This is a genomic window from Brevundimonas sp. UBA5866 (genome assembly GCF_002432125.1).
In the GTDB taxonomy this organism is placed as follows: domain Bacteria; phylum Pseudomonadota; class Alphaproteobacteria; order Caulobacterales; family Caulobacteraceae; genus Brevundimonas.
This window is the reverse complement of record NZ_DJFS01000090.1, coordinates 1-42,657: the sequence shown is the minus strand read 5'-3', so window position 1 is coordinate 42,657 and position 42,657 is coordinate 1. Positions and strand designations below refer to the sequence as shown.

37 protein-coding genes are annotated in these 42,657 nt (G+C 63.1%); 15 read left to right on the top strand and 22 right to left on the bottom strand.

Annotated elements, in window-relative coordinates; translation table 11 throughout:
* Positions 1-180 precede the first annotated feature (180 nt).
* The 5 genes from B3H86_RS11935 to gmk all read left to right on the top strand — a co-directional run bounded on the left by B3H86_RS11935 (position 181) and on the right by gmk (position 4,707).
* Positions 181-420, top strand: a complete 240-nt coding sequence (locus B3H86_RS11935; protein ID WP_292041756.1) for an acyl carrier protein — start codon at positions 181-183, stop codon at positions 418-420.
* Between the two features lie 189 nt (positions 421-609).
* Positions 610-1,890 (top strand): beta-ketoacyl-ACP synthase II, encoded by a 1,281-nt coding sequence (gene fabF / locus B3H86_RS11930; protein ID WP_292054207.1) that lies wholly within the window; start codon positions 610-612, stop codon positions 1,888-1,890.
* A gap of 1 nt (position 1,891) precedes the next feature.
* Positions 1,892-3,076, top strand: a complete 1,185-nt coding sequence (gene mltG, locus B3H86_RS11925) for an endolytic transglycosylase MltG (protein ID WP_292054205.1) — start codon at positions 1,892-1,894, stop codon at positions 3,074-3,076.
* On the top strand, positions 3,076-3,960 hold the full coding sequence (locus B3H86_RS11920; RefSeq protein WP_292054203.1) for a YicC/YloC family endoribonuclease: 885 nt from the start codon (positions 3,076-3,078) through the stop codon (positions 3,958-3,960). The genes mltG and B3H86_RS11920 overlap by 1 nt, the downstream gene beginning before the upstream one ends.
* Positions 3,961-4,065: 105 nt before the next feature.
* On the top strand, positions 4,066-4,707 hold the full coding sequence (gene gmk / locus B3H86_RS11915; protein ID WP_292054201.1) for a guanylate kinase: 642 nt from the start codon (positions 4,066-4,068) through the stop codon (positions 4,705-4,707).
* Between the two features lie 7 nt (positions 4,708-4,714).
* Here the strand turns inward: gmk and B3H86_RS11910 are convergent, their stop codons facing one another.
* The 8 genes from B3H86_RS11910 to B3H86_RS11875 form a co-directional block, all read right to left on the bottom strand.
* A complete protein-coding gene (locus B3H86_RS11910) occupies positions 4,715-6,415 on the bottom strand; it encodes an MHYT domain-containing protein (protein WP_292054199.1) in 1,701 nt (566 codons plus the stop codon).
* Between the two features lie 68 nt (positions 6,416-6,483).
* On the bottom strand, positions 6,484-7,608 hold the full coding sequence (locus B3H86_RS11905) for a pyridoxal phosphate-dependent aminotransferase (RefSeq protein ID WP_292054197.1): 1,125 nt from the start codon (positions 7,606-7,608) through the stop codon (positions 6,484-6,486).
* On the bottom strand, positions 7,609-8,418 hold the full coding sequence (gene rsmA / locus B3H86_RS11900; RefSeq protein WP_292054195.1) for a 16S rRNA (adenine(1518)-N(6)/adenine(1519)-N(6))-dimethyltransferase RsmA: 810 nt from the start codon (positions 8,416-8,418) through the stop codon (positions 7,609-7,611).
* A gap of 10 nt (positions 8,419-8,428) precedes the next feature.
* Positions 8,429-9,475, bottom strand: a complete 1,047-nt coding sequence (gene pdxA / locus B3H86_RS11895) for a 4-hydroxythreonine-4-phosphate dehydrogenase PdxA (RefSeq protein ID WP_292054219.1) — start codon at positions 9,473-9,475, stop codon at positions 8,429-8,431.
* The gene (locus B3H86_RS11890; protein WP_292054193.1) at positions 9,475-10,827 is read right to left on the bottom strand and encodes a peptidylprolyl isomerase; all 1,353 of its coding nucleotides are present in this window, start codon (positions 10,825-10,827) and stop codon (positions 9,475-9,477) included. The genes pdxA and B3H86_RS11890 overlap by 1 nt, the downstream gene beginning before the upstream one ends.
* A 93-nt stretch (positions 10,828-10,920) precedes the next feature.
* Positions 10,921-13,374, bottom strand: coding sequence for an LPS-assembly protein LptD (locus tag B3H86_RS11885; protein ID WP_292054191.1), 2,454 nt, complete (start codon positions 13,372-13,374; stop codon positions 10,921-10,923).
* 52 nt (positions 13,375-13,426) lie between these two features.
* Positions 13,427-14,524, bottom strand: coding sequence for an LPS export ABC transporter permease LptG (gene lptG, locus B3H86_RS11880; RefSeq protein WP_292054188.1), 1,098 nt, complete (start codon positions 14,522-14,524; stop codon positions 13,427-13,429).
* On the bottom strand, positions 14,524-15,651 hold the full coding sequence (locus B3H86_RS11875; RefSeq protein ID WP_292054186.1) for an LptF/LptG family permease: 1,128 nt from the start codon (positions 15,649-15,651) through the stop codon (positions 14,524-14,526). Before B3H86_RS11875 ends, lptG begins: the two co-directional genes overlap by 1 nt.
* Positions 15,652-15,808: 157 nt before the next feature.
* On the opposite strand from B3H86_RS11875, the gene B3H86_RS11870 reads away from it, so the two are divergent.
* Genes B3H86_RS11870 through B3H86_RS11855 form a run of 4 tightly spaced genes read left to right on the top strand, consistent with a single transcriptional unit; the run spans position 15,809 to position 18,545 of the window.
* Positions 15,809-17,284, top strand: a complete 1,476-nt coding sequence (locus B3H86_RS11870; protein WP_292054185.1) for a leucyl aminopeptidase — start codon at positions 15,809-15,811, stop codon at positions 17,282-17,284.
* Between the two features lie 28 nt (positions 17,285-17,312).
* A complete protein-coding gene (locus B3H86_RS11865) occupies positions 17,313-17,774 on the top strand; it encodes a DNA polymerase III subunit chi (RefSeq protein WP_292054182.1) in 462 nt (153 codons plus the stop codon).
* 44 nt (positions 17,775-17,818) lie between these two features.
* Positions 17,819-18,202 carry a hypothetical protein gene (locus B3H86_RS11860; RefSeq protein ID WP_292054180.1) on the top strand — a complete coding sequence of 128 codons (384 nt, stop codon included), beginning with the start codon at positions 17,819-17,821 and terminating at the stop codon, positions 18,200-18,202.
* Between the two features lie 28 nt (positions 18,203-18,230).
* A complete protein-coding gene (locus tag B3H86_RS11855; protein ID WP_292054178.1) occupies positions 18,231-18,545 on the top strand; it encodes a hemolysin in 315 nt (104 codons plus the stop codon).
* Between the two features lie 46 nt (positions 18,546-18,591).
* Here the strand turns inward: B3H86_RS11855 and B3H86_RS11850 are convergent, their stop codons facing one another.
* Entirely contained in the window at positions 18,592-18,831 is a 240-nt protein-coding gene (locus B3H86_RS11850) for a DUF2164 domain-containing protein (RefSeq protein ID WP_292054175.1), read from the bottom strand.
* Complete coding sequence (locus B3H86_RS11845) at positions 18,831-20,726, bottom strand: ABC-F family ATP-binding cassette domain-containing protein (protein WP_292054173.1); 1,896 nt, start codon at positions 20,724-20,726, stop codon at positions 18,831-18,833. The genes B3H86_RS11850 and B3H86_RS11845 overlap by 1 nt, the downstream gene beginning before the upstream one ends.
* Positions 20,727-20,861: 135 nt before the next feature.
* Here B3H86_RS11845 and ndk point away from each other — a divergent pair, with 135 nt between their 5' ends.
* Positions 20,862-21,281 carry a nucleoside-diphosphate kinase gene (gene ndk, locus B3H86_RS11840; protein WP_292054172.1) on the top strand — a complete coding sequence of 140 codons (420 nt, stop codon included), beginning with the start codon at positions 20,862-20,864 and terminating at the stop codon, positions 21,279-21,281.
* Positions 21,282-21,407: 126 nt separating this feature from the next.
* On the opposite strand, the gene B3H86_RS11835 is transcribed toward ndk, so the two are convergent.
* Together B3H86_RS11835 and purN are read right to left on the bottom strand one after the other, a co-directional pair.
* The gene (locus tag B3H86_RS11835; RefSeq protein WP_292054170.1) at positions 21,408-23,444 is read right to left on the bottom strand and encodes a M13 family metallopeptidase; all 2,037 of its coding nucleotides are present in this window, start codon (positions 23,442-23,444) and stop codon (positions 21,408-21,410) included.
* Between the two features lie 103 nt (positions 23,445-23,547).
* Complete coding sequence (purN, locus tag B3H86_RS11830; RefSeq protein WP_292054168.1) at positions 23,548-24,141, bottom strand: phosphoribosylglycinamide formyltransferase; 594 nt, start codon at positions 24,139-24,141, stop codon at positions 23,548-23,550.
* 213 nt (positions 24,142-24,354) lie between these two features.
* On the opposite strand from purN, the gene B3H86_RS11825 reads away from it, so the two are divergent.
* On the top strand, positions 24,355-25,926 hold the full coding sequence (locus B3H86_RS11825; RefSeq protein ID WP_292054167.1) for a S10 family peptidase: 1,572 nt from the start codon (positions 24,355-24,357) through the stop codon (positions 25,924-25,926).
* Positions 25,927-25,987: 61 nt separating this feature from the next.
* Here the strand turns inward: B3H86_RS11825 and purM are convergent, their stop codons facing one another.
* Positions 25,988-27,025 carry a phosphoribosylformylglycinamidine cyclo-ligase gene (purM, locus tag B3H86_RS11820; protein ID WP_292054164.1) on the bottom strand — a complete coding sequence of 346 codons (1,038 nt, stop codon included), beginning with the start codon at positions 27,023-27,025 and terminating at the stop codon, positions 25,988-25,990.
* 80 nt (positions 27,026-27,105) lie between these two features.
* Between purM and rnd the strand changes: the two genes are divergently transcribed.
* A complete protein-coding gene (gene rnd / locus B3H86_RS11815) occupies positions 27,106-28,260 on the top strand; it encodes a ribonuclease D (RefSeq protein ID WP_292054162.1) in 1,155 nt (384 codons plus the stop codon).
* A 62-nt stretch (positions 28,261-28,322) separates the two neighbouring features.
* Here rnd and B3H86_RS11810 read toward each other — a convergent pair whose 3' ends face one another.
* Genes B3H86_RS11810 through B3H86_RS11800 form a run of 3 tightly spaced genes read right to left on the bottom strand, consistent with a single transcriptional unit; the run spans position 28,323 to position 32,774 of the window.
* Positions 28,323-29,807: a Ppx/GppA phosphatase family protein gene (locus B3H86_RS11810; RefSeq protein ID WP_292054160.1), complete on the bottom strand. Its 1,485-nt coding sequence runs from the start codon at positions 29,805-29,807 to the stop codon at positions 28,323-28,325.
* Positions 29,807-32,035, bottom strand: coding sequence for an RNA degradosome polyphosphate kinase (locus tag B3H86_RS11805; protein ID WP_292054158.1), 2,229 nt, complete (start codon positions 32,033-32,035; stop codon positions 29,807-29,809). The genes B3H86_RS11810 and B3H86_RS11805 overlap by 1 nt, the downstream gene beginning before the upstream one ends.
* A gap of 55 nt (positions 32,036-32,090) precedes the next feature.
* Positions 32,091-32,774 carry a DnaA/Hda family protein gene (locus tag B3H86_RS11800; protein ID WP_292054157.1) on the bottom strand — a complete coding sequence of 228 codons (684 nt, stop codon included), beginning with the start codon at positions 32,772-32,774 and terminating at the stop codon, positions 32,091-32,093.
* Positions 32,775-33,105: 331 nt separating this feature from the next.
* On the opposite strand from B3H86_RS11800, the gene aspS reads away from it, so the two are divergent.
* Positions 33,106-34,941, top strand: coding sequence for an aspartate--tRNA ligase (aspS, locus tag B3H86_RS11795; RefSeq protein ID WP_292054147.1), 1,836 nt, complete (start codon positions 33,106-33,108; stop codon positions 34,939-34,941).
* An 85-nt stretch (positions 34,942-35,026) separates the two neighbouring features.
* Here aspS and B3H86_RS11790 read toward each other — a convergent pair whose 3' ends face one another.
* From B3H86_RS11790 to B3H86_RS11780, 3 genes are all read right to left on the bottom strand, one after another.
* Positions 35,027-35,800: a pentapeptide repeat-containing protein gene (locus B3H86_RS11790; protein ID WP_292054145.1), complete on the bottom strand. Its 774-nt coding sequence runs from the start codon at positions 35,798-35,800 to the stop codon at positions 35,027-35,029.
* A gap of 86 nt (positions 35,801-35,886) precedes the next feature.
* The gene (locus B3H86_RS11785) at positions 35,887-36,375 is read right to left on the bottom strand and encodes a pentapeptide repeat-containing protein (protein WP_292054144.1); all 489 of its coding nucleotides are present in this window, start codon (positions 36,373-36,375) and stop codon (positions 35,887-35,889) included.
* Positions 36,376-36,431: 56 nt separating this feature from the next.
* Positions 36,432-38,936 (bottom strand): TSCPD domain-containing protein, encoded by a 2,505-nt coding sequence (locus B3H86_RS11780; RefSeq protein ID WP_292054143.1) that lies wholly within the window; start codon positions 38,934-38,936, stop codon positions 36,432-36,434.
* 208 nt (positions 38,937-39,144) lie between these two features.
* Here B3H86_RS11780 and B3H86_RS11775 point away from each other — a divergent pair, with 208 nt between their 5' ends.
* Both B3H86_RS11775 and B3H86_RS11770 read left to right on the top strand, forming a co-directional pair.
* Positions 39,145-39,537, top strand: coding sequence for an NADH:ubiquinone oxidoreductase subunit NDUFA12 (locus tag B3H86_RS11775; RefSeq protein WP_292054140.1), 393 nt, complete (start codon positions 39,145-39,147; stop codon positions 39,535-39,537).
* Positions 39,534-40,202: a DUF2155 domain-containing protein gene (locus tag B3H86_RS11770; protein ID WP_292054138.1), complete on the top strand. Its 669-nt coding sequence runs from the start codon at positions 39,534-39,536 to the stop codon at positions 40,200-40,202. Before B3H86_RS11775 ends, B3H86_RS11770 begins: the two co-directional genes overlap by 4 nt.
* 26 nt (positions 40,203-40,228) lie before the next feature.
* On the opposite strand, the gene aat is transcribed toward B3H86_RS11770, so the two are convergent.
* The 3 genes from aat to accB form a co-directional block, all read right to left on the bottom strand.
* On the bottom strand, positions 40,229-40,909 hold the full coding sequence (gene aat, locus B3H86_RS11765) for a leucyl/phenylalanyl-tRNA--protein transferase (RefSeq protein ID WP_409450234.1): 681 nt from the start codon (positions 40,907-40,909) through the stop codon (positions 40,229-40,231).
* A 4-nt stretch (positions 40,910-40,913) separates the two neighbouring features.
* A complete protein-coding gene (gene accC, locus B3H86_RS11760) occupies positions 40,914-42,266 on the bottom strand; it encodes an acetyl-CoA carboxylase biotin carboxylase subunit (protein ID WP_292054136.1) in 1,353 nt (450 codons plus the stop codon).
* 8 nt (positions 42,267-42,274) lie between these two features.
* Positions 42,275-42,657: acetyl-CoA carboxylase biotin carboxyl carrier protein (gene accB / locus B3H86_RS11755; protein ID WP_292054134.1), on the bottom strand; the 383-nt coding region annotated here is incomplete at its 5' end.

Below are 42,657 nucleotides of genomic sequence, written 5' to 3'. Positions count from 1 at the left end.
GTGATCACAATCCGATCACAGCACGCAACAAACTGTTTCCTAACCCCGATGCTGTGCTAAAGGGCGGAAACGCTCGCGGTGTTTTGAGTCCTCGGACTCGGGCATCATAGGCTGCCGTGAACCGGCGACTACTTAAACCCCGCCATCACGGCGACAACGAAACAGGCAAGAGAGACACTCATGTCCGATACCCTCGAACGCGTCCGCAAGATCGTCATCGAACAACTGGACGCCGACCCGGACAAGGTCACCGAAAAGGCTTCCTTCATCGACGATCTGGGCGCTGACTCGCTCGACACCGTCGAGCTGGTCATGGCCTTCGAAGAAGAATTCGACGTCGAAATCCCGGACGATGCTGCTGAGCACATCCAAACCGTCGGCGACGCCGTGAAGTTCATCAACGAGAAGCTGGGCGCCTAATACCGGCCCCTGCGATCGTCGCAGACTTCAAGCTCATGGCCGCCGTGACGGACCCCTAGCGGGACCGTCCGGCGGCCATTAGTGTTTCTGGATCTGAATCGTCTGATTCACATCCTCTGTGTCGGCCCGCTTACGGGGGCACGACAGGCTGTCGAAGCCATTGCACTGTCAGATTAAGGAGCGCGAACCATGCGCCGCGTTGTTATCACGGGCCTCGGCCTAGTCACTCCGTTGGGCACTGGCGTCGAGCACGTCTGGAGCAATATCCTGGACGGCAAGTCCGGCATCGGCCCGATCACCACCTTCGATACCGAAGGCTATGGCTGCACCATCGCGGGTGAAGTCCCTGGGGTTGATGGCCGTGGCGGTGGTGCGCCGGATCAACCGGGCGTTTTTGATTTCGACAAGGTTCTCTCGCCCAAGGAACGCAAGCGCGTGGACGATTTCATCGTCTTCGCCATGGCCGCTGCCGACGAAGCGCTGGCCGATGCGAACTGGAAGCCGGAAACCGACGAAGAAAAAGAATACACCGGCGTCATGGTCGGTGCGGGCATCGGTGGCCTTGGCCCCATTGCCGACACGGCCATCATCCTGAAGGAACAGGGCCCGCGTCGCATCAGCCCCTTCTTCATCCCGTCGGCCCTGATCAATCTGGCGTCGGGCCAGATTTCGATCCGCCACGGCCTGAAAGGCCCGAACCACTCGGTCGTTACCGCCTGCGCTACGGGCGCACACGCCATCGGTGACGCCGCTCGCATGATCGCGCTGGGCGATGCCGAGGTCATGGTGGCCGGTGGTGCCGAAAGCTCGATCGTGCCGATTGGCATCGCGGGCTTCCTCGCCTGTAAGGCGCTGTGCACCGCCTATAACGACACGCCTGAAAAGGCATCGCGTCCCTATGACCGTGGCCACGCCGGCTTCATCATGGGCGAGGGCGCGGGCATCATGGTTCTGGAAGAATACGAACACGCCAAGGCCCGCGGCGCGAAAATCTATGCCGAGGTCGTCGGCTACGGCATGAGCGGCGACGCCTATCACATCACCGCCCCGTCGGAAGACGGCGACGGTGGTCTGCGCGCCATGAAGGCCGCGTTGAAGCGCGCCGGTCTGCAACCGTCGGACATCGACTATGTGAACGCCCACGGCACCTCGACGATGGCCGACTGGATCGAATTGAAGGCTATCGAGCGACTGGTCGGTGACCACGCCAAGGATGTGGCCGTGTCGTCCACCAAGTCGATGACGGGCCATCTTCTGGGTGCCGCCGGTGCCATCGAGGCTGTTTTCTCGGTTCTGGCCATCCGTGACCAGAAGGTGCCGCCGACGATCAACCTCGATGATCCGGAGCACGAGACCCCGATCGACCTTGTCCCGCACAAGGGCAAGGACAAGAAGGTCGATGTCGCCATGTCGAACTCGTTCGGCTTTGGCGGCACCAATGCGGCCGTGATCTTCAAGAAGGTCGACTGACTTGGCCAAGGCTCCGACGCGCCGCCCAGCGGCTAAAAAGCCCTCACGCTCCAACGGCCCGAAGGGGGCGCGTTCGAGCCTTGGTATTGGCCTGCTGACAGCGGGCGGAACATTGGGACTGTTCCTGACCGCGGCCCTGATTGCCTTGTGGGCGATCTATTGGGGGCCGGGGCCCAAGGCGGCCAACGGTGAATACACTATCGTGACGGTCCAGAGCGGAATGGGCGTGCCTGCCATCGCCGCGACGATGAAGCGAGAGGGTGTCATCCGCTCGACCGACATATTCCGCGCGGCCATGAGCCTCAGTGGTGCGGACCGCAAGGTGCGGGCCGGGGAGTATGAGGTGCCGTCACGCGCCTCACTGTCAAAGATCGTGCATATGCTGGCCAACGGCAAAGGCGTGCGCCATTTCGTGACCCTACCCGAAGGGCGCTCCTCGGCGCAGGCGGTCGAAATCCTGATGCGCCAGCCGGTGCTGGTCGGGGAAATCACAGAAGTGCCTGAGGAAGGCTCCCTGTGGCCGGAAACCTACGAGGTCACGCGCGGCGAGACCCGTCAGGCCGTGATCGCCCGCATGCAGCGTATGGCCCAGCAGAAAATGGATGCCCTGTGGCCGACGCGCGGCCCGAACTCGGTGGTGCGCACCCCCAAGGAGGCTTTGATTCTGGCTTCGATTGTCGAGAAGGAAACCGGCATTGCCTCGGAACGTCCGCAGGTGGCTGCGGCCTTCTCCAACCGTATCCGTCTGGGCATGCGTCTGGAAAGCGATCCGACCATCATCTACGGCATCACCAAGGGCAAGCCGCTGGGACGTCCGATCCGCTTGTCGGAAATCCGTGCTGAGACGCCGTGGAATACCTATGTCATCCGCGGTCTGCCGCCGACCCCGATCGCCAATCCGGGCGAAGAGGCGATCAAGGCCGTGTTGAACCCGCCCAAGTCGGACTATCTGTTCTTTGTGGCCGATGGCACGGGTGGCCATGTCTTTGCCAGCACCTATCAGGAGCACCTGCTGAATGTCGCCCGCTGGAGGGAGATCGAGCGTCGCACCGCTGCAATCGAGCGTGGCGAAATCGATCCGGACACCTTGCCCTCGGCGCTGGGGGATGAGGGTCCGCGCATTCTGACCCCCGAGCAGATCCCTGCCGGGGCGCAGGTGATCCGCGTCCCCGAGGCTGCACGCTGATGGCGGCCATATCCGGAATGACCGGCTTTGGCCGTGCCGACGGTGCCCTGCACGGCTGGAGCTGGACCGTAGAGGCCCGCTCGGTCAATGGCCGTAGTCTGGAAGTTCGCTATCGTGGCCCGCAGGGCTTTGAAACGCTGGAACGCGCAGCCAAGACGGCAGCCCAGTCTCGACTGCATCGCGGACAGGTCACGCTGGGTCTGCAAGCGCGACGTGACGGTGCAGGCGAGGGGGCGATCAAGATCAACACCGATATCCTTGGCCGCTATACCGTACTGGCCAGGGACCTCATGGCCCAGGGCATGGCTGCGGCGACGGCGGACGGTATTCTGGCCCTGCGCGGGGTGATCGAAGCCAGCGAGGAAGCCGAGGACGCCGATGCGAGAGCAGAGGTGGAGGCGGCAATGGCCTTGTCCATCGAGGCCGCGCTGGACGCTTTGAAGGCTTCGCGCCAGCACGAGGGCGCCCAGCTATTTCCTGTGGTTTCCGGTTTTGTGGATCAGATCGAAGCGCTGGTGATCAAGGCCGGCGACGAGGCAGAGGCGCAGGTCCAGACGATCCGCGACCGCTTCAATCGCCGTATCCGCGAACTGGCCCCCGAGGCCGAAGGTCTGGAAGAGCGAATTTTTCTGGAAGCCGCTGCATTGGCGACAAAGGCCGATGTGCGCGAGGAACTGGACCGTCTCACGGCCCATATTGCCTCGGCGCGGGGCCTGCTGGCATCTGCCCCCGCGGGTCGCAAGCTGGACTTCCTGATGCAGGAATTCATGCGTGAGGCCAATACCTTGTGCTCCAAGTCGGCCACGACCGAGCTGACCGCCATCGGGCTTGAGCTGAAGGCCGTGATCGAGCAGCTGCGCGAGCAGGTACAGAACGTCGAATAAGTCACACGACGAATGGAGAGTGGTCTAAAACGGCCAGAAACCTTGCGGTGGGTGGCAGGCAGTTTTATGCACCCACGCTTCCTATCGAGTCGTTGAAAGCCAGTCATGACGAACGCGCGTACCCCTCGCCGGGGTGTTCTCCTCATCGTCGCCAGCCCTTCGGGCGCAGGCAAAACCAGCCTGTGCCGCCGCCTGATGTCGGACCACAAGGGGTTGGAACTGTCTGTTTCCATGACCACCCGCGGTATCCGTCCGGGCGAGGTTGATGGGCGTGACTATAATTTCGTGACCCGCGACGAGTTTGAGCGACTGATCGCCGCCGACGCTTTCCTCGAGTGGGCGGATGTTCACGGCAATCTGTACGGCACCCCGCGCGCGCCGGTTGAACGGGCACTGGCCGAGGGCCGCGATGTACTGTTCGATATCGACTGGCAGGGGGCCCGCGACGTGGCCGAGAAATGCCCCGGTGATGCCGTTCGTGTCTTTATCCTGCCGCCCAGTCTCGCAGAGCTGCGCCGCCGTCTGGTGACCCGCTCGCAGGACGCCGAAGATGTGATCGAGCGCCGCGTCGCCAACGCCAAGGGCGAGATCGATCACTGTGACGAGTTCGACTATGTGCTGGTCAACGAGGATTTCGACCGCTCGTACGCCGAGCTGGCGCACATCTATCATGCGGAGCGCAGCTGCCGTAAGCGCAACCTGTGGGTTGCCGACTACAAGAAGGCGCTGCTGAACGAGGTCGTCTGAGGCCCGTCTAGTCTACGGGCTTGATCACCTTGACCTTGGGCGCGGTTTTCACCGCCGGCGGAGCGTCGGCGGTGGTGAACTGAAGGCTGACTTTCAGGCCGGTCTGTAGATATTCCAGATTGGCCGAACCGCCCAAAGCCCCCTCTATGCTGTTGCGGATCAGGCGTGATCCAAATCCCTTGCGCGCAGGCGGCACAGCGGGCGGACCGCCTGTCTCGCGCCATTCCAGTCGAACTTTTCCGTTCCGGTCCGGTTGGGTCCAGCGCACCTTGATCACGCCGTTGGGACGGCTGAGCGCGCCATGTTTGGCTGCATTGGTCGTCAGTTCGTGCGCGATCAACCCCATCGCCAGTGCCCGTTTGGGATCGAGCAGCAGGGTCGGCCCCTCTATGACGGCTTGCTGCGTATAGGGGTGCAGTTCCTGCTCGAATATGGCGGCAATGTCCGCGCTTTCCCAGCCTGTATTGGTCAGGAGGGTCTGGGTGTTCGACAGAGCCATCAGCCGCGACTGGAAAGTCTCGATAAAGCTCGGCAGGTCGGCGCTGCCACGGGCTGTCAGCGCGGCGATGGATTGAATGCTGGCGAAATTGTTCTTCAGCCGGTGGTTCAGTTCGTTCAGCAGAAGCTTCTGGCGGGCGTCACTGAACTCCAGCGCGGTGCGCACATTATGCGCCTCGGTGATGTCGATCAGTATGCCGGCCATTTTGATATGGTGCTGGCGGCGCATCATCAGCATACGCCCGCGCACAGCCACCCAGCGATTGCCCAGCTGGATTTCCATTTCCTTGCTGTGTGTGGTGTTGGCCGTACGTATGGCCAGCTTCGCCATTGCGATGGCCGCATCGATCAGGGCCGGTGTGTGGTCCTGTAGGATGGTTTTGCCGTCCATCTCTACCGGCCGGAACAGCAGCTTGCGGGCGTGTGGGGACAACCAGACCTGACGGCTGGGCAGCCTTACCTCCCAATAGCCGATGTCACCGGCATCCAGCACCGTCAGCAGTTTGATGCGACGGTCCAGATGGGCGATCACCGCAGAGGCGATCAGCAGAACGACGGTAACCAGCGCCGTAATGGTCGCCAGTGTCAGGCCGCTGGTCTCATGGCCCGATGAGACGGCGTTGTCGCCGATCTCGACCACGGTTCCCATCATGGCCGTGTAGTGCATGGCGACGACCGCCAGCGCCAGCACCACCGAACCGATGACTTTCTGGCGGATGGAAAGGTCCGAGCGGACCAAGACCATTGCCCAGAACGAGGCCATGACCGCCACGGCTAGGGATGCAGCCACAAAGCCGGGGTGAAAGCTCAGGTCTGCTGCACTTCGGATGGCGGCCATGCCGACGTAGTGCATCAGGGCAATGGCAATCCCCATCGCAGCGCCGGATGTGACGATGAATTCTAGACGCGCCTGGGGCTTGGCAGCCATCCAGAAGGCCGCGAACGTCCCTGCAAACGCCAGGCCCAACGACAGGATTGTCAGGCCGACATCATAGGTGAAGGGCACGCCGGGGTCGAAGCCCTGCATGGCGATGAAATGCATCGACCAAATGCCGCCGCCCATCGCGCCTGCAGTCGCGGCAAGCCAGATGATACGTCGCCCTTCAAGATTGGCGCGAACCCTCTCCAGCAGACCGAGCGCAGTCCATGACGCCAGAATGGCAACGCCCAGCGACAGCGCAACAAAGACCGTATCGTGGCTGTGACCCAAAGTATGCTCCAACGACTCGCCACGCGCACTGATGGGCGTGACTAAAGCTCTGGCATACTATTGATACGTCAACGGTTGAAAAAAGGTTTGATCCGTCTGAGGGCGTCTACGACCTGTGCGGTGGAGACGGCGAAGCTGAAACGGATGAAACGGTTGCCGTTAACCGGGTCGAAATCCATCCCCGGCGCGGTGGCGACGCCCGTTTCGCGCAGCAGGGCCTCGCAGAAGGCGATGCTGTCGTCGGTCAGGTGACTGATGTCGGCATAGATGTAGAAGGCACCGTCCGGCGGGGCGATGGTGGCCAAACCCAGCTCCGGCAAGGCCTCCAGCATAAGACGGCGGTTCTCGCGGTAAACATCCACGTAGGATTCCAACACGTCGTCGCAGTCCATCGCCACCAGCGCGGCACGCTGGCTGAGCGTCGCAGGCGTCAGGAACATATTGCCCATGCGGGCGCGGGCCTGTTCGACCATCTCTGCGGGCAGAATGACCCAGCCCAGACGCCAGCCCGGCATGGACCAGTATTTGGAAAAGCTGTTCACCACCGTCGCCTGCGGGGTGTATTCCAGCATGGACGGGGCGCGGCCCTCATAGATCAGGCCGTGATAGATCTCGTCTGAGATGATCTGGATGTTCTTGCGGGCACAGACCTCGGCGATGGCCTTCAGCTCGGCCTCGGGGATCAGCGAGCCGGTCGGGTTGGCGGGGCTGGCCAGAATGACGCCCTGAGGGACGGGCTCGATGGCATCCAGCGCCGCGCCGGTCATCTGATAGCTGACCTCGGGGCCGCAATCGATCTCGATGCACTCCATGTGCATCGCCTTCAGCGTATTGCGATAGGCGACATAGCCGGGGCGGGCGGTGGCAATCCGGTCGCCCGGATTGAACATGACCGACAGCGCCACCACCAGCGCGGGCGAGGCCCCCGCCGTCAGGATCACGCATTCCGGATCGACCGTCACGCCGTAACGGTCGGCGTAAAGCCGGGTGATGCGCTCGCGCAGCTTGGGATCTTCCCAATAGCCGCCCGCTTCGGAATCCAGCCGCGCGTGAGCTTCGGCAATCGCCTTGGGCGGGGCGCCCGTAGACGGTTGGCCGAACTCCATGTGGATCACCGAACGGCCCTGAGCCTTCAGCTCGTGGGCGATGCGGGAGATGTTGATGGCGCGGAAGGGATCGATCTGGACAGTCATTTACAGGGCATCAGCCAAACGCAGGAAACCGGCAACGTCGATCGTTTCGGCGCGGGCTTCGGGGGAGATTCCGGCGGCTTCGCACAGGGCGGCACCACCGAGTTGTTTGAGGGAGGAACGCAGCATCTTGCGACGCTGGCCAAAGGCGGCCGCCGTCACGCGTTCCAGTTTCTTGAGGCGCTCAGGCGAAGGGCGCTCGGCCAGCGGCACCAGATGAACCACGGCAGAGGCCACCTTGGGCGGCGGTGTAAAGGCGGCGGCGGGCAGGTGCATGACGATGCGCGCCTCGCACACGGCCTGAGAGATCACGGCCAGACGGCCATAGGCGTCGTCGTTCGGCTGGGCGACCACGCGCTCGGCGACTTCCTTCTGGAACATCAGCGTCAGGGCGTGCGGCAGCCACGGGCCGGTCAGCCATTTGATCAGCAGCGGCGTGCCGACATTGTACGGCAGGTTCGACACCAGATGGGTCGGACCTTCCGACAGGTCGGCTTCCTTGACCTTGAGGGCGTCGGCCTCGTGGATGGTCAGGCGGCCAGAGCCGTCGTCCAGTTCCGACAGAAGCGGGATGAAGCGCGGATCCTTCTCGACCAGAATGACCTTGCCCGCGTCGCTCTCGATCAGGGCGCGGGTCAGGCCACCGGGGCCGGGTCCGACCTCGATGACATTGCGGCCTTCGAACGGGCCGGCATAGCGCACGATCTTGCGGGTAACATTCAGGTCCAGCAGGAAATGCTGGCCAAAGCTCTTCTTCGCCGACAGGCCGTGGGCGTCGAGCGTTTCGCGGAGGGAGGGCAGGTGGTCGGTCACGAGGCAGGTGTTAGCGCGTTGCGCGCTTGGCCGCCATGTCTGATGCCAGTTTTACCGCCGCAATAAAGCTGTCGGCGCGGGCGATGCCCTTGCCTGCGATATCGAACCCTGTGCCGTGATCGGGCGAGGTGCGCACGATGGGCAGGCCCAGCGTGGCATTGACGCCGCCCCAGAAGTCCAGCGTTTTCACAGGGATAAGCGCCTGATCGTGATAGAGGCAGATGTGGGCGTCGTAACGCTTGCGGGCCTCTTCGTGGAACAGGGTATCGGCGGGCCGGGGATCGGTGATGTCGATACCTTCGCCGCGCAACTGTTCGGCGGCGGGACGAAGGATGGTGGTTTCCTGAAGCCCGATAGAGCCGCCTTCGCCCGCATGGGGGTTCAGGCCCGCCATGGCCAGACGCGGCTTGGCGATGCCGAAATCGCGCTTCATCGACTCATGCACCACGCGGGCGATGCGGGTCACGCGCTCCGCGGTAATCAGTTCGGGCAGTTGGTCGATGGGCACGTGGATGGTGACCAGACAGGCCCGCAGGTCCTGCGCCGTCAGCATCATCACCGGACCGCGCGTGCCGGTGAACGGCATGTCGGCGGTCAGTTCGGCGATGAATTCGGTATGGCCGGGGAAGCGGAAGCCCGCCGCATACATGGGGGCCTTGGCGATGGGCGCGGTCACCAGACCGGAGCCTTCGCCCGACAGGATCATGTCGACGGCGCGTTCGATCCAGTCGGCGACGGCACCGGCATTGGCCGGATCGGGCTGGCCCGCGACCACAGGTGCAGGGGCCGGAAGGTCGATGACCGGTATGGCGCGGTTGAAGACCTGAAACGCCTCGTGGGGAGAGTAGACGGCTTCGACAGGAAAGCCCTGACGCGCCAATACGGCTGCATCGCCCAATACAACAAAGGGAAGGGGAGCCGGTTTCAGTACGGACTGACGCTGCTGGCGCAGTGTGTCCCATCCGCGGGCGATCACTTCGGGGCCGACACCGGCAGGGTCGCCCATACTGACAATGAGGGGACCCGTAGGCCGGGCCCCCATCATCGGTTCATCCATCATTGCTTGATTTCGATCAGCGCATCTTCACGCAGGTCGCGCAGGTAGCGGCGACCCAGCATGGCGAAGTTCTGGCCCTGAAGGCGGTTTTCGATCTGTTGGCGCGAGGGCACTTCCGGCCCGCCGACGCGGCGGTCGCAGACGGCCAGCAGGTGCAGGCCCAGCGGCGAGCGCACCGGATCGCTGACCGAGCCGACGGTGGCCGAACGGGCCACCTGCTGGAACTGCGGCAGCAGGTTGGAAATGTCGGCCTCGCCCAGATCGGAGCCAAGCATGCCCTGTTCCGAACGGGCGCGTTCCAGAATGTTGTCGCAGGTCAGATCGCCGCGGATGGCGTTCAGTCGCGCCGCAGCAGCCGAAACCTCGGCCTCCGAAGCGGTTTCCGGCAGTTCGATCATGATCTGCTTCATCGAAACGTGGCTGGTCGCGGCACCGGCGCGTTTGTCACGCATATAGACGATATAAACACCGCCTTCGACGACGATGGGCGTCGAGAGCTGACCCACTTCGAGCACGTCGAATGCGGCCTGCAGGGCGGGTTGGACGGTGCCCTGTACGATCCAGCCTGCGTCACCGTTGCGGGCCGCTGAGGGTGCCGAGGAGAATTGGCGTGCAACGGCCTGGAACGGCGCGCCCTGCACCATCTGGGCAATCAGTTGGCGGGCGCCGTTGATGGCTTCCTGCATGCCGCCCACGCGGGCCGCGTCCAGATAGATCTCGCCGATGAGGTACTGGGGCTTGGTGGCCGATTCGGTGATCTGGCGCAGGGCTTGATCCACCTGGGATTGGCTGACCTTGGCGCGGTCGCGGAAACGACCCACGGTCAGATCGCTCCAGCCCAGACGCACGCGCAGACCCTCACGGAAAGAGGCCAGCTGGATACCGCCCTGTTGCAGGAAGCGCAGATAGTCTTCCGGCGACAGGCCAACCTCGCGGGCCAAGGTTACGATCTCGCGGTCGATCTCTTCGTCGGTGATCTTCAGCTGTTCGAACTTGGCCAGTTCCTGGGCTTGAAGACGCTCGTCGATCAGGTCGTTCAGAGCCTGCTGCTGAAGGGCAGGCAGTGTCTCCGGCGTCGGCTGGACCTGCGACATGATGATGGTCAGCAGCATGCGCTGACGCAGATCGAAGCCGGTGATGATGCGGTCATTGACGGTGGCGACGACACCGTCGGACATTTGGAAGCGCGCTTCCTGCGCGGGACGTACTGGGGCTTCTTCAGCCGCCGGGTTCAGCGTGCCCGCAGCCTGTGGCGTTTGTGCCGGCGCAGTCTGTGCCACTGCCGGTGCCAAGGTGGCGGACGTCAGAAGGGCGGCAATTGCCGTACCCGTAGTGAAACGCTTGAAACCCATCGTGAGTCCTGATTCTCTAAAGCGGTCGGTCGTCCCGATCACGAACTGTGACCTGTGGGTGTGTATCGCATGCGGTCGGTTCACGCGATATCCCTACCGTAATTCAGTGTGATCATATCCGTTACCGCCAAATGTGACGAGGTTTAGGCGTACGAAAATGCTTTCGCTAGGTCCGGTCGGACGGACGCGGGTGTTATCGCTGCGCCAGCCGATTTCCAGACGGAAGCAGTCATCGTCGTACAACAGGCCCACCTCGGAGCGCGTGATGATGTTGCGCTCCATATCGGCGATACCGCGCACGGTCACGCCCCAGTTGCGATAGACGAACTGTTGCGCGGCCAGTTGCACGAACTCGTAGTTACGGTTCAGCGGGCCAGCCAGCGGGTTGGAGCGGTCGACAATATAGCTGAGCGCACCTGAATTGCGGCTGCCCCAGTTGCCGCTGATGGTGGCTTCGGCGCGTCGCATGTTGCCTTCGTCGTCCAGAACGGCATGGAACCAGCCGCGCAGACGGTCGGACGGGTCAAAGGTGCCCTGAACCACCCAGTCCGAATAGCGGCGGGCCAGCCCAGACGGGTCGTACAGGCGGGTGGGCGAATCCGGAATCGGCACCAAAAAGGCGTTCATATCCGTGTCGCGGTAGGAGCGGCCCACGAACAGGCTGGCCGACAGTTCATCACCCCAGTTGAGCGTGGCCCGTCCACCGGCGGTAAAGCGCAGGCCGCCCTCCAGCAGGTCATAGCCGGGGAAGCGGTCGGTATTGAACAGGTTGATGTGGTCCAGTTCGACGGTCTGGCTGTCCTCGATCGGAATCAGCGGATCGAGGTCGGCCTTGTTCGAGATGGAGAGCTGGGCCATCGGCTCAAGCACGATGGAGCCGCTGCCGGCGAACGGGCGATACAGCGGATAGGACACATCTACACCAGCCGAAGTGCGGCCACGCGTGATGAACTGGTCGCCTTTGTTGAGGAACGGCGGGAGGCCCGAAATCGAATAGGCGTCGATGCGCAGATCGACGAACGGCTCGATACGGACGCCCGGATCGGTGATGATGACGCGTCGCCAATCCAGATGTCCGGACGTGCGGCGGCTGTCCACGCCGGGCATATCGGGGGTGACTACGGGCGGAACCACCTCGGGGCGCAGGGTGGGATAGCCGACATAGGCTTCACGCGTGAGGGCCACGGCCGAGGCACGCAGGCGCAGGCGGCCACCCAGAATCGGTCTGTCCGGCTCCCATCGTGCATCGATGATCGGGGCGACCAGCGGCAGGGAGTTGTCGGATTCGAACTGGTTCAGCGCCGGTGTGATGGAGCTGAACTCCGACACGCGCAGACTTTGCATGCTGAACGCCGCAACCGACAGGTACGAGCGATCCGTCTGGCGCTCTGCATATATCTGGGAAATCAGGCGGCGGCGGTCCCCGTAGTAGAGGCCGTTGTCCTGATAGGGGTCACGCACCTCATATCGGTCGAACAGGGTCTTGTCCGAAACACGCTCTGCGGTGAAACCCCAGCGCCACGGGCCGGGAAGGTCGAACTCGCCGTGGGCCAGCACATAGGATCTGCTGGTACGGTCGCCGAAGTTGACGTTGGACTCGGACTTTCCGTCTCCATCCAGATCGAAGTCGCCGAAATTCTGGGCATAGGTATAGCCGCCACGCACAACCACGGTGCCGTTGTTGAAACGGCGGCGCCATTGGGCATTGAGGAAGGGCGGCACACTGGTGTTCACGCGCGGGGTAAACAGCCAGTCCTCGGACGGCGAGACCACATGCAGATAGGGTACCTCGACCGACAGGCCACGGGCACGGTCATAGTCGATACGCGGGATCAAAAAGCCGGATGCGCGATCTACACTGGGGTCGGGGTGCGCCAGATAGGGCGTATAGAAGACCGGCACATCACCGAAGCGGATCAGCACATTGCGGTAGGTGATGGCGCGCAGTCGCTCGTCCTGCACGGCTTTCTCGGCCTGAAGGCTGAGGCCGGGTTTGGCGTCAGGCGTGTTCTCGCAAACCGGGCAGGGCAGGAAATAGACGCGGTTCAGCTCCGATACCGTGTCCGAGCGGCGCACCGCCGTGGCCGCCATCAGGGTTGCGCCCTGTGGCGTACGGGTCGCCAGATCGACGGCGATACCCGTCTTCATATCGTTTGTGAGTTGAAGCTCGCTGGCATGAACGACCGTGCCATCCGGCGCGATCAGTTCCACCTGACCTGCCGCGCGGGAGATGCCGGTATTCAGATCATACTGAACGTCTTCGGCGCGCAGGGTGTAATCCTGATAGCGCGAGAATACGCGGTCGGCGTCCTTGCCGCCATTGGCCGACACCACATCGCCCTGACGCTCGGCGCGGTCTGCCTCGACATAAAGGCCGCGCGAACCCAGTCCGTCGTCGGCGGGTACAGGGGCGCTCAACTGCTGGACCGGTTGCGTCTGGGCATGGGCCAGATTCGCCAGACCCCAGGCAGGCAGGGCGCACAGCGCCGCACCGGCCATCAGCCTCAGGCGCAGGGCTCCTGTTTTGGGGTGATGGCGTTCACGCATACGGTCATCCATTCGGGGGGGCAGCAAGATCAGGGGAATACCGATCTGTCGATTAGCCGTCTTCGGTATAGAACAGCAAGGTAAGAGCGGCGAGGGCCGTCAATATGGCAGGCAACCATGCGGCGAGGAACGGCGGAATAACCTCTGCCGATCCCATCGCTGACGAAAATTGGTTGATGAAGAAGAAGGCAAAGCCCAGCACCACCGCAGACACGGCCATTCTGGCCATGTCGCCCAGTCGCATCAGGCGCAGCGAAAACGCTGCGGCCAGAATGGACATGGCCGCAAACATCAGCGGCGTGGCCAGAAGTTGCTGGAAGCGCAGCGAATAGGCCGTGGAGGCAAAGCCCGCATTCTCGATCTGGCGCGTCTGTCCCGGCAGCGACCAGACCGACAGCGATTGCGGACGCTCGAACTGCTGGAATGCCTCTTCGTCGGCCAGGGTCGAAGGCAGGTCCAGGGTGGCATAGCGAACGGCCTGCTGGCCGCCCTGACCGCCCAATACGTTTGTCAGACGCCAGCGGCCCGAGGTCAGGCGGGCCGTCTCGGCATCGATACGTTCGGTAAAGCGGCGCTGGCCGTCCGGAGTGATGGAGTAGATGAAGAAGGTGGCATCCAGCAGTTGGCCGGTGCTGCGGTCCTGGCGCTCGCCACGGATGATCATCTGGCGGTTGTCGTCGCCTTCGCGCAACCAGACCGGGACGGCCTCGGTGCTGGTGGCATTGCCACCGCTGATCCGTTTGCGTTCAGCCTGCCAATGGGCATCGCCCGCCGCCGCCAGTGGGCCCAGCGCCGTAATCGTCAGAATGCCAAGAACAAAGGCGCAGGCCGCAGCAGGCAGCACAAAGCGCCACGCCGACACACCTGCGGCACGCATGGCGATCAGCTCGCTACGGCGGTTCAGGCTGACAAAGGCCCCCAGCGTGCCGAACAGGAAGACGAACGGCAAAAGCTGCACAATGACCGCGGGAGATTTCACCCCGATCAGGGACAGGACTTTAAGACCCGACAATTCGCCATCGGAGTTCAGCCCGCGCGAAACCTCGACAAAGTCGATCAGCATCACCAGCGCGGCAATAATCGCCAGAGCGACGCCCAGCGACTTGAGCTGCTGGCCCAGTACATAACGCTCAATACGGCCCAGGCGCATCACGCGGCCCTCAACTTCAGACGGCCCAGCAGGCCGTGGCGGCGCGGCTTCAGCGCGCGGAAGAGATGGCGCACGGCCAGTACGGTCGCACCCAGCGGCAGCAGGTATTGCAGGATGTTCAACCAGCCATTCCAGGCCGCCGCAGCGACCAGACCGTAGCCGATGACACGCACCACCAGGAACAGGCCCGCTGCACGGGCGATGCGCCCCGTATAGCCGGTGCGGCTGAACGCTCCGCCCAGAATGGCCGACAGGGCAAAGCCCATCCCCACCAGTGCATAAAGCGGTGAGGTGATACGGCTGTGACCCTCGGCAGCCAGTTCGCCGCGCGTGCCCGCCATCGCGATGACATCGTCACCGGGGTTGAACAGGTCGGTCAGCCACAGATCCGACGCCTTGAAACGGATTTTCTGGTCGGTGCCGCGCGCATAGGGCGTCAAGTCGATGGCATAGTTGTCGAAGGACAGATGGTTCAGGACATCGCGCGATGAATAACGCTGCATCGACCCGTTCTGCATGGTCAGCACGGGGGTGCCGTCGATGCGGGTGAAGCGGGCGGTCTCGGCATCCCAGCTGGTCACGGTCTTCCCGTCGTCGATATAGACGAACAGGTTCCGCATCAGACCATTCTGCTCGATGCTCTGGACATAGACGGCCAGACCGTCGGGGCCCTGAACAAAGCGTCCTTCCTCGACCAGCAAGGCCGCCAGATCGGTACGGATGGCAAAGGCCTGACGGCGGCTTTCCTGCTGGCCCCACGGTTGCAGCACGGTGGTTGTCAGCAGGCCGATAACCGTAACGATCAGCGCCAGAGCCATAGCGGGCCGGATCAGGGCAAAACGGCCCATACCCGCCGCATAGGCCGCGGTCAGTTCCTGATCGCGTTGCAGTCGGGTAAGGGCGATCAGAGCGCCTACAAAAAGCCCGATCGGCAGGATTACGGCCAGCAGTTGCGGCAGCGCCAGCACTGTCAGCTTGGTCATGACCCAGAGGCTTTGGCCACGCTGAACAATAACCTCAAGTTGTTCGAGGCTCTGGCTCAGCAAGCCAATTCCGACCAGCGCTCCGATGGCCGCCAGAATTGGCAGCCCGATCTGGCGGAACAGATACCGTTGAATAAGGGTCATACAGTGAAATTTTGCGCGTTAGGGGTGCCTGTTGTGTTGCAGGCAAAGACGATGCGGCCCATGTAATACACGTCCGAGTGCGACGGTGGAACCGCTGGCGCGCTCATCTTGAAATCAAACGCCACCGGGGAAGCAATTCTCCGGCCGGAGAGGTTTAATGCAAATTCAGTTCGTAGCTTCCGCCGAACAATCGCAGATTCTCGCTGTGATGGTTCAGGAAGAACGCCAACTTAAAGGCCTGGCTGTTGATCTGGATGCCAAGGCGTCCGGCGCGCTGGTCAAGGCGATGGCCTCGGGCCGGTTCAAGGGCGGTGCGAACTCCACCCTGAACGTGGTCGCCCCTGCGGGTGTCGATGCCGACGTCGTGCTGCTGGTCGGTGCAGGCAGTGCCGACAAGTTCGACGATCTGGCTGTCGAAACCTATGCCGGTGCAGCCTATGCGGCCGTGAAGCTGTCGGGTGCCGAAACCCTGACCATCGACACCACCCATCTGACGCCGGAACAGGCTGCGCGTGCGGCATTCGCCGCCCGTCTGGCCGCCTACCGTTTCGACAAATACCTGACCAAGCAGAAGCCGGAGAAGGTGCCGTCGATCAAGACGGTGCGCGTCGTGACCGAAAATCCGGTCGCCGCCGAAGAAGCCTTTGGCCCGCTGTCGGCTGTGGCCGACGCCGTCTACTTCTCGCGCGATCTGGTCTCGGAGCCTGCCAACATCCTGTATCCGGCCGAGTTCGCGCGTCGCGTGAAGGAACTGGAAAAGCTGGGTGCCAAGGTCGAGATCCTCGGCGAAGCCGAGATGGAAAAGCTGGGCATGGGCTCGCTGCTGGGCGTGGGCCAAGGCTCGGTCCGTGAAAGCCAGCTGGCCGTCATCCAGTGGAACGGCGGCAAGGAAGGCGAACAGCCGATCGCCTTCGTCGGCAAGGGCGTCTGCTTCGACACCGGCGGCATCAGCCTGAAGCCTGCCGAGGGCATGGAAGAGATGAAGTGGGACATGGGCGGCGCCGCTGCCGTGGCCGGCCTCATGCACGCACTGGCTGGCCGCAAGGCGAAGGTGAACGCTGTCGGCGTCCTGGGCCTCGTGGAAAACATGCCTGACGGCAACGCCCAGCGTCCGGGTGACGTGGTCACCTCGATGTCGGGTCAGACCATCGAAGTGCTGAACACCGACGCCGAAGGCCGCCTCGTTCTGGCCGATGCGCTCTGGTATACCCAAGACCGCTTCAATCCGAAGTTCATGATCGATCTGGCCACCCTGACCGGCGCGATCATCATCTCGCTGGGCAATGAATACGCCGGCGTGTTCACCAATTCGGACGAGCTGGCCGAGAACATCGCCGCTGCCGGTCCGAAGGTCGGTGAGAAGTCGTGGCGCATGCCGATTCCGGCGGAATATGACCGCCACATCGACAGCCCGATTGCCGACATGAAGAACATGGGCAATGGCCGCGCCGGTGGTTCGATCACCGCCGCCCTGTTCCTGCAACGCCACACCAACGGCGTGCCGTGGGCGCACATCGACATTGCCTCGACCGCATGGGTCAAGGGTTCGACCAACCCGACCGTGCCGGATGGTGCTGTCGGTTACGGCGTGCGTCTGCTCGACCAGATGGTCGCGGACAAGTACGAAGCCTAAATCGCTTCAAATCGGGGGTAGGGCCTAGGTGTCCGACGCAAAAACGGAAATCTGGTTCTACCACCTCGAGCGTTCAACGCTCGAACAGGTGCTGCCGGGCCTTCTGGAGAAAACCCTCCAGAAGGGCTGGCGCGCCCTTGTGCGGGTGACACCCGACAATGTCGATGAAATCGACGAGCTTCTCTGGACCTATAGGGCCGAGAGTTTTCTGCCTCATGGCCGCGCCGATGCAGAACATGCCAATCGCCAACCTGTGTTACTCACCGAATCGGGTGAGAATCTGAACTCTGCTCAGACGCTATTCATCGTCGATGAGACAGAACTGGGGGACACAGAGGATTTTGCGCGGTGTTTCATCATTTTCGACGGTCGCAACGAGAGTTCTGTACAGCATGCCCGCAACCGCTGGCGTACGCTGAAGGACGGCGGCAAGGCCGAGCTCCAGTACTGGAAACAGGACGAAGAAGGGCGCTGGGCGCGGGCAGCCTGATACTGGCTGTCGGGTTGTGGAGCTGTGGCTCCAGTCCCGAACCCATGTCCACGCGACCGGTGCCGACGGCGACGTCTCCGGCCTATTCCAATCCGGCCAACAGCCAGCCTGCGCCATCATCGACCGAGCGGCCCTATTATGCGAACGATCCCGCACCCCAGGGGCGTCCGTATCAGGGACGTCCGTACCAGCAATCGCATCTTCCATCGTCGCCGCCCGCCAATGCGACACCGGGCGACCAGTGCGGTGCCCTTGATCTGCAATGGTTGATCGGGCGCCTGCGCACCGAAATTCCTGTTCCGGTGGATGTGTCGCGCCGTCGTGTAACCTGCACCCAATGCGCGATTACCGAAGACCATGTGCCTTATCGCCTGAATATCTTCTATGACCGCCAAACCGGACGCATACAGTCTGTGCGCTGCGGTTAAATATAATAAATACAAAGGGATGGCGTAAATGTTTAAACACGTTTCTTCGCTGGCGGCCATGATGTTGCTGGCTGTGGGGGCCTGTGCCCAGACCTCGGCCAATCCGCCGGCACCCACTCCGGACAATCCTGCCATCATTGATGTCGGTGAAGGGGGGCAGTGCCGCAACGAGGACTGGCAGCGTTATGTCGGCAAGCCGCGCCAGTCCGTACCGGAAGCGCCTACGGGCCTGATCTTCCGTTTCCTGTGCAAGGATTGCATGGCGACGATGGATTACCGCACGGATCGCGTCAGCTTCCACTACGACGACAAGGACATCATCACCCGCGCTTCATGCGGTTGATGGCAAGGGAAAAGGCCGCTCCTGTCGGGGCGGCCTTTTTAAGTATTCAGCGTTCCATGCCGTAGAGGCCATCGGAGATATCTTCGACCTTGGCGCGGATCAGGGTCTCGGCATCGCGAAGACCCTGATTGTAATAGTGCCGCCCCACCTGCTGTTCGATGAACTCGACCAGCATTTCGGCAGGCAACCGCCCCAGTTCCACATCCTGTTCGCTTTGAAGCCACTCACGGATCTTGTGGGCGGCTTCGTCACGCTGTTCAGGCGAAAGGAGCGGTTTGTTCGCCATCAGCTTACCTCGGCCAGTTCTTCTTCGGCAGCGACCCATGCCGCTTCGGCGTTTTCCAGATCGGTCTGAAGCTGGGCCCGTTTGCGGCTCAGGGTTTCAAACTTTTTCGGGTCATTGGCGGCGGCGATGGCCATTTTCTCGTCGATCTTGGCCAGATCGGCAGAGATGGTGTTCATCGCTTCCTCTGCCTTCTTCACCGCATGGCGCAGGGTCGAGGGCGACTTGCCTTTTTTCTTGGCCTTGCCGCTATCGTTCGTGCACGTGGCGTTTTCGGTCCGAGGAGCCTGTGCGGGTTCTTCCTTTTTCACCTGCGAGGGCTTCATGCCCTGTTTGGCGCGTTCAAGGACGAACTTGGTATAGTCGTCCATATCGCCTTCGAACGGCTTCACCGTGCCGTCGGCGGCCAGCCACAGACGGTCGGCCACCAGCTCCATCAGCGAGCGGTCGTGGGTGATCAGGATCACCGCACCGGTATATTCATTCAGCGCGTCCAGAAGGGCGCGGCGGCTGTCGATATCAAGGTGGTTGGTCGGTTCATCGAGTATAAGGATGTGCGGCGCATCCATGGCCACCAGGTTCAGCAGCAGGCGCGCGCGCTCGCCGCCTGACAGGGCACCGACCTTGGTGTCCTGTTTCTCGAAGGGCAGGCCCCATTGGGCCAGACGCGAGCGGCGGCTGTTCTCGGACGCTTCGGGCATGGCGCGCAGGATGATCTGCAGCGGCGTGTCCTCGGGGTCCATCGCCTCGATCTGGTGCTGGTGGAACCAACCCACGCGCATCTTGCCGTCGCGGTGGAACTCGCCCGTCTCGATATCCAGCGCCTTGGCGATCAGCTTGGCAAAGGTGGACTTACCCGCGCCGTTCACGCCCAGCAGACCGATCCGGTCATCAAGGTCCATGCGCAGGTTCAGGTTCTTCAGGATCGGCTTGCCCGGCTCATAGCCCACATTGGCCTTTTCCAATCGGATCAGGGGCGGAGGCAGGGGGCGTTCCGGCGACGGCAGGATGAAGGGAGCCACGCGCTCTTCCGGCGGCAGCTCGATGCGCTGCATCTTCTCCAGCTTCTTCACGCGCGACTGGGCCTGCGTGGCCTTGGATGCCTTGGCTTTGAAGCGGTCGATGAATTTTTGCAGGTGGGCGCGCTCGGCTTCCTGCTTGGCCTGATTGGCCTGCATCAGGCGCAGTTTTTCGGCGCGGGTCTTTTCAAACGTGTCGTAGTTGCCGGTGTACAGGTCCAGCTTGCGGTTCGACAGGTGCAGGATGTGCGTACAGACCGAGTTCAGCAGGTCGCGGTCGTGCGAGATGATCAGCGCCGTGTGCGGATAGCGCTTCAGGCGCGCTTCCAGCCAGACCACGCCTTCAAGGTCGAGGTAGTTGGTCGGCTCATCCAGCAGCAGCAGGTCCGGCTCCGCGAACAGGGCCGCGGCCAGCGCCACACGCATTCTCCAGCCGCCCGAGAAGTGCGACATCGGACGCTGGATGTCCTCCTGCGAGAAGCCCAGACCGATCAGGATTTCCGACGCGCGCGACGGGGCGCTGTCGGCGTCGATCTCGATCAGACGGCCCCAGATCTCGCCCATCTCTTCGGGCTCGGCGGTTTCGAGTCGCGTCAGAAGCTCGTGGCGCTCCTTGTCGGCCTCCAGAATCGTGTCCAGCACGCTGACGGGCGTGGCGGGGTGTTCCTGATCCACCGAGGCCACGCGGGCGTTCTTCGGGATCGAAACCTCGTCACCGTTGGCGGCCAGACCGCCGAGGATGATCTTGAACAGGGTTGACTTGCCGATGCCGTTCCGGCCCACCAGACCGACCTTGGAGCCCGGTGGCAGGCTGACCGAGGCATTGTCCAGAAACTGGCGGCCCCAGGCGCTAAAGGTCAGGTTGGTAATTTGAAGCATATCGGCCGGTTGAGCTGTTTGTGTCGTTTGGGCCGCTTGTTACGCAACAAAACCGACAACTGATAGGGGGTGTTGGAAATAGGGACGCGGAACGCTATAAGCCCGCAACCTTTTCCCAAACAAGAAGTCACCACCATGACCGAACGTACTTTCTCGATCATCAAGCCGGACGCCACCCGTCGTAACCTGACCGGCGCCATCAACGCTGTGATCGAAGGTGCAGGCCTGCGCATCGTCGGCCAACGCCGCGTGAAGCTGACCACCGAGCAAGCTCAAAAATTCTACGCTGTCCACGCCGAGCGTCCGTTCTACGGCGAGCTGGTCGAGCAAATGACCGCCGAGCCGGTCGTCGTCCAAGTGCTGGAAGGTGACAACGCTGTCGCCAAGTACCGCGAAATCATGGGCGCTACCAACCCGAACGACGCTGCTGAAGGCACCATCCGCAAGCAGTTCGCTCTGTCGATCGGCGAAAACTCGGTCCACGGTTCGGACTCGCTGGAAAACGCCGGCATCGAAATCGCCCAGTTCTTCACCGACGCCGACATCGTTGGCTAATCGCTGAAGTCCTCAGGGATTTGAAAAGCCCCGCCGGAGCGATCCGGCGGGGTTTTTTCTTGGGCATTACCCAAAGAAAAGGCCCGCAGCGGTGTCGCTGCGGGCCGATCCTTTACCGAAGGCGGCTTACCAGATGCGGACGCGGTCTTCCGGCTTTAGGTACTGCTTCTGGTCAGCGGTGACGCCAAAGGCGTCGTACCAGGCGTCGATGTTGCGCGGCGGGGTAGCGGCGCGGGCCGAACCCGGCGAGTGCGGGTCGGTGGCCAGATATTCGCGCAGCGTCTCGTCACGGATTTTGTCGCGCCACACCTGCGCCCAGCCGTAGAAGACGCGCTGTTCGCCGGTCACACCGTCCAGCACCGGAGCGGGCTGGCCGTTCAGGCTGCGGTTATAGGCGGCGTGCGCCAGAACCAGACCGCCCAGATCGGCGATGTTCTCGCCCATCGTCAGTTCCGGATTGATGGCGATGCCTGGGATCGGCTCCTGCGCGGCATAGAGGGTGCCCAGCTTCTTGGCCTCGACCTCGAAGCGGGCGGCGTCCTCGGCGGTCCACCAGTCGCGCAGCTGGCCCTTGGCGTCGGTCTTGCGGCCCTGGTCGTCGAAACCGTGCATGATTTCGTGACCGATCACGGCACCGATACCGCCATAGTTGACGGCCGGATCGGCGTTCGGATCGAAGAACGGCGGCTGCAGGATGGCAGCGGGGAAGACGATCTCGTTACGCAGCGGGTGGTAATAGGCGTTCACCGTTTGCGGCGACATGCCCCATTCCTCCAGATCGACCGGCTGGCCGATCTTGGCGCGGGTGTAATCCCAGTCGAAGGCCGCGATGCGCTCGATGTTGCCGTACAGGTCGTCCGCCGTCACCTGAAGGGCGTCATACGAGCGCCACTTGGTCGGATAGCCGATCTTGGGACGGAAGCTGTCCAGCTTGGCCACGGCCTCGGCCTTGGTGGCCGGGGTCATCCATTCGAGATTCTGCAGGCGGGTGCGCATCTCGGCGATCAGGTTGCCGACCAGTTCTTCCATCTGGGCCTTGCTGGAGGCCGGGAAGTGGCGGGCGACATATTCCTGACCCAGAACCTCGGCCAGCGAGCCATCGACCAGGGCCACGCCGCGGTTCCAGCGTGGACGGTTTTCCGGCTGGCCGCGCAGGGTCTTGTTGCGGAACTCGAAGCGGGCGTCGACAAAGGCCTTGGACAAATAGGGGGCGGCACCGTCAACGATGTTGAAGGCCTGCCATGCCTTGAGGGTTTCCAGATCCGTGGCACCGAACACCTCGGCCATGCCGGGCAGGGCGGTGTTTTCCATCATGACGATCTGATCGACATTTCCGACCTTGGCGGCGTCGAGATAGGCGGCCCAGTCAAAGCCCGGCGCATAGGCGGACAGTTCCGCCGTGGCGATCGGGTTGTAGAGCTTGTCGAACTGGCGGCGCTCGGCGATCGGCCAGTGCTTTTCGGCGATGGCGGTTTCAAAGGCGAGGATGTCGGCGGCGGCCTTTTCGGCGTTCTCCCAACCGATCATCGTCAGCATCTGCGCGATATAGGCCTGATAGGCCGCACGCTGCGGGGCGAAGTTCTCGCTGCGGTAATATTCACGCTCCGGCAGACCCAGAGAACCTATGCCGGTGTACAGCGAGTTCACCGACGAGTTCTTCATGTCCTCCATGACGTCGAGGGCGAACAGGCTGGAGCCGAACTTGGTCTTGCTGGCCCCCATCGAGCGGGCGATGTCGCTGTGGGTGCGGGCGGCGCGGATGGCCGCCAGATCGGCGGCCATCGGTCGGGCACCCTTGGCCTCCAGCGCGGCCTCATCCATGAAGCTGGCGTACAGGGCACCGACCTTGCGGGCATTGTCGGTGGTCGGGTTGGCGGCGGCCTCTTCGATGATGGCGCGCAGCTGGCCCTGGGCGTTTTCGTAAAGGGCGTCGAACGGGCCGAAACGGGTCTTGTCCGCCGGAATCTCCGTCTTCGCCAGATAGTTGCCATTGGCAAAGGCGTTGAAGTCATCGCCCGGACGTACGCTCAGATCGCGCCCGTCGAGGTCAAAGCCCCAAGGCTGGAAGTGGGCACCGTGGCCGGTGTTCGCTTGGGCACTGGCTGCGCACGGCGCAGCGATACAGGCCGATAGGGCGACGGCGCACATCAGGTGCTTTTTCATTCAGGCTATCCTCTTGGATTTCGGCTGTGTGGCAGTTGAACGCCTCACACTTCATGAAATCAAGCCTTGCGCCGGATCACGCCAGATCGGGAGTTAATTTATTTTAACGGTACAGCTGGCTGCAAAAACGACCCAGCATTTCGGGGTAAAGCACGTGTTCTGCTGCTTTGACCCGCTCGGCCAGCCGCTCGGGGGTATCGCCCGGCATGACCGGAACGCGGGCCTGACCCAGGATCGGGCCTTCGTCCATCCCCTCGGTAACGATGTGGACCGTGCATCCGGCCTCGGCATCGCCTGCGGCGATGGCGCGGGCGTGGGTGTCCAGACCGGGGTACAGCGGCAGCAGGGACGGGTGGATGTTCAGCATCCGGCCTTCCCACTCGCGCACCAGCCACGGGGTCAGAATGCGCATATAGCCCGCCAGGGCGATGGCCTGGACGCCGTGCTGTTGCAGCAGGCTGTCCAGAGCCTCTTCGTGGGCCTGACGGTCCTTGCCATAGGGGCGGTGCGGCACCGCAATGGCCGGAACGCCAAGCGCGCGGGCTTTTTCCAGTCCGGCGGCATCTTCGATGTTCGATACGACCAGCACCACCTCATAGGGGCAGTCGGGCGTCTGGCCCGCCTGCACCAGAGACACCATATTCGTGCCCGAACCGGAGATCAGAACGGCGACGCGGATCTTGGGGGCTGGGGTCATGGTGGCTCGGGGCAACAGACTGGTGTTCGGCCGGAGCCATGAAGCGCGCCGCCCGTAAAGGCAAGACCCTGTGGGGCACAGCAGCGGGATATTGCGAAACCTCTGCTTAAAGTCCGTCTCAGGGCCGAAATATTACGGGTCACTTTGATGGTTGCGGTGCGCCTTTCGGCGTGATTACCGTGCGGCCCAGTTGTTTTTGGGAGGGGGATTTCCATGCGTAGACTGATCGTTGCGGCCTGTGCCGCGACCTTGCTGGCCGCGCCGTTCGCGGCACAAGCCCAGGAGGGCGGGCGCACGGCGGCGGATCGCAATCGCAATGCGGTGGCCGAGGATATCGAGAAGAACTGGGTCCGCCCCTCTGCCGAGGAGCGTGAGGTCACCACCAGCCACTCGATCACCGCCCACGGCAAACGCCTGAACTACAAGGCGACGGCGGGAACGCTGACGGTGCGCAACGATGCGGGCATGCCCACGGCCAGCCTGTTCTATGTGGCCTATACGCTGGATGGCCAGCCGGTGGGCTCGCGTCCGGTCACCTATATGTTCAACGGTGGGCCCGGTTCGCCTTCGGTCTGGCTGCATATGGGGGCCTTCGGTCCGGTACGTGTCCTGACCGACGATCCGGTGGTCGAGCGTCCGGCACCGTTCCGCATGGGGCCGAACGATATGACCCTGCTGGACAAGACCGACCTTGTGTTCATCGACATGGTGGGCGCGGGCTATTCGCGTCCGCTGGGCGAGGGGACGGGGGCCGCGCACTGGGGCGTTGATGGCGACGTCGACACCTTTGCCCGCGCCATCCTGCGCTACACCACCAAGTTCAACCGCTGGTCGAGCCCGAAATTCATTCTGGGCGAAAGCTACGGCACGCTGCGGGCAGGCGCTCTTGCCTATCAGCTCGAAGACCGTGGCATGTCGCTGAATGGCGTCATCCTGCTGTCGTCGATCATGAACTATGGCGTGCGTCAGTCAGGATATCCGAATAATTTCGTGACCCTGCTGCCGACCTATGCGGCGACGGCCTGGTACCACAATGCCATCAACCGCAATGGCGTGACGCTGGAACAGCACGTCCAGCGCGCCCGCGAATATGCCATCGGCAAGTACAATGCCGCGCTGAACAAGGGCCATTTCATCTCGGATCAGGAACGCGCCGAGGTGGCCCGCGAGCTGTCCGCCCTGATCGGTCTGGACCCGGCCTTCATCGAACAGGCCAACCTGCGGGTGGAGCTCAGCCCGTTCCGCAAGGAGTTGCTGCGTGACCGCCGCCAGACCGTGGGCCGCCTGGATACCCGCTATACCGGCATCGATGCCAGCCATGTCACCGGATCGCCCGAGGAAGATCCGGCGTCCAGTGCCGTGACGGGCCACTATTTCGGGGTGTTCCGCGACTATATCGCCAATACCCTGAACTTCCGGACCGATCTGGACTATCGACAGTCGGCGCGCGGATTGCCGGGGTTTGACTGGAACTGGTCGCACCGCTCGCCGCTGGGGGGTGTCCAGACGACACCGAATACGGCGGTTGATCTGGCGGCAGTGATCCGTCGCAATCCCCATGTGAAGGTGCTGGCGCTGAACGGCTATTACGATGCCGCCACGCCCTTCTTCTCGACCGAGTACGATCTGGCCCAGATGATGCTGGAGCCGCACCTGCGTCGGAATATCCAGTTCACCTACTATGAGGGCGGACACATGATGTACACCAGCCGCGAACCGCTGGAGCAGCTGTACCGCGACATGGCGGCCTATTACGACGAGACGTCCAACGGCGGTCTGCGCTGATAGAGAAAAGGCCCCGCAGAGCGATCTGCGGGGCCTGTTTCTTTAGCGGGACCGGGAAGCCTTAGGCTTCGACCAGCTGCCCGCAGATAAAGGCTTCCTCGCCCGCGTTCAGCAGGGCGGCGAGGATCGGCTCGGAGTTCTCCGGCGAGGCGATCAGGATGAAGCCCACGCCGCAGTTGAAGGTGCGGTGCATTTCGCGGGTTTCGATCTCGCCCACTTGCTGCAGCCATTGGAACACCGGCGGCATTTCCCATGCGTTCCAGTCGAACTCGGCCTTCAGGCCCTCGACGATGCAGCGCGGCGGGTTTTCGATCAGGCCACCGCCCGTGATGTGGGCACCGGCCTTGACCAGACCAGCCTTCATCAGCGGCAAGACCGACTTCACATAGATGCGGGTCGGCTCCATCAGGGCTTCGGCCAGCGTCTTGCCCTCGGCGAACGGCGCGGCACCGTTCCAGCCCAGACCCGACTTCTCGACCACCTTGCGGACCAGCGAATAGCCATTCGAGTGCGGACCCGACGAGCCGATGCCGATGATGACGTCACCGGCCTTTTGCTGGTCGAGGTAGGGCAGGACCTGACCGCGCTCCACCGCACCGATCGAGAAGCCGGCGAGGTCGTAGTCGGAGCCTTCGTACATGCCCGGCATTTCGGCGGTCTCGCCACCGACAAGGGCCGAACCCGACTGGCGGCAGCCCTCGGCGATGCCGGCGACGACGCGCTTGGCGGCGTCCACGTCCAGTTTTCCGGTGGCGTAGTAGTCGAGGAACATCAGCGGTTCCGCACCCTGCGCCAGCAGGTCGTTGACGCACATGGCCACCAGATCGATGCCGACGCCGTCATGCATGCCCGTTTCAATGGCGATCTTCAGCTTTGTGCCGACGCCATCGGTGGTCGAGACGATCAGCGGATCGTTGAAGCCCGCGGCCTTGAGGTCGAACAGGGCACCGAAACCGCCCAGCGATGCCTCGGCACCCGGACGGCGGGTCGATTTCGCCAGCGGTTTAATGGCATCGACGAGGCGTTCACCAGCGTCGATATCCACGCCAGCAGAGGCGTAAGTCAGGCCGGTTTTGGGGGCTTCGAAGGTGTCGCTCATCGGTCACGGCTCAAAAACAGGGACGAAAAATTGCCGTAGCCTCTTGCCACGACGCTGTCGTGCGGCGCTATAGCACCAACATGACGCCAATCACCACCAATGACGCACTGATTTCTTTCTGCGAGCGTTTGGCCAAGGCCCCGTTTATTACCGTTGATACGGAATTCATGCGGGAAACGACCTATTGGCCGAAGCTGTGCCTGATTCAGGCCGCTGCGTCCCCGACCGATGCCGCGATCATCGACCCTCTCGCCGAGGGTCTGGATCTGGAGCCGTTCCTCGCCATCCTGCGCGACGAATCGATTCTCAAGGTTTTCCACGCCGCCCGTCAGGACGTCGAAATCTTCAACCGTCTGGGTGCGATGCCGCGTCCGATGTTTGATACCCAGGTCGCCGCCATGGCCGCCGGTTTCGGCGATCAGGTTTCCTATGAGGCACTGGTTCGCCAGATGCTGCGTCAGGAACTGGACAAGGGCAGCCGTTTCACCGACTGGGCACGCCGCCCGCTGTCGGAAGCGCAGCTGACCTATGCTCTGGGTGACGTGACGCACCTCGCGGCCCTCTATCCCAAGCTGCGCGACCGCCTGCAAAAGGATGGCCGTCTGGACTGGGTGATGGGCGAGATGGACGCTCTGGTCGATCCGGCCCTTTATGACACCACGCCCGAGAATGCGTGGAAGCGTCTGAAGCCCAAGAAGTTCAACGCCAAATATCTGGCGGCCTTTGTGGCCACCGCCGTCTGGCGCGAACGCACCGCGCAGGAACGCGACCAGCCGCGCGGCCGTATCCTCAAGGACGAGGGGATCGACGAAATCGCCGTCCAGACCCCGACCGATCCGGACGCCTTCAACCGCCTGCGTTCGGTGCCCAAGGGTTTCGGTGCCTCGCGCATGGGGCTGGAACTGGCTGCGGAACTCAAGCGCGTGCTGGCCGATCCGGAAGCCCACGCGCCCAAGCTGGAACGCCCCAGCGCCCAACAACCGGCCCCGCCGTCGGTGGTTGAACTGCTGAAGGTGCTGCTGAAGGCCAAGAGCGACAACGAAGGCGTGGCCTCCAAGCTGATCGCCACCGTGTCGGACCTCGAAAAGATCGCCCTGAACGACGATGCCGATATCGAAGCCATGAAGGGATGGCGTCGCAAGATGTTCGGTGAGGACGCGCTGAAGCTCAAGCGCGGCGAGATCGCCCTGGTCCTGAACGGATCGCGCGTCGAGATCGTCGAGATCGAAGACTGAACGTCTTCTATCGAGTGCCAATGAAAAGGGACCGTAGTTACTGGCTGCGGTCCCTTTTGGTTTTAGAACTCCGCCAGTTCCAAACCCATCGCGTCGGCCAGAGCCTTGGCGCGGCGGCGGGTCTGGCTGCCCAGCAGCATGGAGCCATAGCCCTTGACGGCGGTGACGCGCAGCGTGCCCTTGCTGATGGAGATGGCGGCATTGGACAGCAGTTGCGGAGAGCGTCCCGACAGGTCGCAGGCCAGCCGCATGGCCAGACCCAGCGCGCGCGCGCGTTTGACGCCAGCGGGGTGCAACAACCGATCTACGACGCCGGGCTTGTGTACCGTGTTGGCTCCGCCATATCGGGCATACATGGCGGTGGCGAGGAAGGCGCGCTCGGCGTGGTTCTGACCGGCGATGGGGGACCAAAGAACCTGATCGAACACCAGTTCGGGCCGGTGGTCGGGGTGCAGACGGGCACCGATATCGGCCAGTCGGCACACCGACGACATCAAAAGCGCATCGCGCTCCTCGTCAAAGGCTTCAGGCAGGGCGGAGGCTATGGGCTGAAGCCAGCCGTCAAGCGCGCGCGGCAGGGCAGGGTCCACCCCCTGACGACCGCCCCATGCGGAGCAACCGGCCAGAAGCGGATCAATGGCCCGCACGTGATCATCCAGACCGGCATGCAACAGGCCCTCGCGCACACCCCATGCCGAGAAATGGATCGTCTCGAAGCCGAGACGGTCGATCAGGCATTTCAGGTTGAGGGCGGCGTAGGGAAGGGTCTCCGCACGACGCTTGGACACGCCGGGGTGTTTTTCCAGACTGGCGCGGGATTGGGCGATGACACGGTCCGCCAGCTCGCGCGCCTCATCGGCTGTCATCGCATACTGGTGGACGATGCGCAGGGGATGGTCGGTCATCTCCATATGCATCTGGGCCAGGGTACGCCATGCGCCGCCGACCGCATTGAAGGTGCGTGAGCGGTAATCATCGGTAACCGTGGCCAGCACCTTGTTGATGCGGTTTTCCACGCGCTTGGCGTCGAAATCCTTGCTGCCCGCCAGAACAAAGGGCCCCAAGGGCAGGGTGATGCCCGGTCCCGTCGCACCCAGACGGTTCAGCTCCAGACTGGCACCGCCAAGATCGCCCACGACCCCACGCGCCGTAGGATCACCGGCACGGACACCCAGCGCGGCATAGCGGGCTTCTTCCTCGCCGGTAAGCACACGGATATCGAGGCCGGTTTCCTCATAGACGCGCTCGCAGAAGGCCGGGCCGTCGCTGGCCTCGCGCACGGCGGCGGTGGCGGCGGTCAACACCATATCGGGTTGCACGCCCTCGATCACCGCCGAAAAGCGGCGCAGGGCGACCATCGCCATGTCCACGCCCGGACCGTACAGCTTGCCCGTCACGGCGATGTCGCGCCCCAGACCTGCCAGCACCTTTTCGTTGAACATGGTCCAGACGGCCCGACCCTCCAGCCGGTACAGCACAAGGCGGACCGAGTTGGAGCCGATATCGATGACGGCGATCTGGCGCGAAGGGTACTCGATTTCTGGCATCAGCCGGCCTTGTTGGAGCGGGAGTTGCTGTAGGACAGGGTGGCGGGCAGGGTCTTCACCTTGCGGCCGCGGCCGGACAGGCTGGGGTTGGTCATGAAGTATTTGTGTGCCGAGAACGGGCGCTCGCTGCCCGAGGAGACGACCCGGACATAGCTGCCGTCAGGTTGCAGGGTCCACGATTGCAGGTCGTCCTTGAGGTTGGCGACCATGATCTGGTCCAGAACCTGATCGTGGACGGTGTGGTTCAGGATCGGGGTCATCAACTCGACACGGCGTTCCAGATTGCGCGGCATCCAGTCGGCGGACGAGATGAACAGCCTGGCCTTGTTGGTCGGCAGGTCATGACCGTTAGCGAAGGCCACGATCCGGCTGTGCTCAAGGAAGCGGCCGACAATGGACTTCACCCGGATATTCTCAGACAGGCCCTTCACGCCCGGACGCAGGCAGCAGATTCCGCGCACCACCAGTTCGATCCGCACGCCCCACTGGCTGGCCCTGTAAAGGGCGTCGATGATTTCAGGGTCCACGACCGAGTTCATCTTGGCCCAGATGGCCGCGGGTTTGCCCATTGCGGCTGCCGACATCTCCTTGCCGATCAGTTCCAGCAGGGTGGACTTCATGTTCAGCGGCGAGACGACCAGGCCTTCCAACTCGTCAGGCGCGGCATAACCGGTGATGTAGTTGAAGACCCGCGTGGCATCGCGGCCCAACCTCTGGTCGCAGGTGAACAGGCTGAGGTCGGTGTAAATCTTGGCCGTAACCGGATGATAGTTGCCCGTACCGAAGTGGCAGTAGGTCCGCAGGGCCTCGCCCTCGCGGCGGACCACGACGCTGAGCTTGGCGTGTGTCTTGTATTCGACGAAGCCGAACACGACATGGACGCCCGCCCGTTCCATCTGGCGGGCCCAGCGCAGGTTGGCCTCTTCGTCAAAGCGGGCCTTGAGTTCGATCAGGGCGGTGACGTTCTTGCCCGCCTCGGCGGCCTCGATCAGGGCCGCGACAATCGGACTGTCCTTGGAGGTACGGTACAGGGTCTGTTTGATGGCGATGACGTTTGGATCGCGCGCGGCCTGACGCAGGAACTGCACCACCACATCGAAGCTTTCGAACGGGTGGTGGATCAGCATGTCCTTTTCGCGGATGGCGGCGAAGACATCGCCGCCGTTGTCGCGCACACGCTCCGGATAGCGCGGCTCATACCCCTTGAACTTGAGTTCGGGATGGCCCGCGGGGATCAGTTCCGACAGTTGCGCCAGACCCAGCATACCATCAACGATCACCACGTCCTGAGGCTGGGCGTTGAGTTCGCCGACAATAAATTCCCTTAGATCATCAGGCATTTCCGCCTGAATCTTGATGCGCACGACCGAGCCGAGCCGGCGCTGTTTCAACGCCTCTTCGAACTCCATCACCAGGTCTTCGGCCTCTTCCTCGATTTCGATATCGGAATCGCGGATCAGGCGGAACAGACCCTTCTCCAGCACCTCGCAGCCGGGGAAGAGGTGGTCGATGAAGGTCAGCAGCAGACCTTCCAGCGGCACATAGCGCGTCTTGCCGGGGGTAGAGCGGCCATCGGTCGGCAGGGCCCAGAAGCGGCGCACCTGCGTCGGCACAGGCACCAGCGCATAGAGCACGCGCTGGTCGCTGTTGCGGCGCAGCTTCAGCGCCAGCGAGAAGCCGAGGTTGGGCAGGAAGGGGAAGGGGTGCGCCGGATCGATGGCCATCGGCGTCAGAACCGCGAACAGGCGGTTCAGGAACTCAGGTTCCAGTCGTTCGCGCTCGGTCTTGGTGATCTTTCCGGCATCGACGATCTCGATGCCGGCATGCGCCATCTCGCGCCTCAGAACACGCCATTGCCTTTGCTGTTCGGCCATCAAGCTGCCAGCGGCTGCGTTGACCTTTTCCAGCTGTTCGGCGGGCGTCAGGCCATCGGGCGACACCACACGCACATGCTCGCGCACCTGTCCTTTCAGGCCCGCGACACGGGTCATGAAGAATTCGTCGAGGTTGTTGGCCGAGATCGAGAGGAATCGCACCCGCTCCAGAAGGGGGTGGGCTTCGTTCGCCGCCTCTTCCAGCACACGACCGTTGAAGGCCAGCCACGAAAGCTCGCGGTTGATGAACCGCTGGGGCGAGGCCAGAAGCTCTTGGTCCAGCTCTAGCTGGGGAGCGCGGGACGAGGGAACGTCCTCGCCGGCCTTGGTCGTGGTGGGGGTGAAATCGGTCATAACCGATTAGTCGCTCGCGAGCGTGACGTCTGCAAGCGCGTTTGGACTGAAAACTTTAGGAAAGTCCTGCGGTAAAATCGCCTTCTAGAACCTGACGGGCCAAAACGCGCGTCACGGGGCGGTGGTACATGTCCAGACGGTCCACGATCATCTCCGCCGACTGGGCCGAACGGTCGATACGGCGCACCAGATATTCGATCACACCATCGCCGGGCACGATATTGCGGGCGGCAAAGCTACGTTTCAGCATGGCGGCGAGGATGACGTCATCGGGTACCTCGACCGCAATGGTGCGGACAGAGTTTAGGCGCGACTTCAGATCGGGCAGGCGTACCATCCACGACGCGGGCGGATCGCGCGACACCATCAAAAGGGCACCGCCACCGGACTGCGTCAGGTTGATCAGGTGGAACAGGGCCTCGTCATCGGCCCCTTCGGCCTCTTCCAGCAGGACCGGACGGCCTTCCAGTTCCAGCGGGTCGCACCATGCCGCTTCCTCGCCATGCAGGGCGATGGCCCCGACGCGCTCGACCCATGCGGCGGCCATATGGCTCTTGCCACTGCCGGCAGGGCCGTACAGCGCCATGATGGAGCCCGGCTCTGACGGCCAGTCTTCAAGGGCCTCTGCGGCCACGGCGTTGGAAGTCGAGACTTCCAGATCCGAGGCACGGCGCGACGTCTCCTGCTTTAGCGGGAGGCGTAGCTGCATCTGGGCCATATGAGCGCGATCTGCGGACATGACCTTTTCATACCAAGGTGTGATCGGGCCGTAAGGGGGTGCCCTCTGTTGGGACCGTGGACGGAAGGGCGGGAATTGTGGATCAAACCTTCCCCTGTGGGCGGTTCTGGCGACGCCCTGTGGGAAAATTCACCGCCTCTGTGGTCGGATGGGGAAGAACTGGCGTGACGGTGTTGGGCGAGTGCTGCCCGTGGAATCGGGCAACACCGAAAAACACGGCATCAGCCACTCTATAGTGGGCGCTCGAAACTTGACATTCGGGGGCAATAATGCGCCCTACGCCTTCAATTTTCCGCCGCGCGCGCGGCGCCTCCTGTCTGATCGATTCAATATGCACGCCTACCGCTCCCATACCTGCGGCGCGCTCCGCGCCTCTGATGCTGGTTCTTCCGTCCGCCTGTCGGGCTGGGTTCACCGTAAGCGTGACCACGGTGGCCTGCTGTTCATCGACCTGCGCGACCACTACGGCCTGACCCAGCTGGTCCTGCACCCCGAAACCCCGGGCTTTGAAGCCGTCGAGCGCCTGCGCGCCGAAAGCGTCATCAAGATCGACGGTGAAGTCGTTCTGCGCGAGGAAGGCACCGTCAACGCCAACCTGCCGACCGGCGAGATCGAAGTCCGCGTCAAGGGCGTCGAAATCCTGTCGGAAGCTGCCGAGCTGCCGCTGCCGGTCTTTGGCGAGCCGGAATATCCGGAAGAAATCCGCCTGAAGAACCGCTTCCTCGACCTGCGCCGCGAGACCCTGCACAAGAACATCGTGCTGCGCTCCAAGGTGATCCACTCGATCCGCCAGCGCATGGTCAACCAAGGCTTCCTTGAGTACCAGACCCCGATCCTGACGGCCTCGTCGCCGGAAGGCGCCCGCGACTTCCTTGTGCCGTCGCGTATGCACCCGGGCAAGTTTTACGCCCTGCCGCAGGCTCCGCAGCAGTTCAAGCAGCTGCTGATGGTGTCGGGCTTCGACCGCTACTTCCAGATCGCACCGTGCTTCCGTGACGAAGACCTGCGCGCCGACCGTTCGCTGGAATTCTACCAGCTCGACGTGGAAATGAGCTTCGTCACGCAGGACGACGTGTTCCAGGCGATCGAGCCGCTGATGCACGGCCTGTTCACCGAGTTCGGTGAAGGCAAGCCGGTGTCGCCAATCGACCAGACCCACAGCTTCACCAACGACTTCGGCCAGACCATCGAGCACAAGGGCTTCGAGCGTCTGACCTACGAACAGTCGATGAAGTGGTACGGTTCGGACAAGCCGGACCTGCGTAACCCGATCAAGATGCAGGACGTCTCGGAACACTTCCGTGACGGCGGCTTCGGTCTGTTCGCCAAGATCCTCGGCGCTGACGCCAAAAACGCTGTCTGGGCCATTCCTGCCCCGACCGGTGGTTCGCGCGCCTTCTGCGACCGCATGAACTCGTGGGCGCAGGGCGAAGGCCAGCCGGGCCTCGGCTACATCTTCTGGTCGGACGACCAAGGTGCATGGGGCGGCCCGATCGCCAAGAACCTCGGCCAGGAACCGACCGAAGCCCTGATGGCTTCGCTGGGCCTCGGTAAGGGCGACGCCGCCTTCTTCACCGCCGGTGATCCGGCTGTGTTCGCCAAGTTCGCTGGCCTTGCCCGTACCCGCGTCGGTACCGAGCTGAAGCTGGTGGACGAGAACCAGTTCAAATTCTGCTGGATCGTCGACTTCCCGATGTTCGAGTGGAACGATGACGAGAAGAAGGTCGACTTCTCGCACAACCCGTTCTCGATGCCGCAAGGTGGTCTGGAAGCGCTGGAGAACCAGGACCCGCTCACCATCCGCGCCTTCCAGTACGACATCGTCTGCAACGGCTATGAGCTGTGCTCGGGCGCGATCCGTAACCACAAGGCCGAGATCATGCTCAAGGCCTTCGAGATCGCTGGGTACGACGCTTCGGTCGTCGAAGAGCAGTTCGGTGGCATGCTGACCGCCTTCCGTTACGGCGCACCGCCGCACGGTGGTCTGGCTCCGGGCATCGACCGTATCGTCATGCTGCTGGCTGGCGAAACCGCCATCCGCGAAGTCATTGCCTTCCCGCTGAACCAGCAGGGCCAGGACCTGCTGATGAACGCTCCGGCCGAGGTCGAAGAGCGTCAGCTGAAGGAACTGTCGATCCGTACCCAACTGCCGCTCAAGTCTGCTTGAGCGGCGGGGCCGGACGGTCACTGACAAATGAAAAGGGGCGGTCCGGTCGGATCGCCCCTTTTTCGTATTTGGATATAAGCGCGGCCTAGCAGGTGCGGACGGTGATGCCGCTGGGTAGGGAAGTGGTGCGGTCACCGCAGGCCAGATTGATCTGTGCCTGCGTCAGATTACGTGCGCCGGACAAATCAGCGCCACGGATGTCGGCACGGCGCAGGGAGGCGTTGTGGAAGTTCGCGCCACGGAAGCTGCTTCCGCGCATGCGCGACATGTCCAGACGGGCGTCGCTGAAATCGGCCTGACTGAAATCGGCACCGCTCAGGTTCGAGGCTGTGATCTGGGCATCGCGGAAGCTGGCGCGGGAGGCGGACACCTGTGTCATGGTGACGCCGAACATGATGCTGTCGTTGGCGTTCACGCGGTCCAATACGGCGTTGGTGAAGTTTGAGCCGCTGACTTCGCTGTTGGACAGGTTGGCGCGGCTCATATTGGCGCGTGTAAAGCCCGACCCCTGCGCCGAGGCACCGGACAGATTGGCGCGGTTCATGTCTGCCCCGGTGAAGTTGGAACCGGCCAGTTGGGCCCCGCGCATATCGGCATCGCGGAAGCTCGAACCGTTGAAACTGGACCCTACAAGGGAGGCACCGCGCAGATTCGCACCGATGAGGGTCGAATTGCGGAAAGTGGCACCCGCCATCGTGGCACCTGACAGGTCTCTACCGGACAGTTCGCAATTATTGCAGGTACCACCCAGAGAAATGACGCGGGCGACATCACGCTGTTGCAACGTCACCGCTGCGGCCTGAGATGCAAACGCACCGACGCTGGCGGCGAAGAAAATCGCTGCCGTCGCTGTCTGCAATCTTGTCAAAGCCTTTTTCATAGGCTGCAAGATGCCCCTTAATGCACTGAAACCCTACTTAAATCGTCGTAACAGTCGGGGCGCAATCAGCAAGATGAGATGTTCAAACCTTGTGGAAGTTGTGTCGAACTGTCACCGCATGCACGACTTATCTGAGACATAGACAAGCCGCGCGCACCGCGAAGATCGGAGCCGGACAGATTGGCCCCCTCCAGCTTTGCGCCTGTCCAGTCAGCGTTCCTGAGGGAGGCCCCCACGAGGCTGGCGTTGGTCAGGTCGGCACCTGAAAAATCAGCCCCCTGCATGACCGCACCGAAAGCGTTCAAATCCCTGAGGTCCGCACCGGCCAGCCGTGCACGGTTGAGTACCGTCAGGCTGAGGTCGGCCTGTCTGAGGCGCGCACCGGTCAGGTTCAGATTGCTGCGCTCCAGACGTGTCAAATCCGCCTGAAACAGGTTGCATCGCGGGCAGGACTGTCCGTTTCGAACGCTGTCGATCTGTGCGCGATTTTGGGCCACTGCGGGCGTTGTCGCCAGGGCAAGGACCGTCAGGACGATGGGCAGGCGTATTCTCATGGCACAGAACTCGTGTTCATCGCTGCGTTTGCAGGGAAGACAGCAAGTCGCGTGCCTTAGCCCTGCATCTGGGGGGAAATCCCGCAACTGTCGCAAATCCAGCCGCCGCCACGGTTCTGGAGCGCAAAGTCGCCACATGCCGGACAGGCCGTCGCATCGGGGGCGACCGATGCGGTCGGCGCGGGCGTGCTGGCCTTTTTGCCGAACGGCACGACAACCAGATTGTCCGGGGCCGCGCCACGGGCAAAGCCCTTGGAGATGAAACGTGCCGCAGGCACGGTTTCGGTGCCGGTCTCTGGCTCCAGTCCGTCGGCTCCTGCCGGTGCCGCATTGGCCAGTTCCGAGCGACCCAGATAGGACACGCCCAGTTCACGGAAGATATAGTCGAGGATCGAGGTCGCCGAGCGGATGGAGTCATTGCCCGTCACGCGGCCCGCAGGCTCGAAACGGGTGAAGACGAAGGCATCGACAAACTCGTCCAGCGGCACGCCGTATTGCAGGCCGATACTGATGGCGATGGCGAAATTGTTCATCAGGCTGCGGAAGGCGGCGCCTTCCTTGTGCATGTCGATGAAGATCTCGCCCAGCTCGCCGTCTTCATACTCGCCGGTATGGATATAGACCTTGTGTCCGGCCACGGCGGCCTTCTGGATATAGCCCTTTCGGCGGTCCGGAAGTTTGCGGCGGGTGCGGTCACGTTCGACCACGCGCTCGATGACGCGCGGCGCATCGTTGGGTGCAGGCGCCGATACGCGGGCTGAGGGCTCGTCTGCGAAGTCGAGGCTGAAACCGTCGCCAGCGGGCGGGGCGGCCCGGCGCAGGGTCAGGGCCCGCACGCCTTCGCGTGCCGCGTGTGAAATGGCACGCGCGCCATCCAGCAGGGTTTCATCCCAGTCCAGATCGATCGCGAGCGGCGAGGGCGTGTCGCTGCTGGTGTCCAGTGCGGCGATGATTTCGTCTTCGACGTCTCCGGAACTCAGCGACAGCCAGCCGCGCAGTGGCTCGGGAGCGTCGGCCCATTCGGTCAGATCGGCGTGACCCAGAACAACCTTACGGGTCTTGGCGATATCGTCAGGCCCAAAACCCAGTTGGGGCAGCAAGGGCAGGCCATTGTCGGCATCTATGCCCAGCACGTCATGGATGAAGCCGCTGTCCAGCACGGGACTGCGAAAGGCATCTTCCAGACGCTCGACATGGGCCAGGGCCAGTTCCAGTCCCTCAAGCTCCAGTTCGGTAAAGCCGAGGTCGTGCAGGCTCTCGTGGCTGATCGGTGTATCGCCCGCCAGGGTGCGGATGCCGAACAGGTGGCGCTCCGCCTGTTCGATATCGCCGTCTTGGGCCGCAATCGCACGGGCCAGCGCGGGGCGCAGGCGCAGGGCCTCTTCACCGTCAGCGGTCTGATAGGTATCGCGGTGGGCAAAGGGCGACAGGCCCAGACGAAGGGCCGCTTCGCTCTCGTGCACCATCAGGCGCAGGCCCGCGTGATAGGTTTCCAGGTCGTCGGCGTGACCCAGTACGACAGCGGCGGCGGACGATGCCTCTTCATAGGCTTGACGAACGGCCAGTGTGACCGAGCGGGCCAGACCCGAGGGGCTGTCCATTCCAAGGCGCAGCGCCGTATCGGCGATGCCGCCGAGTGCAAAGGCCATGCGCGGGCGCGGCGCATCGACAAGGGTGCTGGCCAGCGTCCAGACGCGGGTGATTGCCGCGATGGCCGGCAGAAGATCATCGTCGGCATGGGCATGGATGGCCTCTATGTCCAACTGGATGCGGGCTTCCAGATCGCTCTGTGCCAGGGCGATGGCTTCGGCGTGATCGAAGGCGATGGTCACATCGCCCTCTACCGAGGCTTCGGCCAGTTGGCGCGCCAGGGAACCGCCCGCAGCCAGCAGGTCGCGCTGGGCTTCTACGACAAGGCGCGGTGCGTCGGCATCGGCGACGGCACCCAGCGGCTCGCCATCGATGGCGCGCACGATGTCGGCGTGGGTCGCTCCGCAACGTCGGGCCAGTGCGGCGGCACGGCCAAGGGCCGGGTTGGAGTGCGGGGATGTACAGGCCTCGCGCGGGCCCTCGCAGCGGATGACGGCGTCGCGTACGGCGGCCAGTGCTTCATCAATGGCGGTCAGGGCGGTCGAGGCCAGCCGGGCGCCTCTGGCGCGACGGCGGAACTCGTCCAGCCGTACCGGGGCATCCGGCTCGTCCAGTTGCAGCATCTCATATGGGCGGGGGGCGGCAGGCAGGGACGGTGCCTCCAGACCCAGTTTCAGGCTGTGGACCAGAAGTTCCGCACCGGCGGCATCCAGCAGGCCCAGTTCGCGCCCCTTGGCGACAAGAGGGTCGGCCCATTCCCGCAGGGCCTCGAAGACGTTTCCCGATGTGTCGAGACGGCGCGCGGCGGCGGGCGTCAATCGTGGTTCAAGCCAATCCAGCCACGCCTCGGTGCGGGCATCGGTCCAGTCGGCAGGCACGAGGATTTGCGCGACGGACGAGGCCCTCTCGATACGCCGTGATTCCAGTTTTTGACGGATAACGGCATTCGCAAAATCGTACGCGCCACTCATGGATCACCTCCACGCCTGCACCAATATTGCAGCCTAATGGGGTGTTTCACGCTCGCTCAATATATATTGCGGTAGTCGGGGCAGTTACCCCCAAGATATTGGACCAAAGGTTTTTGCGGGATCGCTGGACGTGGCCGCTCTAGGTTTCTATTATCCCCGCGCCCGCAGGACTCCTTCCTGACGGTACGATTGAAGTGAGTTCGACAACGTGCTGAGCAAGATTTTCACCTGGTGGAACGGTGCAACCATTGGCACCCTGTTCACGATCGGCAAGCGTGGCAGCCTGATCGGCACGGACGAGTTCGGCAACCGCTACTATCAGTCGCGCGACAACGTCTCTTACGATGGCCGCAAGCGTCGCTGGGTCATCTATAACGGCTATGCCGAGGCCACCAAGGTTCCGCCGGAATGGCAGGGCTGGCTTCGCTACACCTATGACGAAGCCCCCAGCGAAAAACCACTGCCGCGCAAGGCCTTTGAAAAGGACCACATGCCGAATCTGACCGGCACGCCGTATGCCCGCCGCCCGCAAGGCTCGCTGGCTGCCATCGGCCAACGTCCGGCCGCGACCGGCGACTATCAGGCCTGGACCCCGGAATGAGTTTCCGCGGGGCGCTGCTGGGCGGCATGATTGCCGTTGGTGTGGGTTTGTCCGGTGCGGGCGTAACCGCCGCGCTGATGGACGTGCCGCAAGATGCAGTCCCCGCATCCCAGGATCCGGTGGGCGATGCCCTGCGGGCCGCGCAACAGCAGCAGACCCCGCCGCAGACGCCTGCCCAGCCTGCACAGCCTTCCGCTCAGGATATCCCCGCAGGATCGACCGGTATTACGGTCGTCGATCCTGTTGCGGCCACCCCGCAGGAAGAAGTGCCCGCAGAAGAACTGGTCGAGGAAGAGGCGGTTGAGGGCGCTCCACCGGCTGCCGAAACCGTCGAGCCGACAGTGCGCCGTCGTCATCGCGTGGCCTTGATCCAGGCGATCGACAAGACCACCGCCGAAACCATGCAGTTCGAGGTCGAGGTGGGCGGACGTCCGGTCCGTTTCGCCAAGAGCCTGATCTTCAAGGTCCGCGCCTGCGAGGTGACGGGTCCGAACGAACTGACCGAGGATGCCATCGCCTATGTCGAAGCGGGTATCCAGCCTCGTGCCGAACGTGCATCGACCGAGGCACGCCAGATTTTCAAAGGCTGGATGTTCGCATCCTCGCCCAGCCTGAACGGCCTGGAACACCCCGTTTATGACGCGTGGGTGGTGGGCTGTAAGTAGCGATTAAAGGCGGCTGGGCCTGACTTCTAGGCCAGTGCCGTCTCCACGGCGTCTTTTCCAGACATCGGTACAACCAGAGACGCCACATCGGCATCGCGCCGCAGGGCGGGAGCGAGTTTGCGCAGGTATGCCTGTTGCGGAATTTCCTGCGCGCCGAACTGGCTGAGGTGCTCGGTGATGAACTGGGCATCCAGAAGGGTGAAGCCCGCGCGCTTCAGGCGTGCCACCAGATGCACCAAGGCCACCTTTGACGCGTCGGTGCGGCGGCTGAACATGCTCTCGCCGAAAAAGGCGCTGCCCAGCGTCACGCCATAAAGCCCGCCGACCAGCACCTCGTCCTGCCAGCATTCCACGCTGTGGGCATGGCCGCGCGCGTGAAGCTCGGCATAGAGGCGTCGGATGGGGGCGTTGATCCACGTATCCTCGCGGCCCTTGGCGGGCGCGGCACAGGCATCCACAACGGCAAGGAAGGCCGTGTTCACGCGGATGTCGAACGGTTCCTGACGGACCGTGCGCCTGAGGCGGGTAGGGATATGGAAGCTATCCAGCGGAAAGATGCCGCGCTGGTCCGGCTCAACGAGAAAGACGCGGGGATCATCCCGCGCCTCGCCCATAGGAAAGACCCCGTTAGCATAGCAACGAAGGAGGGCGTCGGCGTCAAACACCTCGCGCTCCGTCGCGCTGAAAACGGGGTCGTCCTCTTCGATCAAATCAGGCTTTCGCCTTTTGGGCAGCGGCCCATTTTTCCAGCCAGTGGATGTCGTAGTCGCCCGACAGGATGTCCGGCTCTTGCAACAGCTTCTGGAACAGCGGGATGGTGGTATCCACGCCGCCGACAACCGTCTCGCCCAGAGCGCGCTTGAGGCGGGCCAGAGCTTCCTCGCGGTCGCGGCCATGCACGATCAGCTTGCCGATCAGGCTGTCGTAGTAGGGCGGGATCGAATAGCCCGAGAAGATCGCGCTATCCAGACGCACACCCAGACCGCCCGGAGCATGGAAATCGGTCACGGTGCCCGGCGACGGGGTGAAGGTTTCGGCGTTCTCGGCGTTGATACGCACTTCGATCGCGTGGCCCTTGAACTGTACGTCTTCCTGCGTGAACGACAGCGGCAGACCGGCGGCGATACGAATCTGTTCGCGCACCAGATCGACGCCCGTGATCATTTCGGTGACCGGGTGTTCGACCTGCAGACGGGTGTTCATCTCGATGAAGAAGAACTCGCCATCTTCCCACAGGAACTCGATGGTGCCGACGCCGAGGTAGCCGATGGCGGCAATGGCCTTGTTGACCACTTCACCGATCTTGGCACGGCCTTCCGCCGACAGGGCAGGCGACGGGGCCTCTTCCAGTACCTTCTGGTGGCGGCGTTGCAGCGAGCAGTCACGTTCGCCGAGGTGGACCACGTTACCGTGGCTGTCGGCGATGACCTGGATCTCGATGTGGCGCGGCTTCTGGAGGTAGCGTTCCATATAGACGGCACCGTTGCCGAAGGCGGCCAGCGCCTCGGACTGTGCGGTCTGGACGGCCTCGACCAGATCGTCGGCGGTCATGGCGACCTTCATGCCGCGACCGCCACCGCCAGCGGCAGCCTTGACGATCAGCGGGAAGCCGATGGTCTTGGACGCTTCGATGGCCTGTTCGACGGTCTCGACCTCGCCATCCGAACCCGGAACGACGGGAATGCCGGCGTCCTTGACGGTCTGTTTGGCGGTGATCTTGTCACCCATGACACGGATGTGTTCCGGCTTGGGACCGATGAAGGTCATGCCGTGGGCTTCGATGATCTCGGCGAAGCGGGCGTTTTCCGACAGGAAGCCGTAACCCGGGTGGATCGCCTGCGCGCCGGTGATTTCGGCGGCGGCGATGATCTGCGGGATGTTCAGATACGACTTGGCCGCCGGAGCCGGACCGATGCAGACGCTCTCGTCGGCCAGACGCACCCACATGGCACCGCGGTCGGCTTCCGAGTGGATGGCCACCGTCGAGATGCCCATTTCCTTACAGGCGCGATGCACCCGAAGGGCGATTTCGCCGCGGTTGGCGATGAGGACCTTGGTGAACATGGTCAGGCTCAGGCTTCCAGAACGACCAGAGCTTCACCGAACTCGACCGGCTGTGCGTCGCCGACGAGGATTTCAGCCACCACGCCGTCACGCGGAGCGGTGATCGGGTTCATGGTCTTCATGGCTTCGATGATCAGCAGGGTCTGGCCCTTCTTGACCTTGGCACCAGCCGAAACGAACGGCGCGGCACCCGGAGCCGGTTGCAGATAGGCGGTGCCGACCATCGGCGACTTCACTTCCTCACCCGAACGGGCAGCCGGAGCGGCGGCAGCGGCCGGAGCAGCAGCGGCAGGGGCGGCAGCCGGAGCGGCGACCGGAGCCGGAGCGGCGGCGTATTGGACCGGAGCGGCGGCGACGGTGACTTCGCGCTTCACCTTGATCTTCAGATCGT

Coding starts and splice junctions, on each gene's coding strand:
- B3H86_RS11935 (WP_292041756.1), top strand. CDS start 181: ATGTCCGATACCCTCGAACGCGTCCGCAAGATCGTCATCGAACAACTG.
- fabF (WP_292054207.1), top strand. CDS start 610: ATGCGCCGCGTTGTTATCACGGGCCTCGGCCTAGTCACTCCGTTGGGC.
- B3H86_RS11920 (WP_292054203.1), top strand. CDS start 3,076: ATGGCGGCCATATCCGGAATGACCGGCTTTGGCCGTGCCGACGGTGCC.
- gmk (WP_292054201.1), top strand. CDS start 4,066: ATGACGAACGCGCGTACCCCTCGCCGGGGTGTTCTCCTCATCGTCGCC.
- B3H86_RS11905 (WP_292054197.1), bottom strand. CDS start 7,608: ATGACTGTCCAGATCGATCCCTTCCGCGCCATCAACATCTCCCGCATC.
- pdxA (WP_292054219.1), bottom strand. CDS start 9,475: ATGGATGAACCGATGATGGGGGCCCGGCCTACGGGTCCCCTCATTGTC.
- B3H86_RS11890 (WP_292054193.1), bottom strand. CDS start 10,827: ATGGGTTTCAAGCGTTTCACTACGGGTACGGCAATTGCCGCCCTTCTG.
- B3H86_RS11885 (WP_292054191.1), bottom strand. CDS start 13,374: ATGCGTGAACGCCATCACCCCAAAACAGGAGCCCTGCGCCTGAGGCTG.
- lptG (WP_292054188.1), bottom strand. CDS start 14,524: ATGCGCCTGGGCCGTATTGAGCGTTATGTACTGGGCCAGCAGCTCAAG.
- B3H86_RS11875 (WP_292054186.1), bottom strand. CDS start 15,651: ATGACCCTTATTCAACGGTATCTGTTCCGCCAGATCGGGCTGCCAATT.
- B3H86_RS11870 (WP_292054185.1), top strand. CDS start 15,809: ATGCAAATTCAGTTCGTAGCTTCCGCCGAACAATCGCAGATTCTCGCT.
- B3H86_RS11860 (WP_292054180.1), top strand. CDS start 17,819: ATGTCCACGCGACCGGTGCCGACGGCGACGTCTCCGGCCTATTCCAAT.
- B3H86_RS11855 (WP_292054178.1), top strand. CDS start 18,231: ATGTTTAAACACGTTTCTTCGCTGGCGGCCATGATGTTGCTGGCTGTG.
- B3H86_RS11850 (WP_292054175.1), bottom strand. CDS start 18,831: ATGGCGAACAAACCGCTCCTTTCGCCTGAACAGCGTGACGAAGCCGCC.
- B3H86_RS11845 (WP_292054173.1), bottom strand. CDS start 20,726: ATGCTTCAAATTACCAACCTGACCTTTAGCGCCTGGGGCCGCCAGTTT.
- ndk (WP_292054172.1), top strand. CDS start 20,862: ATGACCGAACGTACTTTCTCGATCATCAAGCCGGACGCCACCCGTCGT.
- B3H86_RS11835 (WP_292054170.1), bottom strand. CDS start 23,444: ATGAAAAAGCACCTGATGTGCGCCGTCGCCCTATCGGCCTGTATCGCT.
- purN (WP_292054168.1), bottom strand. CDS start 24,141: ATGACCCCAGCCCCCAAGATCCGCGTCGCCGTTCTGATCTCCGGTTCG.
- B3H86_RS11825 (WP_292054167.1), top strand. CDS start 24,355: ATGCGTAGACTGATCGTTGCGGCCTGTGCCGCGACCTTGCTGGCCGCG.
- purM (WP_292054164.1), bottom strand. CDS start 27,025: ATGAGCGACACCTTCGAAGCCCCCAAAACCGGCCTGACTTACGCCTCT.
- rnd (WP_292054162.1), top strand. CDS start 27,106: ATGACGCCAATCACCACCAATGACGCACTGATTTCTTTCTGCGAGCGT.
- B3H86_RS11810 (WP_292054160.1), bottom strand. CDS start 29,807: ATGCCAGAAATCGAGTACCCTTCGCGCCAGATCGCCGTCATCGATATC.
- B3H86_RS11805 (WP_292054158.1), bottom strand. CDS start 32,035: ATGACCGATTTCACCCCCACCACGACCAAGGCCGGCGAGGACGTTCCC.
- B3H86_RS11800 (WP_292054157.1), bottom strand. CDS start 32,774: ATGTCCGCAGATCGCGCTCATATGGCCCAGATGCAGCTACGCCTCCCG.
- aspS (WP_292054147.1), top strand. CDS start 33,106: ATGCACGCCTACCGCTCCCATACCTGCGGCGCGCTCCGCGCCTCTGAT.
- B3H86_RS11785 (WP_292054144.1), bottom strand. CDS start 36,375: ATGAGAATACGCCTGCCCATCGTCCTGACGGTCCTTGCCCTGGCGACA.
- B3H86_RS11780 (WP_292054143.1), bottom strand. CDS start 38,936: ATGAGTGGCGCGTACGATTTTGCGAATGCCGTTATCCGTCAAAAACTG.
- B3H86_RS11770 (WP_292054138.1), top strand. CDS start 39,534: ATGAGTTTCCGCGGGGCGCTGCTGGGCGGCATGATTGCCGTTGGTGTG.
- accC (WP_292054136.1), bottom strand. CDS start 42,266: ATGTTCACCAAGGTCCTCATCGCCAACCGCGGCGAAATCGCCCTTCGG.